Origin of the sequence: Flintibacter porci (assembly GCF_041925195.1) — a bacterium.
Taxonomy (GTDB): Bacteria; Bacillota; Clostridia; order Oscillospirales; family Oscillospiraceae; genus Lawsonibacter; species Lawsonibacter porci.
The window spans coordinates 115,053-172,723 of the sequence record NZ_JBHEVB010000008.1 but is presented as its reverse complement, the minus strand read 5'-3'; the positions used below and the strand labels follow the sequence as shown (position 1 = coordinate 172,723).

At 59.9% G+C, this 57,671-nt stretch carries 49 protein-coding genes and 3 tRNA genes (1 of these 52 only partly in view); 29 read left to right on the top strand and 23 right to left on the bottom strand.

Annotated features, from left to right (window positions below):
• Positions 1–150: 150 nt before the first annotated feature.
• The 4 genes from ACEVJL_RS10715 to ACEVJL_RS10700 form a co-directional block, all read right to left on the bottom strand.
• Positions 151–735 carry a hydrolase gene (locus tag ACEVJL_RS10715; protein WP_110441671.1) on the bottom strand — a complete coding sequence of 195 codons (585 nt, stop codon included), beginning with the start codon at positions 733–735 and terminating at the stop codon, positions 151–153.
• An 80-nt stretch (positions 736–815) separates the two neighbouring features.
• Positions 816–1,133 (bottom strand): sigma-70 family RNA polymerase sigma factor, encoded by a 318-nt coding sequence (locus ACEVJL_RS10710; protein WP_020989961.1) that lies wholly within the window; start codon positions 1,131–1,133, stop codon positions 816–818.
• Positions 1,114–1,347: a hypothetical protein gene (locus ACEVJL_RS10705; protein ID WP_008982284.1), complete on the bottom strand. Its 234-nt coding sequence runs from the start codon at positions 1,345–1,347 to the stop codon at positions 1,114–1,116. The genes ACEVJL_RS10710 and ACEVJL_RS10705 overlap by 20 nt, the downstream gene beginning before the upstream one ends.
• Positions 1,344–1,559 (bottom strand): hypothetical protein, encoded by a 216-nt coding sequence (locus ACEVJL_RS10700; RefSeq protein ID WP_374737831.1) that lies wholly within the window; start codon positions 1,557–1,559, stop codon positions 1,344–1,346. Before ACEVJL_RS10700 ends, ACEVJL_RS10705 begins: the two co-directional genes overlap by 4 nt.
• A gap of 89 nt (positions 1,560–1,648) precedes the next feature.
• On the opposite strand from ACEVJL_RS10700, the gene ACEVJL_RS10695 reads away from it, so the two are divergent.
• The 3 genes from ACEVJL_RS10695 to ACEVJL_RS10685 all read left to right on the top strand — a co-directional run bounded on the left by ACEVJL_RS10695 (position 1,649) and on the right by ACEVJL_RS10685 (position 2,342).
• A tRNA-Thr gene (locus tag ACEVJL_RS10695) sits at positions 1,649–1,724 on the top strand.
• 13 nt (positions 1,725–1,737) lie between these two features.
• Positions 1,738–1,821: transfer RNA gene (locus ACEVJL_RS10690), tRNA-Tyr, on the top strand.
• Positions 1,822–1,976: 155 nt separating this feature from the next.
• Positions 1,977–2,342: a four helix bundle protein gene (locus ACEVJL_RS10685; protein WP_374737830.1), complete on the top strand. Its 366-nt coding sequence runs from the start codon at positions 1,977–1,979 to the stop codon at positions 2,340–2,342.
• Between the two features lie 183 nt (positions 2,343–2,525).
• Here ACEVJL_RS10685 and ACEVJL_RS10680 read toward each other — a convergent pair whose 3' ends face one another.
• Positions 2,526–2,936, bottom strand: a complete 411-nt coding sequence (locus ACEVJL_RS10680) for a hypothetical protein (protein WP_008982287.1) — start codon at positions 2,934–2,936, stop codon at positions 2,526–2,528.
• A gap of 286 nt (positions 2,937–3,222) precedes the next feature.
• Positions 3,223–4,548, bottom strand: a complete 1,326-nt coding sequence (locus tag ACEVJL_RS10675; RefSeq protein ID WP_020989962.1) for a glucose-6-phosphate isomerase — start codon at positions 4,546–4,548, stop codon at positions 3,223–3,225.
• 185 nt (positions 4,549–4,733) lie between these two features.
• On the opposite strand from ACEVJL_RS10675, the gene ACEVJL_RS10670 reads away from it, so the two are divergent.
• The 5 genes from ACEVJL_RS10670 to ACEVJL_RS10650 all read left to right on the top strand — a co-directional run bounded on the left by ACEVJL_RS10670 (position 4,734) and on the right by ACEVJL_RS10650 (position 14,606).
• Positions 4,734–4,809: transfer RNA gene (locus ACEVJL_RS10670), tRNA-Val, on the top strand.
• A 167-nt stretch (positions 4,810–4,976) separates the two neighbouring features.
• Complete coding sequence (locus ACEVJL_RS10665) at positions 4,977–6,047, top strand: acyltransferase (protein WP_374737829.1); 1,071 nt, start codon at positions 4,977–4,979, stop codon at positions 6,045–6,047.
• Between the two features lie 266 nt (positions 6,048–6,313).
• On the top strand, positions 6,314–9,808 hold the full coding sequence (gene mfd, locus ACEVJL_RS10660) for a transcription-repair coupling factor (RefSeq protein WP_374737828.1): 3,495 nt from the start codon (positions 6,314–6,316) through the stop codon (positions 9,806–9,808).
• Positions 9,809–9,904: 96 nt separating this feature from the next.
• On the top strand, positions 9,905–11,203 hold the full coding sequence (locus ACEVJL_RS10655) for a peptidylprolyl isomerase (protein ID WP_374737827.1): 1,299 nt from the start codon (positions 9,905–9,907) through the stop codon (positions 11,201–11,203).
• Between the two features lie 763 nt (positions 11,204–11,966).
• Positions 11,967–14,606 carry a calcium-translocating P-type ATPase, PMCA-type gene (locus tag ACEVJL_RS10650; RefSeq protein WP_374737826.1) on the top strand — a complete coding sequence of 880 codons (2,640 nt, stop codon included), beginning with the start codon at positions 11,967–11,969 and terminating at the stop codon, positions 14,604–14,606.
• A 67-nt stretch (positions 14,607–14,673) separates the two neighbouring features.
• On the opposite strand, the gene ACEVJL_RS10645 is transcribed toward ACEVJL_RS10650, so the two are convergent.
• The 9 genes from ACEVJL_RS10645 to gluQRS form a co-directional block, all read right to left on the bottom strand.
• Entirely contained in the window at positions 14,674–15,672 is a 999-nt protein-coding gene (locus ACEVJL_RS10645; protein ID WP_374737825.1) for an ABC transporter permease, read from the bottom strand.
• A complete protein-coding gene (locus ACEVJL_RS10640; RefSeq protein WP_008982295.1) occupies positions 15,659–16,774 on the bottom strand; it encodes an ABC transporter permease in 1,116 nt (371 codons plus the stop codon). Before ACEVJL_RS10640 ends, ACEVJL_RS10645 begins: the two co-directional genes overlap by 14 nt.
• 1 nt (position 16,775) lies before the next feature.
• Complete coding sequence (locus tag ACEVJL_RS10635) at positions 16,776–18,374, bottom strand: ABC transporter ATP-binding protein (protein WP_020989964.1); 1,599 nt, start codon at positions 18,372–18,374, stop codon at positions 16,776–16,778.
• A gap of 169 nt (positions 18,375–18,543) precedes the next feature.
• Positions 18,544–19,812 carry a BMP family ABC transporter substrate-binding protein gene (locus ACEVJL_RS10630; protein ID WP_325208181.1) on the bottom strand — a complete coding sequence of 423 codons (1,269 nt, stop codon included), beginning with the start codon at positions 19,810–19,812 and terminating at the stop codon, positions 18,544–18,546.
• 93 nt (positions 19,813–19,905) lie between these two features.
• The gene (locus ACEVJL_RS10625; protein ID WP_040649980.1) at positions 19,906–20,481 is read right to left on the bottom strand and encodes a xanthine phosphoribosyltransferase; all 576 of its coding nucleotides are present in this window, start codon (positions 20,479–20,481) and stop codon (positions 19,906–19,908) included.
• 218 nt (positions 20,482–20,699) lie between these two features.
• Complete coding sequence (gene rpsR / locus ACEVJL_RS10620; RefSeq protein WP_020989965.1) at positions 20,700–20,945, bottom strand: 30S ribosomal protein S18; 246 nt, start codon at positions 20,943–20,945, stop codon at positions 20,700–20,702.
• A gap of 39 nt (positions 20,946–20,984) precedes the next feature.
• Positions 20,985–21,500, bottom strand: a complete 516-nt coding sequence (locus tag ACEVJL_RS10615; RefSeq protein ID WP_008982300.1) for a single-stranded DNA-binding protein — start codon at positions 21,498–21,500, stop codon at positions 20,985–20,987.
• 12 nt (positions 21,501–21,512) lie between these two features.
• Positions 21,513–21,809 carry a 30S ribosomal protein S6 gene (gene rpsF, locus ACEVJL_RS10610; protein WP_008982301.1) on the bottom strand — a complete coding sequence of 99 codons (297 nt, stop codon included), beginning with the start codon at positions 21,807–21,809 and terminating at the stop codon, positions 21,513–21,515.
• A 138-nt stretch (positions 21,810–21,947) separates the two neighbouring features.
• Positions 21,948–22,868: a tRNA glutamyl-Q(34) synthetase GluQRS gene (gene gluQRS, locus ACEVJL_RS10605; RefSeq protein ID WP_235398093.1), complete on the bottom strand. Its 921-nt coding sequence runs from the start codon at positions 22,866–22,868 to the stop codon at positions 21,948–21,950.
• Between the two features lie 184 nt (positions 22,869–23,052).
• Between gluQRS and ACEVJL_RS10600 the strand changes: the two genes are divergently transcribed.
• Positions 23,053–23,631, top strand: a complete 579-nt coding sequence (locus ACEVJL_RS10600; RefSeq protein WP_110441660.1) for an RNA polymerase sigma factor — start codon at positions 23,053–23,055, stop codon at positions 23,629–23,631.
• On the top strand, positions 23,628–25,196 hold the full coding sequence (locus ACEVJL_RS10595; protein WP_374737823.1) for a PepSY domain-containing protein: 1,569 nt from the start codon (positions 23,628–23,630) through the stop codon (positions 25,194–25,196). Before ACEVJL_RS10600 ends, ACEVJL_RS10595 begins: the two co-directional genes overlap by 4 nt.
• Before the next feature lie 682 nt (positions 25,197–25,878).
• Here the strand turns inward: ACEVJL_RS10595 and ACEVJL_RS10590 are convergent.
• Complete coding sequence (locus ACEVJL_RS10590; RefSeq protein ID WP_374737822.1) at positions 25,879–26,247, bottom strand: metallopeptidase family protein; 369 nt, start codon at positions 26,245–26,247, stop codon at positions 25,879–25,881.
• Positions 26,248–26,411: 164 nt separating this feature from the next.
• On the opposite strand from ACEVJL_RS10590, the gene ACEVJL_RS10585 reads away from it, so the two are divergent.
• Complete coding sequence (locus tag ACEVJL_RS10585) at positions 26,412–27,263, top strand: C39 family peptidase (RefSeq protein ID WP_374737821.1); 852 nt, start codon at positions 26,412–26,414, stop codon at positions 27,261–27,263.
• 125 nt (positions 27,264–27,388) lie between these two features.
• Positions 27,389–28,771 carry a serpin family protein gene (locus ACEVJL_RS10580; protein WP_374737820.1) on the top strand — a complete coding sequence of 461 codons (1,383 nt, stop codon included), beginning with the start codon at positions 27,389–27,391 and terminating at the stop codon, positions 28,769–28,771.
• Positions 28,772–29,461: 690 nt separating this feature from the next.
• Here the strand turns inward: ACEVJL_RS10580 and ACEVJL_RS10575 are convergent.
• From ACEVJL_RS10575 to ACEVJL_RS10565, 3 genes are all read right to left on the bottom strand, one after another.
• Positions 29,462–30,658, bottom strand: coding sequence for an ABC transporter permease (locus tag ACEVJL_RS10575; RefSeq protein WP_374737819.1), 1,197 nt, complete (start codon positions 30,656–30,658; stop codon positions 29,462–29,464).
• Positions 30,547–33,573 (bottom strand): ABC transporter permease, encoded by a 3,027-nt coding sequence (locus tag ACEVJL_RS10570; RefSeq protein WP_374737818.1) that lies wholly within the window; start codon positions 33,571–33,573, stop codon positions 30,547–30,549. Before ACEVJL_RS10570 ends, ACEVJL_RS10575 begins: the two co-directional genes overlap by 112 nt.
• A 77-nt stretch (positions 33,574–33,650) precedes the next feature.
• Positions 33,651–34,352: an ABC transporter ATP-binding protein gene (locus ACEVJL_RS10565; protein ID WP_110441654.1), complete on the bottom strand. Its 702-nt coding sequence runs from the start codon at positions 34,350–34,352 to the stop codon at positions 33,651–33,653.
• Positions 34,353–34,530: 178 nt separating this feature from the next.
• Here ACEVJL_RS10565 and ACEVJL_RS10560 point away from each other — a divergent pair, with 178 nt between their 5' ends.
• Positions 34,531–35,103, top strand: coding sequence for a TetR/AcrR family transcriptional regulator (locus ACEVJL_RS10560; RefSeq protein WP_162599039.1), 573 nt, complete (start codon positions 34,531–34,533; stop codon positions 35,101–35,103).
• A gap of 132 nt (positions 35,104–35,235) precedes the next feature.
• Positions 35,236–36,624 carry an S-layer homology domain-containing protein gene (locus tag ACEVJL_RS10555; protein WP_374737817.1) on the top strand — a complete coding sequence of 463 codons (1,389 nt, stop codon included), beginning with the start codon at positions 35,236–35,238 and terminating at the stop codon, positions 36,622–36,624.
• An 818-nt stretch (positions 36,625–37,442) separates the two neighbouring features.
• Here ACEVJL_RS10555 and ACEVJL_RS10550 read toward each other — a convergent pair.
• Positions 37,443–38,696: a dicarboxylate/amino acid:cation symporter gene (locus ACEVJL_RS10550; RefSeq protein WP_008982313.1), complete on the bottom strand. Its 1,254-nt coding sequence runs from the start codon at positions 38,694–38,696 to the stop codon at positions 37,443–37,445.
• Positions 38,697–39,033: 337 nt separating this feature from the next.
• On the opposite strand from ACEVJL_RS10550, the gene ACEVJL_RS10545 reads away from it, so the two are divergent.
• From ACEVJL_RS10545 to ACEVJL_RS10475, 15 genes are all read left to right on the top strand, one after another.
• Complete coding sequence (locus ACEVJL_RS10545) at positions 39,034–39,858, top strand: ParB/RepB/Spo0J family partition protein (RefSeq protein ID WP_020989971.1); 825 nt, start codon at positions 39,034–39,036, stop codon at positions 39,856–39,858.
• Between the two features lie 225 nt (positions 39,859–40,083).
• Positions 40,084–40,842 carry a ParA family protein gene (locus ACEVJL_RS10540; RefSeq protein WP_008982315.1) on the top strand — a complete coding sequence of 253 codons (759 nt, stop codon included), beginning with the start codon at positions 40,084–40,086 and terminating at the stop codon, positions 40,840–40,842.
• 121 nt (positions 40,843–40,963) lie between these two features.
• Positions 40,964–41,857, top strand: a complete 894-nt coding sequence (locus ACEVJL_RS10535; protein WP_008982316.1) for a ParB/RepB/Spo0J family partition protein — start codon at positions 40,964–40,966, stop codon at positions 41,855–41,857.
• A complete protein-coding gene (locus tag ACEVJL_RS10530; RefSeq protein ID WP_008982317.1) occupies positions 41,847–42,437 on the top strand; it encodes an MreC domain-containing protein in 591 nt (196 codons plus the stop codon). The genes ACEVJL_RS10535 and ACEVJL_RS10530 overlap by 11 nt, the downstream gene beginning before the upstream one ends.
• A 507-nt stretch (positions 42,438–42,944) precedes the next feature.
• Entirely contained in the window at positions 42,945–44,246 is a 1,302-nt protein-coding gene (gene serS, locus ACEVJL_RS10525) for a serine--tRNA ligase (protein ID WP_235398075.1), read from the top strand.
• Between the two features lie 117 nt (positions 44,247–44,363).
• Positions 44,364–45,437, top strand: coding sequence for an acyltransferase (locus ACEVJL_RS10520; protein WP_374737816.1), 1,074 nt, complete (start codon positions 44,364–44,366; stop codon positions 45,435–45,437).
• Between the two features lie 197 nt (positions 45,438–45,634).
• Positions 45,635–45,967 carry a hypothetical protein gene (locus tag ACEVJL_RS10515; protein WP_302667615.1) on the top strand — a complete coding sequence of 111 codons (333 nt, stop codon included), beginning with the start codon at positions 45,635–45,637 and terminating at the stop codon, positions 45,965–45,967.
• A gap of 4 nt (positions 45,968–45,971) precedes the next feature.
• Positions 45,972–46,685, top strand: coding sequence for a 16S rRNA (guanine(527)-N(7))-methyltransferase RsmG (gene rsmG, locus ACEVJL_RS10510; protein WP_374737815.1), 714 nt, complete (start codon positions 45,972–45,974; stop codon positions 46,683–46,685).
• A 140-nt stretch (positions 46,686–46,825) separates the two neighbouring features.
• Positions 46,826–47,560, top strand: a complete 735-nt coding sequence (gene minD / locus ACEVJL_RS10505; RefSeq protein WP_020989973.1) for a septum site-determining protein MinD — start codon at positions 46,826–46,828, stop codon at positions 47,558–47,560.
• A gap of 42 nt (positions 47,561–47,602) precedes the next feature.
• The gene (locus tag ACEVJL_RS10500) at positions 47,603–48,019 is read left to right on the top strand and encodes a methylglyoxal synthase (RefSeq protein WP_008982325.1); all 417 of its coding nucleotides are present in this window, start codon (positions 47,603–47,605) and stop codon (positions 48,017–48,019) included.
• Positions 48,020–49,051: 1,032 nt separating this feature from the next.
• Positions 49,052–50,419 (top strand): histidine--tRNA ligase, encoded by a 1,368-nt coding sequence (gene hisS, locus ACEVJL_RS10495; protein WP_374737814.1) that lies wholly within the window; start codon positions 49,052–49,054, stop codon positions 50,417–50,419.
• 118 nt (positions 50,420–50,537) lie between these two features.
• Positions 50,538–50,873, top strand: coding sequence for a hypothetical protein (locus tag ACEVJL_RS10490; RefSeq protein ID WP_302667619.1), 336 nt, complete (start codon positions 50,538–50,540; stop codon positions 50,871–50,873).
• 4 nt (positions 50,874–50,877) lie between these two features.
• Positions 50,878–51,024: a hypothetical protein gene (locus ACEVJL_RS10485; protein WP_235398049.1), complete on the top strand. Its 147-nt coding sequence runs from the start codon at positions 50,878–50,880 to the stop codon at positions 51,022–51,024.
• Positions 51,025–51,084: 60 nt separating this feature from the next.
• Positions 51,085–52,884: an aspartate--tRNA ligase gene (gene aspS, locus ACEVJL_RS10480; protein WP_374737813.1), complete on the top strand. Its 1,800-nt coding sequence runs from the start codon at positions 51,085–51,087 to the stop codon at positions 52,882–52,884.
• Between the two features lie 271 nt (positions 52,885–53,155).
• The gene (locus tag ACEVJL_RS10475; protein ID WP_374737812.1) at positions 53,156–54,397 is read left to right on the top strand and encodes a glycoside hydrolase family 3 protein; all 1,242 of its coding nucleotides are present in this window, start codon (positions 53,156–53,158) and stop codon (positions 54,395–54,397) included.
• Positions 54,398–55,178: 781 nt separating this feature from the next.
• Here the strand turns inward: ACEVJL_RS10475 and jag are convergent.
• The 3 genes in view from jag to yidD are tightly spaced (at most 39 nt apart) and all read right to left on the bottom strand, a layout consistent with a single transcriptional unit that may run on beyond the window.
• The gene (gene jag, locus ACEVJL_RS10470; protein ID WP_374737811.1) at positions 55,179–56,051 is read right to left on the bottom strand and encodes an RNA-binding cell elongation regulator Jag/EloR; all 873 of its coding nucleotides are present in this window, start codon (positions 56,049–56,051) and stop codon (positions 55,179–55,181) included.
• Between the two features lie 2 nt (positions 56,052–56,053).
• The gene (locus ACEVJL_RS10465; protein WP_374737810.1) at positions 56,054–57,445 is read right to left on the bottom strand and encodes a YidC/Oxa1 family membrane protein insertase; all 1,392 of its coding nucleotides are present in this window, start codon (positions 57,443–57,445) and stop codon (positions 56,054–56,056) included.
• Between the two features lie 39 nt (positions 57,446–57,484).
• Positions 57,485–57,671 carry the 3' portion of a membrane protein insertion efficiency factor YidD gene (gene yidD, locus ACEVJL_RS10460; RefSeq protein ID WP_374737809.1) on the bottom strand. 32 nt of this gene lie beyond the right edge of the window, so only the last 187 of its 219 coding nucleotides appear in the window; the start codon falls outside the window, past its right edge — the gene reads right to left on this strand; the stop codon is at positions 57,485–57,487.

Here is a 57,671-nt window from a genome sequence, read left to right as displayed (position 1 = left end):
TTGCAGTCAGTTTCTGTCTGCAAAATTTGTGTTGATTGCACGTGAAAGACACCCCTCCTGGGTTTCTTTCACACTATCTTCCTTCCCGCAGATGGAAAACGCAGTTTTCCACAAAGTTCTTTTGCCTACTTTTCTTTCAAGAAAAGTAGGTTAGGGTTCTCCTTCCAGGAAGTAGCTGGCCTCCATATCGGCGGTGGCCAAGGCGAATGCCAGCGGATACTTCTGAAACGCCTGGCCCACCGTTCTGGAATCCTCCGGTCCGGAGAAACCCATATGCCAACGAATGGCCATGGCCTCCTCCCGGGTCAGGCGGATATAGCCGTTGGCGATGTACACGCTCTTCTCCCCGTGACCATAGGGCAGCGGGTCGTCAAAGGTGTAGGTGGGCACCTTCTCCCACTGGCCGGTGGCGTCGTTCTTCACGTTCCGGAACCCCTTCTTATAGCACCCGATCTTGCACAGATCGTGGAGCAGTGCCACCACGGCCACCGTCTCCTCGCTGTACTCCAGGCCGTAAAGCTCCTGCACCCGCTCCCGCTGGAGGTAATCCACCAGGCAGTGGTACACGTTCAGGCTGTGCTCGCACAGCCCGCCCTCACAGGACAGATGATACCGCGCCGAGGCAGGGGCGGTAAAAAAGTCGCTTTTGTGCTCCAAAAAATTCAGCAGCGCGTCGGCGCCGGGACGGGTGATCTTCTCCTTGAACAGCTCAATAAATTCCTCTTTTCCGGACATAGGCTCCTCCTGTGACCCGCTTGCGGGTGGTTTTTTCCTATTCTACCACACCGCCGCTTCAAACGGAAGCGCCACTACTCCTAATCCATATTTCTCAAATACGCCTCCGCCCCATAGCGCAGGCAGCGCTGCAGCCGCCGCTCTCCCCGCTTGATGGTGCGGGAGATGGTGGACCGGTCCACCCCCAGCCGCTCCCCGATCTCCCGCATGTTATACCCCTGGGCATAATACATCAGCAGCGTCTGCCGCTGGCGCTCGGTCACATCCTCCTGGAGCGCCCGGATGAGGTTACGCTTGAGACGGCTGATCTCCTTGCTGTTGTCAGAGGCCATCTGCATGCTGTACAGAGCCATGTCGGCGGCGTACAGCTTTCCTCTCCTATAGCGTGTATTTGGCATTTCGGCGGTACCCCCTCTCATAGTAGCGCTCGGTGAGCACAGCCAGCTCTCTGGCCTCCCGCAGCATGGTGGACAGCATGTGGATGCGGTGCTCCAACACCAGCCGCTGTTTTTCATTTCGGGTCCGCTCCAGCACCGCCTCCAGCTGACAGATGCGCAGATCCAGCATCCGGGCATGTTCCCGGTACTCCACAGACAGTTCCAACAGGGTCATGACTCTCTCTCTTCCTCCTCTTCTTCCCGCGCGGCACACTCCGCGCAGATGCTCCGTCCCTCCCGCCAGACCATCCGGTCCCAGCGGTACTGCTCCCCGCCGCAGCAGGGACAGTAGGCCGCCGGAGGCGCCTGCTGCACATCCCGCAGCGGCAGAAGCAGGGAATTTCTTTGGCTCTGGGCCGTGTAGGAACACTCCTTTCTCCCTTTCAAAAAAATTTTTTCAATTTTCAAAATCGGGCTTGACAAAGTGTACGTTCTTTGGTAAAATAACACCTGCTGTTGGACAGCACTCTTGATGCGCTGGTGTAGCTCAGCCGGTAGAGCAGCTGATTTGTAATCAGCAGGTCGGGGGTTCGAATCCGTCCACCAGCTCCACAATTTCATATCTGGAGGAGTTCCCGAGTGGCCAAAGGGGGCAGACTGTAAATCTGTTGCGTTAGCTTCGGTGGTTCGAATCCACCCTCCTCCACCAAAAATCCTGAATGCGTCAGCGTTCAGGATTTTTTCTTCTTCCCTCTTCCTTCTTACCCGCTCGTTCGCATTCAGGATTTTTGGAGGGAAGAAGTAAAAGGCAAGAGGGAAGAAGTAAGGTGTCGGCTGCGCCGACCAATTAAAATGGGTGATTTGATGAACACCAGTCCTCTCCTCTCTAAGTCAAAGGCCTTTGCCCTGGAAATTATTCAAGTCTGCAACCAGATCAAGCGGGAAAAACGAGAAACCATTCTGGTCAATCAGCTCCTCCGCTCCGGCACCAGCATTGGCGCCAACATCCGCGAGGCCTTTTACGGTCACAGCCGGGCCGACTTTATCGCCAAGCTCCAGATTGCCTTAAAAGAATGTGCAGAAAGTGAATATTGGCTGGAACTCCTGCTGGAGAGCGGGTACTGCACTCAGCAGGCTCCCCTCTCCCACTGTGTGGAATTAAAAAAACTGCTGATTGCTTCTCTCAACACCGCAAAGTCCAAACAAGGAAATTCTCCTCCGGCCTTATAGAACATACGTTCTAATCCGTAGACATAATATACTCCCTTTGTCCGGTTCTGTCAAGTTTGTTTTTCCCGTATTTACCAAGAAAAAAGCCGTAAATTGTCCTGACAACGGGACATTTCAGGAAAAAAGCACAAAAAACAGCGCGCCATATTTGAAATGGCGCGCTGTTTCTTTTGAAAATTATGCTTAGAAATACTGCTTGATGCCCTCGGGAGCCAGGTCGGGCTCGTCGCTGATGGTGATGGTGAACTTGATGTTGTGCTTCTCACCGAAGTTGTTCAGCCAAGCCAGGAACTCCTCGGTCTCGGCATAGTTCTCGATGGGAACGATCTTGGTCAGGCTGTCGATAAAGACATGGGTAATGTCATAGTTACCGGCATACAGGCCGCTGACGAAGCCCTTCAGGGCGGTGTAATTGGCAATATCATACTGGCTGGCCTCTACCAGGCGGATCTGATAGTGAATGTCGAAGGTGAGCTTGTTGCCCTTCTCGATGCACACCACGTTGCCGTGCTCGCTGCCAACGGCCTCGTTGATCATGTCGATCATCTGCTTGGTCTTGCCGGTGCCCTTCTTACCCATGATAACTCGAATCATGTGAATCACTCCTTAATGGATGTTACGTGGGAAGCAGGTCCCTTACGTTACTATAACTTTAACATAAGAGGGGCCGGTTTTCAACCGCAAAGTTATGAATTTTTTTGGTAGAGCGGCGGTCAGCGCAGAGCATAAATCCCGGCCTTTTCCGGAAAATCTGGAAAAGGCCGGGATTTGTTTCATTTCGTCGGATTTAGCCGCTTACAGCCGCTTTTCCAACTCTGCTTTCTCCTTCTCGCAACCGGGCTTGCGCCCGCCGAGTCAGGCCGCGAAGGCTTCGCTGCTCTTACAGCCGCTCCTCCAGAGCCTTCTTCTGCTCCTCGTAGCCGGGCTTGCCCAGCAGAGCATACATGTTGACCTTGTAGGCCTCCACGCCGGGCTGGTTGAAGGGGTTGACCTCCAGCAGATAGCCGGACAGGCCGCAGACATACTCGAAGAAGTAGATGAGGTAACCGGCGGTCTTGGCAGACAGAGCGGGCATCTCAATGCGCACATTGGGCACACCGCCGTCCACGTGGGCCAGGATGACCGCCCGCATGGCCTGCTCGGCCACAAAGGCCATGGACTTGCCGGACAGGAAGTTCAGGCCGTCCACGTTCTCGGGATCGTTGGGGATGATGAACTCGCCCTTGGGGGCAAACTGCACCACGGTCTCAAACATGAGCCGCTCGCCCTCCTGGATATACTGGCCCATGGAGTGCAGGTCGGCGGTAAACTCCACGCTGGCGGGGAACAGGCCCTTGCCCTCCTTGCCCTCGCTCTCGCCGTAGAGCTGCTTCCACCACTCGGAGAAGAACCGGAAGCAGGGCTCATAGCAGGCCAGCAGCTCCACCTTCTTGCCGCCCTGGTACAGAGCGTGGCGGGCAGCAGCATACTGCCAGGCGGGGTTCTCAGCGCCGCCCACGGACAGGTCGGTCATAGCCTGGGCCGCGCCGCCCATGAGCTCGGCAATGTCGATACCGGCCACGGCAATGGGCAGCAGACCCACTGCGGTGAGCACGGAGAAGCGGCCGCCCACGTCGTCGGGCACCACGAACTCCTCGTAGCCCTCGGCGTCGGCCAGACCCTTCAGCGCGCCGCGGGCCTTATCGGTGGTGGCGTAGATGCGCTCCCGGGCGCCCTCCTTGCCGTACTTCTCCTCCAGCAGAGCCTTGAAGATACGGAAGGCCACAGCGGGCTCGGTGGTGGTGCCGGACTTGGAGATGACGTTCACGGAGAAGTCCCGGTCGCCGATGAGGGCGATGGTCTCCAGCAGAGCGTCGGTGGACAGGCCGTTGCCGGCAAACAGGATGTCGGGGGTGTCCTTCTTCTTCAGATTATAGTTGGGAGAGGCCAGCAGGTCGATGACAGCACGGGCGCCCAGATAGGAGCCGCCGATGCCGATGACCACCAGCACCTGGGACTGCTGCTGAATCTTCTTGGCAGCGGCCTGGATGCGAGCGAACTCCTCCTTGTCGTAGTCCCGGGGCAGATACACCCAGCCGGTGAAGTCGCCGCCGGGGCCGTCATGGTTGGCCAGCATAGAGGCGGCCTTCTCCAGACCAGCCATGCGCTGGGTCAGGTAATCCTGGGGAATGAACCCCTCCAGTTTTGTCAAATCTAAGTGAAGCATACTTGCAGGTCCTCCTTGAGAAGTGAAGTATAGGATGCTGGAATCAGTATAGCACAAAACGTCCCGTTTTCCACCTGGAAAAAATCAATGGAAATAAGGAAATTTTTCTCCCTCCTGCACAAAAAAAAATCCAAAATAACTCTTGACAAATGGCCACATACAGGATAAAATAGTCCATGCTGTTCGGACGATTAGCTCAGCTGGTAGAGCATCCGCTTGACGTGCGGGAGGTCACAGGTTCAAGTCCTGTATCGTCCACCAGATAAGCACGGAAACAACTTGTTTCCGTGCTTTTTTGTTTTTCTTAGGATCTGCTTAAAAACCCCCGCTCTGCCTTGCAATCCCCCTCTGCCCCGGGTAAAATAGGGACAAATCTCCAGCGGCTGTACCGGCACGGTCCACTCTGCTGGCAACAGGAGGAACCCACCATGGATCATTGCTCCGACCTCACCAGGGCACCCGGCGCTCCAAACCAGGTCCGCATCCCCTATCTGGACGCCCTGCGCTGTCTGGCCATTCTTCTTGTCATCGCACTGCATGTGACCGCCCCCATCATGGTCAGCCCCACCCTGTCTCAAACCAATACCTGGCTTGCCTGCATGGTGCTGGACCCGCTGGTGCGGGTGGGTGTGCCTTTATTTTTGATGATCAGCGGCTGCCTGATGCTGGACGATCCCCGCTCCAGAGAGATCACACCCTTTTACAAAAAGCAGCTGCCTAAGCTGCTGATCCCTCTGGTGGTCTGGAATGGGATCTACTTCGCCGTGGCGGTCCTCACCGGCTCCCAGCCCCTCAGCCTGTCGGTCTTTCTGCAGCTTCTCCTGGGCCAGGGCGTGAAGTACCACATGTGGTACATCTACATGCTCCTTGGCATCTACCTGATCTGCCCCTTCCTGCGGCGGCTGATCGAGACCTGCACCCCCCGGCAGATTCTGCTTCTGTTTGGCATCATTCTGTTCTCCTCCACCCTCCGTCCCGCCCTCAATCAGGTCCTCCCCTTCCAGGTGGTGCTGTTTGGCCCTATGCTGGAGGGACTGGTGGGGTATGTCCTGTTGGGCTGGCTGCTGGGGCGGCAGGAGCTGAGCCGCCGGACCCGGCTTTTGATCTATCTGGGCGGCGCGGCAGGATATGCCGTGCATTTGGTGGGGAATCTGCTCTACGCCTGCCCGGAACAGAGCTATCTCCCCTTTGAAAGCGGCTACGCCTTCCCCCACTATCTCATTGCCGCCGTCCTGTTCGTGTGGGTGCGCACCTTCTTTTCCCACCACGCCCAGGCGCTGCGCCCGGCCCAAAAGCCCCTGCGCCTGTGCGCCCAGGTGGTCTTTGGCGTGTACTGGGTCCACCCTCTGGTGCTGGACGTTATCACCCATCTGCAGCCCGATGCTCTGCCCCTGGCTGCCGCTCTGGTTTTGCAGGGCGTGCTGACCGCCCTGCTCTCCTTCCTGTTTGCCGCCTGCGTGTCCAGGATCCCCCTGCTGCGCCGCCTGCTCCAGGGATAACCGCACAACTTTTTCATACGCAAAAAAAGCATCCGCAACACGGATGCTTTTTTGCTGCGCCTGCAGCGAAATTTCCCTTGTAACACCCCCTTTCTCTGGGGTAAAATAGGGGTATCCCTTTAAAAACCCCCGCCCCGGCAGACGTTTGAGGCAAGTCTCCCCGGGCGAAAAATCGTACCACCCCCCGTCTCTGTCTGGAAACGGGGGCATTGGCGCGTCTATAACTTCCATATTATGGAATATAAGGTCACTAGGAGTGATTTGCTTTGAATATATTACGTTCTGTTTTACAAAACCTGCCGGAATTTCAGCAGCTGCTGGCCGCGTTGGACGGGGGACAGTCCCCGGCGGCGGTGTCCGGCCTGGGCGCGGTGCACCGGGCCCACTTTGCCGCCGCCCTGGGCGCGGCCTCGGACCGACCCGTGGTGGTGGTGTGCGCCGATGAAAGCGAGTGCGAGCGCATGGCCCGGGACCTGGCCTTCTTCACCGGCCAGAGTGTGCCGGTGCTCACCGCCCGGCAGTTTACCTTCCACAACGCCGCCACCGTCTCCCACCAGTGGGAGCACCGGCGCTTGAAGCTGCTGTGGGCGCTGTCGGAGGGGGAGCTGCCCTGCCTGGTGGCCTCGGTGGAGGCCCTCCAGCAGCGCACCTTGCCTCCCGATGTCCTCAAACAGGCCACCCTGGAGCTGGCCACCGGCCAGCAGATTGATCTCAACGACCTGGCCGCCCGTCTCACTGCCGCCGGCTATACCCGCTGCCAGCAGGTGGAGGGTCCCGGCCAGTTTGCCCTGCGGGGCGGCATCCTGGACGTATTCTCCCCCGCCATGGACGCCCCCGTCCGGGCGGAGTTCTGGGGTGACGAAGTGGACGCCATGGGCTCCTTCGACCCGGCCACCCAGCGGCGCACAGAAAACCTGGACCGGGCGGTGCTTCTGCCCGGCGCGGAGACGCTGCCCCAGCTGGCCCCCGGCGGGCTGGGCGGCCTGCTGGCTCTGCTGGATAAGCGCATTGTCAAGGCGGAGAAGGACGGCCACAAGGCGCTGAAATCCACCCTGGAGACCGACCGTGAGGCCCTGGAGCAGGGCCGCTCTCTCCCCGCGGTGGACCGCTACCTCCCCCTCATCTACCCCACCCTGGCCACCGCCGCCGACTACCTGCCCCTGGACGCCTGCGTCCTCTTCTCGGAGAGCAGCCGGGTAGCCGAGCGGGCCAAGACCTACCAGTGGCAGATGGAGGAGGACGTGAAGACTCTGCTGGAGCGTGGCGAGCTGGACGGCAGCTGCGGCGACCTGTCCCGCTCCTTTGCCCAGCTCAACCAGGTGCTGGAGAACTGGCCGGTAGCTTATCTGGACTCCTTCACCCTCTCCACCTACCCCACGCCTCCCCGGTGCGTACTGTCCCTGATGGCCAAACAGCTCCCCTCCTTCGGAGCCAGCCTGGAGACGGCGGTGCAGGATTTAAGCCACTACCAGTCCGCTGGCTTTGGGGTGCTGGTGCTGGTGTCCTCGGAGCAGCGGGCGCTGAATCTCCAGACCCTTCTGCGGGAGCAGAAGGTGACCTCCGGGGTGGAGTTCTCCCCCAAGACCCTGCCCAAGCCGGGACAGATCATGCTCACCGTGGGCGGCCTGTCCGGCGGTATGGAGTACCCCGGCCTGAAGCTGGCCGTCATCACCGAGGGCCAGGCCGCCCCCCAAAAGCGGCCCCGGCAGAAAAAGGAGACCACCAACCGCCAGAAGCTCAAGTCCTACGCCGACCTCTCCCCCGGCGACCTGGTGGTCCACGAGCACCACGGCGTGGGCCGCTACGTGGGCATGGTAAAAATGCCCGCCGACGGCATTGAAAAGGACTATGTGAAGATCGCCTATGCCGGCTCCGACGTGCTCTACGTCCCCGCTACCCAGCTGGACCTCATTTCCAAGTATATCGGCGGCGGCGAGGACGCCCAAGAGACGAAAAAACTCTCCAAGCTGGGAGGCACCGACTGGGAACGGGCCAAGACCAGGGCGAAAAAGGCGGTGCAGGACCTGGCCAAGGGCCTCATCGAGCTCTACGCCCAGCGCCAGCGCCAGCCAGGTTACGCCTTCTCCCCCGACTCCCCCTGGCAGCGGGAGTTTGAGGAGCAGTTTGAGTACACCGAGACCGACGACCAGCTGCGGTGCATCCAGGAAATCAAAAAGGATATGGAGTCTCCCGTACCCATGGACCGGCTGCTGTGCGGCGACGTGGGCTACGGCAAGACCGAGGTGGCCTTTCGGGCCATGATGAAGTGCGTGCTGGACAGCAAGCAGGCCGCCGTTCTGGTGCCCACCACCGTATTGGCCCGGCAGCACTACCTCAACGCCCTGCGCCGCTTCCAGAAGTACCCGGTGAACATCGACGTGGTCTCCCGCTTCCGCACCCCCACCCAGATGAAGGAGACGCTACGCAAGGTGGAAAACGGCGGGGTGGATATTCTCATCGGCACCCACCGCCTCTTTAACAAGGACGTGAAGTTTAAAGACTTAGGGCTGCTGGTGGTGGACGAGGAGCAGCGCTTCGGCGTGCAGCACAAGGAGAAGCTGAAGGAGACCTTCCGCCAGGTGGACGTCCTCACCCTCTCCGCCACCCCTATTCCCCGCACCTTGAATATGGCTATGTCGGGCATCCGGGACATGTCCACCCTGGAGGAGCCCCCCGCCGACCGCCTTCCCGTGCAGACCTATGTGCTGGAGCACAACTGGCCGGTGGTGGCCGACGCCATGCGCCGGGAACTGGAGCGCGGCGGCCAGGTGTACTACCTCCACAACCGGGTGGAGACCATCGACCGCACCGCCGCCCGCATCCAGCAGATGCTGGGTGAGACGGCCGCGGTTGGCGTGGCCCACGGCAAGATGAGCCAGGAGGCCATCGACGACGTGATGAGCCGCATGACCGACGGGGAGCTCAACGTGCTGGTGTGCACCACCATCATCGAAACCGGCATCGACCTGCCCAACGCCAACACCCTCATCATCGAGGACGCCGACCACCTGGGACTGGCTCAGCTCCACCAGCTCCGTGGCCGTGTGGGCCGCTCCAACCGCCGGGCCTACGCCTACCTCACCTACCGCCGGGGCAAGGTGCTCACCGAGGTGGCCGCCAAACGCCTGGCCGCCATCCGGGAGTTTGCCGAGTTCGGCTCCGGCTTCAAAATCGCCATGCGGGACCTGGAGATCCGGGGCGCGGGCAACGTGCTGGGTCCCGAGCAGAGCGGCTTTATGCTGTCCGTGGGCTACGATATGTACCTGAAGCTGCTGGAGGAGGCCGTTTTGACCGAGCAGGGCCAGACGCCCCCCAAGCGCACCGAGTGCTCCGCCGACCTCAGCGTGGCCGCCTCCATCCCGGACCGGTACGTCCCCTCCCCCGAGCAGCGCATGGACCTCTACCGCCGCATTGCCGCCATCCGGGACGAGAGCGAGGCCGACGATCTGGTGGATGAGCTCATCGACCGCTACGGCGAGCCGCCCCGCACGGTGAACAACCTCATCTCGGTGGCCCTTCTCCGCGCCGCCGCCTCCCAGGCCGGGGTCACCGACATCGCCCAGAAGAAGGGCCAGCTGGTCTTTACCCTGGATCAGTTCAATCTGGAGCAATTCTCCGCCCTGTGCGCCGACCCCAAGTTCAAGGACCGGCTGCTCCTCATCCCCGGCGACGTGCCCCGCTTTACCCTGCGCCTGCGCAGCGGCGACGAGCCCCTGCGCACCGCCCAGGCTCTCATCTCCGCCTTTTCCGCTCTGGGCTGAGACTTTGCTTGCCCTAATGCCCGGTTTGTGCTATGATGGTCTGACCCAAGCTTAATTTAGTCTGAAATCATCGTGAAATAAGAAAGGATCTGTACCATGCCTACCTTGAAACGTCTGGGAGCCCTCTCCCTGTCTCTTGTTCTGGCCCTCACCGCCTTCACCGGCTGCGGTGCAAAGGGCGGCAGCTCCAGCAGCTCCAGCGACGGCAGCTCCTCCCAGGTCCAGGCCATGGACCTCTCCTCCGTCACGGACCCCTTCCTGTCCACCGCCGGTCTCTCCGGCGACACCGTGGTGGCCACGGTGGGCGACACGGAGATCACCGCCGACAGCCTGCTCTACTGGCTGGCCGCCACCGTGGACGGCAGCGCTCAGTACTACGCCATGATGGGCATGAGCGCCTCTGACCTGCCCTGGGACACCGAGATGGAGGACGGCTCCACCATGGCGGAGGGCTTTTTGAACAACGCCCTGCAAACCGCCGCTCTGTACGCTCTGGTCCCTGTCATCGCCCAGCAGGAGGGCCTGTCTGTCTCTGACGAGTCCGCTCAGACCATCCAGCAGGCCATAGACAGCTTTGCCCAGCAGGCTGGTGGCGATGCTATGGTAGATCACATGCTCTGGTCCAGCGCCCTCACCCGGGACCTGTACACCCGCATGATGCAGGCCGGCGACCTGAACACCCAGCTGATGAACCGCTACTACGGCGACGGCGCTCCTGACGCCCCCAAGGATGAGGACATCCTCACCTATGTCTCCGACAACCTGCAGATCGCCTACAAGGCCAAGCACATCCTGCTCAAGACCGTGGATACCAGCAAGCCCATCAAGGACGCGGACGGCAAGGCCACCGGCGAGTACGAGCCGCTGGACGACGCCACCGTGGCCCAGAAGAAAGCCACTGCCGAGGACATTCTCGCCCAGCTCCAGGCCGCCAGCGACAAGGAAGCCCTGTTTGATGAGCTGATGAAGGAGTACAGCGAGGACACCGACTCCTCCGGCAACGTGAACAGCCCCGAGGGCTACGAGGCCAAGTCCGGCCAGATGGTAGCCGCCTTTGAGGAGGCCGCCCTGGCCCTTCAGCCCGGCGAGATCAGCGGCATTGTGGAGAGCACCTACGGCTATCACATCATTCTCCGCCTGCCCATCCAGGCCGCCGACTACCGGGATCAGTACGTCTCCTATCTCATGAGCCAGCGGCAGCAGGGCTGGCTGGAGCAGTTCCCTGTGGAGACCAACGACGAGTACAAGAAGATCGACCCCGCCGCCTTCTACACCCAGCTCACCGCCCTGCGCACCGCGGTGCAGGCGGAGGTGACTGCCGCGCAGGAGGAGAGCTCCGGGGATTCCAGCAACAGCTCCAGCGGTAGTTCCAGCAGCAGCTCCAGTGCCTCTTAATCCTTCCTGAATATTTCTCTTGTGGGAGTGACGAAAAATGTCGCTCCCACTTTTTTATTTGGAGTTCCGCCCTGCGGGGCGTCCTACTTTGCCCACGGCGGCAAAGTAGGCAAAACGCCGCCGGGGATCGCCTTCGGTGAGCACCTTCGCGCAGCGGGTGCTCACAGGCGGCTTGTCCCCGGACCCCTTCTACGAAAGCGGGTCACTTCGGTCCGGCAGTTATTTCCGGCGGGCAAAATCAAGATCTGTTCCCCTCCTAATCTCGGCCCACTGGGGCCTACTTCCATCCAAATTTGTTGGCATTGCACCTCTGAATGACACCGCCTGGTGCCTGCCTTCCTGTTGGGTGCAGCGGTGGCTGGGCGGACCAGCTGCCACGGCTCTGCCAAGGTATGCGGTGTCTGTACAGCGCGGACGCGTTCAAATTTCCACCTCGCAGGCCCCAGTGGGCCGAGGCAAGAAGGACAGAGGATCTTGTCTTAGGCCCGCCGGGAAGGCACAACCATACCCCCAAGAGGACGTCCCCTGTAGCCGGGGGTCCGGGGGTAAGAGACTATGAGCACCCGCCTTCGGCGAGGTGTTCATCGGAACGCAACCCCCGGGGCATTTTTGGTTCCTTTTTGGGCAAACAAAAAGGAACCCGCCCAGCAGGGCGGACTCTCCCCCGCTTAAAAATGGAATAAATTTCCTCCCCTCCCCAATTCCCTAAAATATGGACAGGCCATGGTCTATACTGGCAGAACAAGGAAGGAGCGAGAGAACCATGAACAACTGGCACAGTATACCCACAGACCGTCTGTTAGAGGAATTGGACGCCCGGCCCCAGGGTCTCACGACCAAGCAGGCCAAGGACCGCCTGGACCGCTACGGTCCCAATGCGCTCCCCGCCCCGAAACAGGCCAGCCTTCTGGCCCGGGTGCTGGCTCAGGTCACCGACCCCATGATCGTAGTGCTGTTGGCAGCGGCAGGGCTGTCTTTGGCGGTGAGCGGCGGAAAGGACTGGTTGGACGGGGCCATTATTCTGGTCATTGTGGTGGTCAACAGCGTCCTGTCCATCTCTCAGGAGGACCGGGCCCAACAGGCCCTGGAGGAGTTGCAGAAGCTATCCTCCCCCATGGCTCAGGCTCTGCGGGACGGCCGCCAAACCCGGGTGCAGGCCAGCGACCTGGTCCCCGGGGACATCATCTACTTAGAAGCCGGGGACCTGGTCCCTGCCGACGCCCGGCTCCTGTCCTCCAGCCGCCTGCAAACCGACGAGAGCGCCATGACCGGCGAGTCCGCCCCGGTGGAAAAGGACCCGGACCTCATCCTTGCCCCCGACGCCCCTCTGGGGGATTGGGTCAACATGGTCCTCTCCGGCACCCTGGTCACCGCCGGTAGGGGCACGGCGGTGGTCTGCGCCACCGGCGGAGACAGCCAGATGGGCCATATCGCCGGGATGCTCTCCGACCAGGAGGAGGGCACCACCCCCCTCCAGGCCCGGATGGCGGAAATTTCCCAAAAGCTGTCCTTTCTGTGCCTGTGTGTGTGCGCAGTGATGTTTGGGGTAGGGCTCCTCCAAGGGAAAAAGATGCTGGATATGTTCCTCACCGCCGTCTCCCTGGCGGTGGCCGCCATTCCGGAGGGCCTGCCCGCCATCGTTACCATTGTGCTGGCTCTGGGAGTAAGCCGCATGGCCAGGCGGGGTGCTATCGTAAAAAAGCTGCCCGCCGTGGAGACTTTGGGCTGCGCCGGGGTCATCTGCTCGGACAAGACGGGCACCCTCACCCAGAACCGCATGACGGTCCAGCAGCTGTGGCTGCTCCCCGGCGGACACCGGCGGGAGGCCCTCACCGGGGGCGCGCTGTGCTCTGATGCCCGGCTGGAGTGGCGGGCGGGTGCTCCCGTGGCCTCCGGTGACCCCACCGAAGGGGCTCTATTGGTGGCAGCGGCCCAGGAGGGGCTGGACCAGCACAAGCTGGAGGAGGCGCTGCCCCGGACTGACGAGTTGCCCTTTGACTCCACCCGCAAACGCATGTCCACCATCCACGCCCTGCCGGAGGGGGGCTACCGGGTATATGTGAAGGGCGCTCCCGACGTGCTGCTGCCCCGGTGCACCCAGGGGCCGAAGGGTCCCCTCTCCCCCGACGACCGGGGACGCATTACCGCCGCCAATGAGGAGATGGCCCGCAAGGCCCTGCGGGTACTGGCGGTGGCCTTTCGGGACCTGTCCTTCCTCCCCGCCCAGCTCACCCCCCAGCTGCTGGAGGACAACCTCACCTTTTTAGGCCTCTTTGGCCTGATGGACCCGCCCCGGCCGGAGGCCAAGCTGGCGGTGGCACGCTGCCACCAGGCCGGGGTGCGGCCGGTGATGATTACCGGCGACCACCGGGCGACCGCCTCCGCCGTGGCCCGGGAGCTGGACATTCTCCGCCCTGGGGAGCTCACCCTTACCGGCCCGGAGCTGGACTTTATGCCCCAGGAGGTGCTGGAGGAGGACATCCACCGCTTCTCCGTCTTCGCCCGGGTGTCCCCGGAGCACAAGATGCGCATTGTCCAGGCCTGGCAGAAGCGGGGGCTGGTGGTGGCCATGACAGGAGACGGCGTCAATGACGCCCCCGCCCTGAAGGCCGCCGACATCGGCTGCGCCATGGGCCGCTCCGGCACCGACGTGGCCAAGGGGGCCGCCCACATGATCCTCACCGACGACAACTTTTCCACCATTGTGGCCGCCATCGAGGAAGGCCGGGGCATCTACTCCAACATCCGCAAGGCCATCCACTACCTGCTCTCCTGCAACATTGGCGAGATCTTCACTATCTTTACCGCCACCCTGCTGGACTTCGGCACCATGCCTCTGGCTCCCGTGCAGCTTCTCTGGCTCAATCTTGTCACCGACTCCCTCCCCGCCCTGGCGCTGGGCGTGGAGCCGGTGGAGCCGGGCGTCATGGACCAGCCGCCCCGGGACGCACGGGCCGGGCTGTTTGACGGGAAATTCACCCTGCGCCTGCTGTGGCAGGGACTGATGGTGGGCGTTCTCACCCTGGCGGCCTACTTTTTGGGCTTTACCCGCCTGGCTGCGCCGGGCAGCGAAGGCCCTGTGGCCAACACCATGGCCTTTGCCACCCTCACCCTCTGCCAGCTCTTCCACGCCTTCAACGTGCGCAGCGAGGACCGCTCCCTGTTTGCCATGGGTCCCCTGTCCAACCCCGCCATGAATCGGGCCTTTCTGGCCGGGCTGGCGCTCCAGCTGGCGGTTTTGCTGGTGCCGCCTCTCCAGAGCGTCTTTTCCACCGTCTCCCTGGACCTGTATCAGTGGCTCACGGTGCTTCTCCTCTCCGCGGCTCCTGTTCCCATCTGTGAGATCAGCAAAGCGCTCACCGGCAAAAAAAACAACGCCAGGCAGACCGCCGCAGTTCCCTGAGAGCTGCAAAAACGGCCGCCACCCTTTGGGGTGGCGGCCGTTTTTTACAGTTTGGATGGGAAGCGCCTTACCGCTCCTCCCGGAAGTAATTGAGGCCCAGCGCCTGAGGCTGGCCGGAACCCTCCCGCTTGCGCACGGAGGTGACCACCAGCACCACGGCGGTGATAATAAAGGGCAGGGCCTGGTAGAGCTGGGTGGGCACCGCGGCCAGCCAGCCCAACCCTTCGGGGAAGGCGGCGGCCAGGCTGGAGCCCGACACCCGCAGGGTGTTGAAGAAGCCAAAAACAAAGGTACCCAGGATAGCCAGGGCGGGATTCCAGTTGGCAAAGATGACCAGGGCCACCGCGATCCAGCCGTAGCCGTTGATCCAGCAGCTGCTGTTGAAGGAGCCGGACATGTTCAGGGCCATATAGTACCCACCAATGCCCATCACGCCGCAGCCCAGGCAGATGTGGATATACTTATACCGCTTTACATTGACGCCCACCGAGTCGGCAGCGCCGGGGTTCTCGCCCACCGCCCGCAGCCGCAGGCCGGGGTTGGTGCGGTTGAGATACCACCACATCACCAGGGCGATGACTACGCCCAGATAGACCAGAACGTTGTGGTTGAACAGTCCCTCACCCAGCACCGGGATCTGGGACAGGCCGGGAATGGGCAGGTTGGCAAAGCCCTCTTTGATGTTGGCGTAGTCGTTCATGACGGGCCAGCTGATGGCTTTGACGCCGTTGCCCACAAAGAAATACACACCCAGGCCGAAGGTGGTCAGGGTCAAACCGGTGATGTTCTGGTTGGCCTGGAGGGAGACGGTAAGAGCGGCAAACAGCAGGCCGCACAGCGCCCCCATCAGGAAGGCCATCAGGATGCCCACGCCCAGACTGTTGGCGTAGCAGCCCACGATATAGCCGAAGATGGCGCCCACCGCCATGATGCCTTCCACGCCCAGGTTCAGGCTGCCCGACTTTTCCACCATGATCTCTCCGGCGGTGCCGTAGAGCAGAGGAATATTATAGACCACGATGTTGTGGATGAAGGTGGTTACCACCCCCATTTTATCCATTTCCATTCTCGCCGCCCCCTTTCTTGGTTCGAACGATCTTGAAGCGGATCAGGAAATCCGCGGCCAGCACCAAAAACAGAATCGCGCCCTGGAGCATATCCGCAAAGCTGGAATCCACCTGGGCGAAGGTGGCTGCCGCCACCGTGGAGCCGTGCTGAAGCATGGAGATGAGGGCGGACACCAGGAAGATGGCTCCGGTATTCAGCTGAGACAGCCAGGCCACGATCACGCCGGTCCAGCCTACATCGTCGGTAAACGAGGAGGACAGGATACCCACGGTGCCCACCTTGAAGGCGGCGGCCAGGCCGATGAGACAGGCGGACAGGAACACGGTGCGCAGCACGATGCGGTTGACCTTCATGCCCGCGTACCGGGCGGTACCCACGCTGTCGCCCACCACGGCGATCTCATAGCCCTGCTTGGAGTACTTGAGGTAGCCGTAGACCAGCACGCCGATGATCAGGGTAAAGATGACGCACACGTTGAGCTGGAATTTCCCGATGGGGATGGTGGGGAAGGAGACCTCCTTGCTGAAGTTGGCAAACACCGGACGGGCCGAGGAGGTATCCAGGAAGAAGTTCCAGGAGGCCTGAGTCTCACCCAGGAACACCAGGAAGTACAGGGCCACATAGTTGAGCATCAGGGTCATCAGGGTCTCGTTGGTACCGAACTTCACCTTCAGCGCCGCCACCAGAGCCCCGTACAGCCCGGCGGCCAGCATGCCGGCCAGGCACATGAGCAGCAGGGTCACACCCTCCGGCAGCACGCTGCCCAGCTTCAGCGCCACCGCGCCGGCGGCCACCGCGCCCAGGATGAACTGGCCCTCGCCGCCGATGTTCCAAAAGCGCATTTTAAAGGACAGGGACAGGGCCACCGAGGTGAGCACCAGGGGGACAAAGACCTTGAGATAGTTTTCAAAGGTCTTATAGGCGATCTTGTTGCCGATCATGCCCATGGTGAACATGCGCTGGTAGTAGGCGATGGGGTTGACTCCGATGGCCAGCAGCAGCAGGCCGCCCACCACCAGCGCCAGCAGAACCGCCCCGAGATAGAGCGACAGCTTTTTCCACATCGGACAGCTGTCCCGCTTTACGATATGAAATCCCATGTCACTCCTCCTCCCTCTTGCTCTGCTCCAGCTGCTCCTGGGAAATATTAGTGTCCTTGGCGATGCCGGCAGGCTTGTCCTCATACTTGTTGGTCAGATCCAGCGCGCCGGTCATCATCAGGCCCAGCTCCTCCTTGCTGGTCTTGTGGGCGTGGACCACGCCCATCACCTTTCCGTGGCACAGCACCATGATCTTGTCGCACAGGGCCAGCATCACGTCCAGGTCCTCGCCCACAAAGAGGATGCCCACGCCGTCCTTTTTCTGCTGGTTGAGGATGTTATAGATGGCGTAGGAGGAGTTGATATCCAGGCCGCGCACCGGGTAGGCGGTGACGATGACGTTGGGACCGGCCTTGATCTCCCGGCCCAGCAGCACCTTCTGCACGTTGCCGCCGGACAGGCGGCGCACCGGCGTCTCGGTGGAGGGAGTCACCACGCCTAACTGCTCAATGACCTGCTCCGCCGCCGCCCGGCCCGCCTTCCGGTCCACCAGGGGGCCCTTGGTCTCGGAGTAGTTTTTCAGGATCATATTGTCCGTAATGGACATGGAAGGCGCCAGGCCCATGCCCAGCCGGTCCTCCGGGATGAAGGACATGGAGATGCCCTTTTCCAAAATGGCCTTGGGGGAAAGGCCCACAATGTTGTCTCCCTTGTGGATCATCAGGCCCGACCGCACCGGCCGCAGGCCTGCGATGGCCTCACACAGCTCCTTCTGGCCGCAGCCCGCAATGCCGGCCACGCCCAAAATCTCGCCGCCGCGGATATAGAAGCTCACCTTGTCGATGGCCACTGCGCCCTCGTCGTTGTCGATGGTGAGGTCTCGGATCTCCAGCAGAGGCCGGGTCTTTTCCACCACAGGCCGCTCGATGTTCAGGTCCACCTTCCGGCCCACCATCCACTCGGTAAGCTCCTGCTCGTTGGTCTGGGCCGTCTCCACGGTGGTGATGTACTCGCCCTTGCGCAGGATGGCCACCCGGTCGGAAATCTCCATCACCTCATTGAGCTTGTGGGTGATGATGATGATGGAGTGTCCCTGCTCCTTCATACGGCGCAGCACCGCAAAGAGCTTTTGGATCTCCTGCACCGTCAAAACGGCGGTGGGCTCGTCCAGAATGATGACCTTGGCGCCGTAATACAGCACCTTGATGATCTCCAGGGTCTGCTTTTCCGACACGGCCATGTTCTTGACCTGCTTTTTGGGGTCGATGTCAAACCCAAACTTTTTGGCCATGGCCTCGATCTGGGCATAGCGGTCCTTTTTCAGCAAAAAGCCCGCCTTCTCCTTGCCCATCCAGATGTTGTCCGCGGCAGAGAACACCTCCACCAGCTTGAAGTGCTGGTGGACCATGCCGATCCCCAGGCGCTTGGCCTCCTGGGGGGAGTGGATGGACACGGACTTGCCCTCCACGAAGATCTCGCCTCCGTCGGGCTGGTAAATGCCGGAGAGCATATTCATCAGCGTAGTCTTGCCCGAGCCGTTCTCGCCCAACAGCGCCAGGATCTCGCCCCGGCGCAGGGTCAGGTTTACATCCTTGTTGGCCACCACGCTTCCGAAGGTCTTGGTAATCCCCCGCATTTCAATGGCGTATTCCTCCGCCATGGAATCACACTCCCTCTTTTGTATCTGCAAATCGTTGTCGGTTTTGTTTCAGGCTTGGTTTTTCCAGTTCAAACCGGACCTTGTTCCGGCCCAAACTGCAAAAATCAAAACCGGGCCGGCCGGTTGGCCGGCCCGGTTGTTCGGGTCTTCAGACAGTTGCGCGGGCGAATCAGGCCACCACAACGCCCTTCACCAGATAGTTCATGCTGCCGGTGATGACGCTGTCCTTCACGGAGGGACCGCCGGCGGGCACGATCTCGGTGTTGGCGGCAACGACCACCTGGTCGTCCTTCACCTCATCCCGGTCGCTGGTGACCAGGGGAGCATCCACCTTCTCGATGGTAGCCTTGCCGTCGGCGACGGTGATGTTCAGCTTCACGCCGGAGAACACATCCCACTCGCCGGAGGCGATCAGGGCCTTGACCTGGTCAATGGCGTCCTGAGTACCGGCAGCGCAGTTCTCGCTCAGGGGGGACACGTCAACCATGCCCTCATTCAGGCCGCCGTAGTAGGCGGGGCCGCCCATCTTCTCCACGAACTGGTCGGCGGACTCACACTCCATGGCGGTCTGGATGGCCAGCTTGTAGTACACATCCCAGTTCCACACGGGAGCGGTGAGGTGGGCAGCGGGGGCGTCGGCGGTCATGTCGGAGTTGTAGCCGCAGCCGAACTGGCCGGCCTTCTCCGCGGCCAGCTGGGGCTGAGCGGAGTCACAGTGCTGGGCGATCACACCGCAGCCGTAGCTCTTGATGAGCTCCTCGGCAAAGGCGTACTCGTTGACCTCGTCGGTCCAGGTGCCCAGCTCCTTGACATAGACGGTGGCGTTGGGGTTGACGGCCTGCACGCCCAGGGTGAAGCCGTTGATGCCGGAGCAGGTCTCGGCGTACTCGGTATCATAGGCGGAGACATAGCCGATGTTGTTGTTGCCGGTCTCCAGGCTCTTGAGACCCGCAGCGATGCCGGCCAGGTAGCGGGCCTGATAGATGCGGCCGAAGTAGTTATTGTAGTTGGTGTCGTTGCTCTTGAAGCCGGTGGCGTGGGAGAAGATCACGTCGGGATACTCCTGAGCCTTCACTTCCATCTCGTTGAGGTAACCAAAGGAGATGCCGAAAATGATGCTGCAGCCCTCACCCACCAGAGTGTCCACGGCGGCGCCCACCTGGGTGTCGTCCTCGGGAACCTGGTCCACGATGACCAGCTGCTTCTCAGGATCCATGCCCAGCTCCTTCATGGCCTTGGTGATGCCGGTGTGATGGGCATAGGTGTAGCCGGCGGTATCGCTCTTCTTGTTGATATAGATGGCGCCTACCTTAAAGTCGGAATTGCTGGTCTGGGAGCCGCTCTGGCTGCCGGAACCGCTGCCGGAGCCGCTGCTGCCGCAGGCAGCCAGGCCCAGGACCATGGCAAGAGCCAGTACAAGTGCGAGAATCTTCTTCATGTGCAAAGTTCCTCCTTGTTTTCTCATTCGTTTCCTATTCCTCTTTTTTATTAAAACCGGGTTTTCCCGGTTTTAACCACGGTAAGGGGACGCTCAGTCCACGAACTCCACGCCGGTCTCCTCGTTCATGCTCTTGACTCTTGCCAAAGATTCCACCCGCAGGCCCTCGGCGCGCAGGCGGTCACCGCCGGGCTGGAAGGCCTTCTCGATGACGATACCAGCGCCCACCAGCTCCGCTCCGGCATCCTTCACCAGCTTGGCCAGCCCCTCCAGGGCGGCGCCGTTGGCCAGGAAGTCGTCGATGAGCAGCACCTTGTCGCCCGGGCCCAAAAACTCCTTGGCCACAATGATGTTGTACACACGGCCGTGGGTAAAGGACTCCACCTGGGAGGTGTACACCTCACCGGCGATGTTCTTGGTCTGGTTCTTTTTGGCAAAAATCACCGGACAGTGGAAAAACTGCGCCGTGATACAGGCGATCCCAATGCCCGAAGCCTCAATCGTCAGGATCTTGTTCACGTCGCAGTCTGCAAATCTGCGCTTAAATTCTTTGCCGATCTCCGCGAAGAGATCGACGTCCATCTGGTGATTCAGAAAACTGTCCACCTTCAGCACGTCGGTGCCCTTGACCTTCCCATCTTTGCGAATTCGTTCCTTCAAAAGCTCCATAGGCCGGCCGCCACCCTTTCTATCTGTAAAATATAAACAAATAATGCACGGAAACAACGGCGTGGCCCGACAGTGCGGGCCACGATCCGATAGAAATATATTTTTATTGTACAAAATAATTGCCCATTGTGCAATCCCTTTTCAAAATTTTTTGTGACCGGACTGTGAAAGCAATAAAAAAAGCCTCTCCCAACTGGGAGAGGCTTGAAGCAATGCAATTAGTCGGTGACGTAGGGCAGCAGGGCGACCTGACGGGCGCGCTTGATGGCCTCGGTCAGCTGACGCTGATGCATGGCGCAGGTGCCGGTGGTGCGGCGGGGCAGGATCTTTCCGCGCTCGGAAGTATAGCGGCGCAGCTTGGCAGCGTCCTTGTAGTCGATGCACTCGACCTTGTCCACGCAGAAGGCACAGACCTTGCGGCGCTTGCGGCCGCGGGGAGCCCGGTTTTCACGTTCCATAGCCATGAGAGTAACCTCCTTTTACGACCATATACGGTCTAAGATTTAAAACGGCAGCTCGCCGTCGTCGTCAGAGAGTTCGGCAAACTGGTCGCCGCCCATGGAGGGGGCGCCGTAGCCGGAGGGGGCCGCAGGCGCGGCCGGAGCAGCGGGGGAAGCGTAACCGCCGGAGGCATAGCCGCCGGAGTATCCGCCGCCGGAGGCGTAGCCGGAGCTCTGATAGCCTCCGTCGCCGTCCCGCTTGGAGTCGCCGAAGTAGACGTTATCCGCCACGATCTCGGCGCTGCGGCGCTTGCCGCCGTCTTTATCCGTCCAATCCCGGATCTGCAGCCGGCCCTCTACCACAGCCATGCGGCCCTTGGTGAAGTAGCGGCTGACAAACTCGCCGGTCTGGCGCCAGGCTACCACGTCGATGAAGTCGGTGGAGCGCTCGCCAGTGGACTTGTCCTTAAAATCCCGGTCCACCGCAAGGGTGAAGGAGGCCACAGCGGTCCCAGTCTGGGTGTGGCGCAGCTCCGGGTCACGGGTCAGGCGACCCATGATAATGATTCGATTGAGCATTTTAGCTCCCCCTTACTGGTCCTTGCAGACGATGAGGGAACGCATCACGCCGTCGGTGATCCGGAAAATACGGTCCAGCTCGGCGGGGATAGCGGCAGCGGCGTTGAAGGTCATCAGGACGTAGTAGCCCTCCATCAGATCGTTGATGGGATAGGCCAGACGGCGCTTGCCCCACTCGTCGATCTCGGAGACGGTACCGTTAGCCTCCACGACGGCCTTGAACTTCGCAACCAGAGCAGCGATGGCCTCCTCGCTCAGAGCGGGGTCCAGGATATACATCGCCTCGTAGTTCGCAGTGATCTTTGCCATGTTTCTTGCACCTCCTTATGGTCTTGTGGCCCCCGGTCTTCATGCCGGGAGCAAGGATAAGGCCCGCCTTCTCAGGAAGACAGGCCTAATTATTATATCTGATTTTGTCCAGAAGTCAAGGGGTTTCCTCTATATAAATCAAAATTTTTCCACCTTGAGGTCCTCTCGGGTGAGCTTTTCCCAGGAAAAGAGAGGGACGAGCTGCTGGGCGGTGATGGGCGCGGGCTCCGGGATGAGACCGGCCAGATGGGCCAGGTGACCCAAAAGCTCGGGCGCGGTATACCCGCTCTGAAGCTCCCCCAGCTCCTGGTCCCGGTCCCGCTTGGCCAGCCGCCGCCCGTCGGCGGCCAGCAGCAAAGGCACGTGGCCGTACTCCGGCTGCGGCAGCCCCAGCAGCCGCTGGAGATAGATCTGCCGGGGGGTGGACGAGAGCAGGTCGCTGCCCCGCACCACCTGGGTTACCCCCATGGCGGCGTCGTCCACCACCACCGCCAGCTGGTAGGCATACACCCCGTCGGAGCGGCGCAAAATGAAGTCTCCGCAGTCGGTTTTTAAGTCCTCTTTGTATTCTCCATATAGAAAATCGCAAAATGTAATGGATTCCTGCCCCACTTTCACCCGCCAGGCCGGGCGGCGGGTCTGGCTGAGAGCCTCCCGCTCCGCCTCGGTCAGCCGGGAGCAGCGGCCGTCGTAGATGGTCTGCCCGTCGCTGCGGTGGGGCGCCGAGGCGGCCAGGCGCTCAGCCCGGGTGCAGTAGCAGGGGTAGATGAGGCCCCGCTCCTCCAGAGCGTGGAAAGCCTCCGCATATACCGCGGTGCGCTCCGACTGGTACACCGGCTCGTTGTCCCAGGTGAGTCCAAGCCACTCCAGATCCCGCATCACCTGGTCGCACCAGGCCCGGGTACACCGGTCCGGGTCCAGGTCCTCCAGCCGCAGCACCATCTCGCCCCCCTGGCTCCGGGCGCTGAGCCAGGCCAGCAGCGCTGACCACAGGTTGCCCAGGTGCATCCGTCCGCTGGGGCTGGGGGCAAAGCGGCCCCGCACTGTTTTCTGTTCCATGAGTCCGCCCCTCCTCTCCTTGTTGTGCCAAGGATACCACACCCCGCCGCCTCCCTGCAAGGCTCTTGCCAGAAAGCCCCAAGGGCAGGTATAATGGAGGGCGAAAAAATCCCAGAAATTTTTTCGTCTCCACGCAATAAAATGCCCCCGTTCCCCATTTCATAAATGACAGGAGAAATGCGCCATGCTGATGCTATTGGCAGCACTGCAAAGTGAATATGGCGTCCCCGACCCCCAGCAGCTGGAAGAGCTGATGGCGGGCCTGGCCGCCGGAGACCGGGAATCTCTGGCTCAGCTGTACCATCGCACCCGGGCGGCGGTATACGGCCTGGCCCTGTCCATTCTGGGCAGCGGCCACGACGCGGAGGACGTGACCCAGGACACCTATGTGACCGCCTGGGAGAAGTGCCACCTCTACCGCCCTCAGGGCACCCCCATGGCCTGGCTGCTCACCATCACCAGGAACCTGGCCCGCATGAAGCTGCGGGACCGGGGCCGCACCCAGGACCTTGGAGAGGAGCAGTGGCACGCTATCCCCGCCCAGTCCCCCTCGGTGACCCCCGAGGACCGGGCCGTGCTGGAGGCCGCCCTCAACATCCTCAGCGACCAGGAACGGCAGATCGTGGTGCTCCACGCCGCGGCCGGTCTCAAACACCGTGAGATCGCCAAGCTGCTGGAGCTGCCTTTGCCCACCGTGCTGTCCAAGTATCGCAGAGCCCTGTCAAAACTCAAGACCAAACTGGAAGGAGATGACGCCCCATGACAGACCATGAGTTGGAACGCAGGCTGCGCACCGCCCTGGATCACGCCGCCCCCAACGACCTGGAGGGCGTGCTCTCCCGGTGTGAAACGGGGAAAGGAACCGTGATCGACATGACAAATGCCGTGGAAACGAAGAAGAAAAAGAACCGCTGGGCTCCCCTGGCGGCGGCCGCCTGTCTGGCCCTGGTGCTGGTGGGCGGCGGCGGAGGCTACTACTATTACAGCGCCAACAACGCCGTGGCCTCTCTGGTGTCCCTGGACGTAAACCCCAGCATCCAGCTGGAAGTCAATAAAAACGAAAAAGTTCTCTCCGCCACCCCCATGAACGACGACGGAGCGGAGATTTTGGACGGCATGGACCTGAAAGGCACCCAGGCCGACGTGGCCATGTATGCTATCATCGGCTCCCTCCTGCAGCACGGCTATGTGGATGAGCTGGCCAACTCCATTCTCATCACCGTGGAGGACGACGACCAGGTGCGGGGCGAGAAGCTCCAGCAGGAGCTCACCGCCCAGGCGGACGCCGCCCTGGCCAATGCTCAGGTAAACGGCGCAGTGCTGGCTCAGACCCTCCAGAACAGCGAGGAGCTGAGCCAAAAGGCCCAGGAGTACGGCATTTCCACTGGCAAGGCGGCCCTTATCCAGGCCATCGTGGCGGGCAGCAACAACACCAAGACCTTTGAGGATCTGGTGGGCCTGTCCATCAACGAGCTGAACCTTCTCTATACCGCCCAGGCTCCTCTGGAAGGACAGACTTCCGGCAATGAGCAGAACACCGGCGCGGCAAACGCCGCTCCCATTACCACCTCCGGCTCGGCCAGCCAGAGCGCCTACATCGGCCCAGAGGCCGCCAAAGAGGCCGCTTTGAAACACGCTGGGGTATCTGCCTCCGACGCCACCTTTGTGGAGGCCGAGTACGACTACGACGATGGACGCATGGTCTATGAGGTGGAATTTCACGTGAAGGGCACCGAATACGACTGCGAGATCGACGCCCAGACCGGCGAAGTGGTAAAGTACAAGACCGAGCAGAACGGCGCCAACACCGGCGGCTCCTCCGCCAATACCTCCTCCTTCATCGGCGAGAGCGCCGCCAAGGCCGCCGCCCTCAGCCACGCCGGAGTGAGCGAGAGCAGTACCAAATACTGCAACGCCTGGCTGGAGTACGACGACGGCCGCGCCGAGTGCTATGAGGTGGAATTTATGGCGGGCAACACCCGCTATGAGTACAAGATTGCCCTCACCTCCGCTACCGTGCTGGAGAGCGAGCGGGAGAGCTACGGCGGCTCCGGAAGCTCCGGACAATCCACCCGCCAGAGCGGCAGCCAGACCAGCGGCGGCTCCGGCACTTCCTCCACCGACATCGGTGCGGAAAAGGCCAAGTCCATCGCCCTCAATCACGCAGGGGTCAGCGCCAGCCAGACCTCCGAGATGAAGGTGGAGCAGGACTGGGACGACGGCGTTCTGGAGTATGAAGTGGAGTTCAAGGCCGGCGGGGTGGAGTATGAGTACACCATTCACGGCGGAACGGGACAGATTTTGAAGTACGAATCCGATCGGGATTAAGTAGAAAAATCCTGGCTGTCAACGGCAGCCAGGATTTTTATTTTGGGAGGATTCCGCCCTGCGGGGCGTCCTACTTTGCCCACGGCGGCAAAGTAGGCAAAACGCCGCCGGGGGCCGCCTTCGAGGAACACTTTGCCTGCGGCAGTGTTCCTAGGCGGCTTGCCCCCGGACCCCTGTTTACGAGAGAGGGTCACTTTGGACTTTTGGTCACTTCCGGCGTCCTAAGTTTTGACCGTGCATCCCTCTACTCTCGGCCCACTGGGGCCTACCAATCTAAAATTTACAGGCAGGCGGCTCTAACGCCCCCCGCCTCCTGCATCCCTACCTGTTGGGTGCGGCGGTGGTCGGACGGATGTCTCCCACAACTGCCCAGCTGCCACGGTTTTGCCAGAGTAGGCGGTGTCCGTACAGCGCAATATTCACCAAATTTTGCACATAAAGGGCCTAAGGCCCGAGGCAAGAAGGACCAGCGGTCTTGTCTTTGCCCGCCGAATTAGATTTCCAATCTTTCTGGAGGGCGTCCCCCGTAAATGGGGGTCCAGGGGGTGGGGCGACTTTGAACGCCCGCGCCGCGTGGCGTTCATCGGAGACACACCCCTTGGCGCATCTTTGGTTACTTTCTGTGCGAGCAGAAAGTAACATTCGCCCACATAAAAGGAACCTGCCCCGCAGGGCGGAACCTTCACTCCTCTCCCCTGGCCTGCCTTAAAAACTCCGCATCCTTGTCATCCAGGGCGTGCAGCCCCGCAAAATCCTCCATGTGGTGGGTAAACTCATGGGCCACAGTGGCGAAGATCTCATCCTTCCAGGTCTCCTCGTCCTCGTCCGCGAGCAGAGCGGCAAAGGAGCCGTAGTAGAGTACAATATACCGCCCCAGCATATCATTGCAGTACTCCCCCATGATGTACATCTCCCCCGGGGGAAACTCCGGGTCGGGCAGGGCCTGCTCCTCCAGCTGGATGCCTCCGTCCAGCTCTTCAAAAAACGCGTCCGGGAACTGCTGGGCGATCTCCTCCAGCCAGTCCCCCATGGTCTCGTAGCTGGGCACCATGGCAAACGCCTCCTTTTCTTCCTTTTCCTCAGGATACCAAAAACCATGCTCCCATACAAGGGTCAGAAAACCTTCGAAAAAACTTAAGAATTATTCCATATCAATTTAATCTTTCTGCGGTATGGTATAGAAGACATCCCTTGGACAGAAAAGAGGTTTTCCCTATGCCATCCCGTTCCCGCGAGGCTGCCGCCTCCACAAAGAAAAAGTGTCGCCGTTCCCCCCTGCCCTGGATTCTTCTGGTCCTGGTGGCAGTGGTGGGAGGCTATCGCCTTTATACCGGCTATTTCCCCTTCCAGCCCCGCCACTCCCTGGACGGCCAGACTGTCAGCCGCGAGACTCTCTCCCAGCTGCGTGAACTGGCCAAAGAGGAGCCCCAGGCTAAATACATCCTGAAAAATCTGGACGACTACCCCGCCAATCTACTCTCCCTGCTTGCCCGCAACAGCGAGACTCTGGACTTTGTGGCGGGCTACCCCCAGCACAAGCACGACACCCCCGCCGACACCGTGGGCGAGATGACAAAGGGAGAGTTCCCCCTGCTCATGCAGTGGGATATGCGCTGGGGCTACGCCAACTACGGCGATGGTCTGATGGCCCTCAACGGCTGCGGTCCCACTGCCCTGTCCATGGTGATCTGCGGCCTCACCGGGGACGACACCATCACCCCCTACACCGTGGCCCAGTACGCTGACAGCCAAGGGTTGTATGTGGACGGAGTGGGCACCAGCTGGGATCTGATGCGCACGGGGGCCGAACACTTCGGTCTCACCGCCAAGGAACTGCCCCTGGACGAGGGCGTGGTCACCCGCGCTCTGAAAAATGGCCAGCCCATCATTTGCAGCGTCGGCCCCGGCGACTTCACCACCAGCGGCCACTTTATCGTGTTGGTGGGGATGGAGGACGGCAAGATCCGGGTCAACGATCCCAACCGCCACTCCACCAGTTCTCAGCTGTGGGACTATGACACCCTGGCCGGACAGATCAACAATCTGTGGGCCTACTCCCTGGCCTGACCCTTCCCTGCCGGAGCAAAACGGGGTATAATAGAGATGAGAATCCGTGCTTAGATTTGGAACCCCTCCACCCTGTATTCCGTCTAAATGAATAGAGAGGAAACACCGGAAAGGAGTGTACTGCCATGAAACGAACGGTATCCATCTTGCTGGCCTCTGCCCTGCTCTTATCTCTGGCAAGCTGCGGCCCCAAAGGGGAGTCCTCAGACCCAAAGGGCAGTCAGAGCTCGTCCCAGGGCCAGGCCGAACCTGTTTTTACCACCCTGAAGGAGCCCACCTACCCCGAATTTCCCCAGTTTCCCCAGCAGCCTGAGGATGGCCCTGACGCTGACTGGGACGCCTATTATAACGCCTACGACGAGTATTACAGCGCGGTGATGGAGCTGCGCAGCGGCGGCATCCCTGAGGGCACCCGCTTTGCCCTGAGCGACTTTGCCGCCAAGAGCACTCCCCTGGCTCTGGCAGGCCAGGAGGGGAAAAACTCCGCTTACTCCCCTGCCTCCCTGTGGGCGGCTCTTGCCATGCTGGTACCCTGCGCCCAGGGGGACAGCCAGGCCCAGCTGCTCTCCGCCCTGGGGGTGGCCGGTCAGCGGGAGCTCACCGACCAGGTGGGTCGCCTGTGGAAGGGTCTGTACACCAACGACGGGGTGAGCAGCCTCATTCTGTCCAACTCTGTGTGGCTCAATGACGCTCAGGAGGGGGACTACGTCCAGTCCACCCTGGACACGTTGGGCCGGGACTACTTTGCCGGGGTATACACCACCCCCATGGGCACTGCCGGAGCCGACCAGGCCATCACGGACTGGATTTCCAAGGAGACGGGCGGTCTCATCGGCGGGGATGGGCCGGTGGTGGAGACCACGCCTGACACCCTGCTTCTGCTGGCCTCCTCCCTTTACTACAAGGCAGCCTGGCTGGAGCCTTTTGATGCCTCCCAGACCCAGGCGGGAGACTTCACCACCGCCGCAGGGAATACCGTCTCCGCAGACTTTATGCACGCCTCCAAAGCGGGTAGTTTTCTGAAACGGGATGGCTACCAGGCTGCTGCTCTGGAGACCCAGCTGGGCGAGATGTTCTTTGTCCTGCCTGAGGAGGGCACCTCCCCCGAGGAGTTATTGAGTGATACCAGCTTCCTGTCCAGCCTCAGCTCCGGAGCCGCTGATGTGCAGTACGGTACGGTAGAGTGGTCGGTCCCCAAGTTTGACCTGTCCGCCGACCTGGACCTGATGAGCACTCTGAAAGCCCTGGGCATCACCGATCTGCTGAACCCGGATCAGGCGGACCTGAGCGGCCTGACCTCTATGGACACCTTCCTGACCCAGGCCGAGCAGATGACCCGGGTGAGTGTGGATGAGGAGGGCGTGGAGGCCGCCGCCGTCACCATCATTGCCGACTGCAAGGGCGGAGCCCCCGACGAAACCTGCGTGATGAACCTGAACCGTCCCTTCCTGTTTGTACTGCGCAGCCAGGGTGTGACCCTATTTGTGGGCGTGGTGAATGAGGTATAAATTCTTTTTCTAATAGAAACCGCCCCCGTAGGATCGTTCCTGCGGGGACGTTTTTTTGTGTTTGGAGGGTTCCGCCCTGCGGGGCGGGTTCCTTTCTGGATTACCAGAAAGGAACCAAAGAATCGCTGGGGGTTGATTCCGGTGAGCGCCTTCGCGCAGCGGGCGCTCACAGTCATCTGCCCCCCAGGCCCCCATTACGGGGGACGCCCTCCAGAAAGATTGGTTTTGACCTCCCGGCGGACCTAAAACAAGTTCCGCAGTTCTTCTTGCCTCGGCCCACTGGGGCCTACAAATTAAAAATTTGAAAGATATGCAGTTGAAATAACACCGCCTACTCTGGCAAAACCGTGGCAGCTGGTCCGCCCGACCACCACCGCACCCAACAGGTAGGCAGGCACCAGGCGGTGTACGTTAGAAGGAAATAGCATTAAATTCTGATGGCAAAAGGCCCCTGTGGGCCGAGAATGGGACGGGAACCGGTCTTGATTTTGCTCGCCGGAAAATACTAAGGTTCAAAGGGATACGCCCCCGTAAACAGGGGTCCGGGGAAAAGGTAACTGTGAGCGCCCGCTCCGCGAAGGCGCTCACCGGAGCCGTTCCCCGGCGATCTTTGGTTCTTTCCATCGCTGGAAAGAACACTCTTCTCTCCCCAAAAACCAAAGGGACGGCCCACGGGCCGTCCCTTTGGTTTTATTCGACAGTTTTTAAAGACTCCACCATATCCAGCTTCTTTAGCTTCCGGTGGGCCGCCAGGTTCACCACCAGGGAGAACACGGTAGTCAGCAGCACCGCCCACAGATAGCTGGTGGGCGCTACAGTGCGGCCGAACATCAAAAGGTCAATTTCCACCGTCAGGATCAGCCACTGGTGGAGGAATTTACCCATCACCATGCCCATGGCTACACCAAACACGGTGAGAATCACGTTCTCCCGGTAAATGTAGGCGGACAGTTCTCCATCGTAGAAGCCCAACACCTTCAGGGTAGCCAGTTCCCGCATGCGCTCGGTGATGTTGATGTTGGTCAGGTTATAGAGCACCACAAAGGCCAGGGCCGCGGCACACACGATGATCAGCGCCACCGCGTAGTCCACGCTCTCCAGGCTGGTGCCGAAGGTTTTCCTTGTGTCCTCGATGCGGGTGAGCGAGCTGACGCCGTCCAGGGAGACCAGCTTCTGCTCCAGCTCCTGCTCCAGCTCCTGGGCGCCGTCGGCCTGGGTGTCGTAGAAGACCAGCACGGCATTTTCCTCCGGAGTCTGACCGAAGACCTGCTCATAGCAGGCCTGGGACATATAGATGCTGTGCTGGATATAGTGCTCGGTGATGTCGGCCACCCGCACCTCCACCCGGCTGTCTCCGTCCAGGGTGATGGTATCTCCCACCTTTACGTCCAGCAGCAGGGAGAGCTTTTCCGTGAGGATGACCCCATCATCGGGAAGGGTAACGGTGTCATTGTCGGTGCGGTGGCGCAGGTTGACAAACCGCTCCAGCACCTCACTGTTTTCCACCACCTCCAGGGTGGCGTCGGCGGTATAGGCGTCGGTCTCGGCAGTGACCGTCTCGGTGTGTTCCTTCGTCCAGTCCCCTACCAGTTCGCTGCCCTCCAGCGCCTTTTCTACCTCGGCCCACTCGCCGGGGGTAATATGCTCCACCAGCCCCAGCTGGGCGGAGTAGCGGTAAATTTCTTCATACTGCTTCTCCATCACCGCAAAGATGGAGTCCCGCAGGCCAAAGGCCGTAACAATGAGGGCGGCGCAGCCGCCGATGCCGATGACGGTCATCCAGAACCGCTTCTGATACCGGAACAAGTTGCGCAGGGTGATCTTATAGTTGAACGACAGCCGCCGCCACAGAGGGGTGATGCGCTCCAGCAGGATGCGCTTGCCCATGGGGGCGCTTTGGGCCGCATGAGCTGGGCAGGCACGGCGGCCAGGGTATTGAAGCAGGCCCCCAGGGCGGACAGGGTGACGGTCCCCACCGCCGCCAGACAGGCCGTGACCGAGGTGACCGGCTCAATGCCGTAATGGATGGGACCAAAGGTATAGATGATTTTCCAGGAGGTACAGATGATCCAGGGCAGCAGGGTCAGACCCACCGCCAGCCCCACCAGGGAGCCTACCGCACTGGCCAGGAAGCCGTAGCCCACATATTTGATGGCAATGGCGCCCTTGGAGTAGCCCAGAGCCTTCATGCCGCCGATGGCCACCCGCTGCTCCTCCACCATGCGGGTCATGGTGGTCAGACACACCAGAGCCGCCACCAGGAAGAAAATGAGGGGGAAGACGCTGGCCAGGTTGCCCATGCGGTCGGCGTCCATGGAGTAGCTGACAAAGCCCATGTTGGTGTCCCGGTCCAGCAGGTACCACTCACAGTCGTCCAGATCGTCCAGATCCCGCTGGGCCTGCTCCACCTTCTTCTTGGCGTCGGCGATCTCAGCCTCGGCCTCCGCTTTGCCGTCCAGGTATTCCTGGTAGCCGTCGGCGTACTCGGCCTCGCCGTCGTCCAGCTCCTTCTTGGCGTCAGCCAGTTCAGCCAGTCCGTCAGCACGCTCCTGCTCCAGGGTCTTCTTGCCGTCCTGGAGCTCGACGAGGCCGTCCTCGTACTCCTTCTTGCCGTCCTGCCAATCCTTTAAGCCCTGGGCGTAGTCGGCCTCGCCGTCGTCCAGCTTTTTCTTGGCGTCTTCCAGTTCCAGGCGGCCGTCCTCCAGCTCCGCCCAGCCGTCGTCCAATTCCTTCTTGGCGTCGTCCAGTTCCTTTTTGGCGTCCTCCAGCTGGGCTACGCCGTCCTCGTACTCCTCTTCGCCCTCTTCCAGCTGCTTTTTGGCGCTGTTGAGCTGACGCCGGGCAGAGGCAAGCTCTGCCTCGCCGTCATAGATCTCCTGCCAGCCACCCTGAATGGCCTGGTTTCCGGAGAGGAACACGGAGGTGGACACAGGCACTTTTTGCCCGTTTACCGTGGTATAGAGCTGGTCCAGCTGGGATTGCAGCTGCTGGGAGGTGGTATTGGTGAGCCCCGCCGCATCCCGCTGCGCCCGCAGGCTGTCCAGCTGCTGCTTATAGGGAATCACCTGCTCCAATCCGGCCAGTTCGCCCTGTCTTTGAGCCAGCGCCTGCTGCTGCTCAGCGATCTGTCCCTCCAGCGCCGCTTTTTTGGCCTCATAGTCCTCGGCGGCCGGATCCAGAGCGGCCAATTGGCCTTCCAACGTCTGAATTCCACTCTGGATCGCGCTGATGGCGCTCTCCAGCTGGCTTTTCTGTGCAGTCAGCGTGCCGGTATCCACATTGGCGTAGTCCCCCAGCTGGCTCTCCAGCTTGGCAATCCCGTCCAGCAACTGGATACCGCTGGATAAATTGTTCCGGGTGGTATTGAGTACGCCGTCAATGACCGCGCCCTGCTCCCCCGCCATGGCGGAGAGCAGCTCGCTGTTGCTGCCGTAAGTGGGCAGTCCCAGGGCGGGCAGCTGATTGCGGAACTGGGTCAGGCCGTCCTGGAAGGCGGCCTCCTGCTGCTGCAGCTCCCGGCGGCCCGCATTGAGCTTGGACACGCCGGAATTATACTGTCTGACGCCGTCGTAATACTCGTCCCAGCCGTCGTCCAGCTCCTTTCGGGCGTCCTCCAGCTCGGCCACGCCGTCCTCATATTCCTTAAGGCCGTCCTCGTATTTCCGCTCGCCCTCGTAGTAGTCCTGCAGACCGTCCAGATATTCCTCCCGGCCCTCCTCATAGTCGGCCCAGCCGTCATCCAGCTCTTTTCGAGCGTCCTTGAGCTCGTTTTCGCCGTCCAGCAGCTCCTGCCACGCGTCGGCAAGCTCTTGTTCCCCGTCGGCGATCTCCTGCTCCGCGTCGGCGATTTCCTGGTTAAAGGTGTTTTCGCCGTCCCGGTACTCCGCCCAGCCGTCGTCCAATTTCTTCCGTGCGTCACTGAGCTCCGCCTCAGCATCGGCCAGTTCCTGGGCCACCTCTGCCTCGGCGTCAGAGAGCTCCTGCTTGGCCTTGTCGATCTCCTCCTGGGCCTCGTCCCGGATAGAGTCTCCCCGCAGCTGGGCCCGCTCTTTGGAGAGCGGTTCCAGCTGGTCGGTGCGCTCCTCTACCAATTGCTCGTAGGCGTCGCTGTAAGTCATCAGCTGGGAAGCACCCTCAAACAGGAGGTAGGCGTCAGTATAGGTCTCCATATCAAAGGATTCCATGGGCAGCAGAATAAAATAGCTCACTTTTCCGGTGCCCAACGTGGAGGAACCTCGCTCCACACCGATGTACAGCGGAGAGTTGGCACTTCCAACTATGGTAAATTCTGTCTGCCTTAAAGCATCCTTATAATCCCCGGTTCCGGTGTCTAATGTGATCGTATCCCCCACAGAAAGGCCTGTTTCCTGCAAAAATCGGGGTTCTACCAAACATTCTCCGGCCTTTTCCGGGAGTCGGCCCTCCTGCAGGTCGGGGATGTTCAAATTATCTGTAAAGGATAGTACCTTCACAGTAGAATCCTTATCCTCAACCTTCACCGTCGCGTCGATGGTATAGGCCCCCTGGGCCAGCTCCACCCCCTCCTGACGGCTGAGCACCTCCACGTCCTCCTCCGTCAGCCCCAGGGTGGACACCACCCGCAGGTCCATCAGCCGCTGGGCATCCAGATATTGGTCCACGCTGTTTTTCATGTCGGGCTCGGTGACCCGCAGGCCCGCCAGAAAACAGACCGCCAGGGCGGAGAGGATCATGATGGAGATAAAGCGGCTGCGGGTATTCTTGATCTCCCGCAGAGTATCGGTGAGCAGGCGGTTGGGGGTGCGCTTTCTTCTGTTTTTCATGCCGCCGCCCCCTTTCTTTGTCTTAAATCGTCCATATTGTTCTAAAAGTGCTCCTTATTGTGCTGTTTTTGCCCTGTTTACCACTCGATCTCTTCCACGGGCATGGGGTTTTCGTTGCGCACGATCCGGTCCACCCGGCCGTTTTTCACGTGGATCACCTTGTCGGCCATGGGTGCAATGGCGGTGTTGTGGGTGATGACCACCACCGTCATCCCCTGCTGGCGGCAGGTGTCCTGAAGGAGCTTTAAGATGGCCTTGCCGGTAATGTAGTCCAGAGCGCCGGTGGGCTCGTCGCACAGCAGCAGCTTGGGGTTTTTGGCCAGCGCACGGGCAATGGCCACCCGCTGCTGCTCGCCGCCGGAGAGCTGGGCGGGGAAGTTATTGAGCCGCTCCCCCAGTCCCACGTGGCACAGTACCTCCTGGGCCGGAAGCGGTTCCTTGCAGATCTGGGCGGCCAGCTCCACATTTTCCAGGGCGGTGAGGTTCTGAATCAGGTTATAGAACTGAAAAACAAAGCCGATGTCGTAGCGCCGGTAGGTGGTCAGCTGGCGGGAGTTGCATTTGCTGATCTCCTTGCCGTCCACCAGGATGGTGCCCTCATCGCAGGCGTCCATGCCGCCCAAAATATTCAGCACCGTGGTTTTACCCGCTCCGGAGGGACCCACGATGATGACAAACTCCCCTTTTTCAATGTCAAAGGTGATGTCATCCACCGCCGTGATGGTAACTTCACCCATTTTATACCGCTTGACCACGTGCTCCAGTGAAATATATGCCATACCCGTCCTCCTGTTGATTAAGGAACATGTGTTGATTATTTTTATACTTTATATTATAGTGGTTCCAACGGCAGACGCAAGGGACACATTTGCCCATTCTTGTCTGAAACCCAACAATTTTCCACATTCTGTCCGGAAAATGTGGAAAGATTTCGTAAACTTTTCAGGAGGGAGCTATATGATCCAGGACACCCAGGACCGCCGGGTTCGCCGCACCCGGATGCGTCTGCAGCAGGCCATGCTGGAGCTGCTGAAAGAGAAGGACGCCCGCTCCATTACCGTGCGTGAACTGACCCAGCGTGCCGACGTGAACCGGGGCACCTTCTACGCCCACTACAAGGATGTATTCGATCTGCTGGACCAGATGGAGCAGGACCTGTTTCAGCGTTTGACCCAGCTGTTGTCCTCCTATTCCACCCAAGATTTGCAGCGGGGGCTCACCCCCCTGCTCACCGACGTGTTCCGCTTTGTCCGGGACGATCCGGTGCTGCGGCTGGCCTTTTTGGACCAGCGCACCCAGGACTCCTTTTTCCGGCGGCTGGACCAGCTGATTTATAAAAAGTGCCAGGAGGACTGGCAGGGGCTGTTTCTGCCCGTAGACCAGCAGCTGTGGAACTGCTGCCTGGACTTTTTGGTGTCGGGCGCGGTAGGACTGGCCCGTGGCTGGATGGTACGTGGTTTTCAGGAGGAGCCGGAGCAGGTGGCCCAACTGGCCAACCGGCTGATCCTGAACGGCCTTTCCCTTTCTTAAGCGGAAATATTTTCCTGAATCGGTGCCGTTTTCCGCCTTTCGCCCCTTGTCACTTTTTGGGGAAAAGAGTAGAATATTTTTAGTGTGTGTATGTTATCCCTGCGGGAAACCATTTGTAAGGAGAGACGAGTTTTGAAACCTTCCAAAGTATGCGCCGCCATGCTGTGCGGCGTCTTTGGGGCGGCGCTTTTTACCACCCCGGCATTGGCTGCCGCGGCCCCCAATGACCTGCGGCACCACTGGGCTCAGACCCAGGTATACACCTTGATGGAACACGGCATCATTGCCGGCTATTCCGACCACACCTTCCGCCCGGACCAGCCGGTCACCCGCCAGGAGGCGGCAGGTCTGGTTTACGGCCTGTTGGAGGAGATGGGCGCGGAACTGGACGACGAGGTGGAGATCCCCGTCTTCGGCGGCACCACGGAGGATATTCCCCAGCAGGTACTGGAGGACTGGGAGAAGTATCATAGCTCCCTCCAGCGTCCCAGCGAACCGGAGGAAGGGGAGGAAGAAACCACGATCCCCGGTAACGACGTGACGTTCCCCACCTATACCGACCTGGACGACAGCTGGGCAAAGGACAAGATCCTGTGTCTGGAGGCCAACGGCGTGCTGCCTGAGGACGGCACCGGCCTGTTCCGTCCCTTCCAGAACCTGACCCGGGGCGAGGCGGCTCAGATCCTGTACAACAGCATCTGCCGCTGGCCGGAGCTGTTTTCCCTCACCCCTGTGACCGAGTCGCCCGACATTCACGACATGGACGGACGACCCGATGCGGAGGCCGTGCTGTCTCTGGCCCGGCTGGGTGTGGTGTCCGGCCGCGGCGACGGCGGTTACTACCCTGACGACTCCATTTCCCGGGCGGAGTTCTCTGTACTGCTGCTGAATCTGGCAGGCTATCCTCTGATGACCGACGTGGAGTTTGATCCCCTGCCCGTGTGTACGGTGATCCCCACCCCCTACATCAGCCAGGTGTACCCCTCCGCGGCCTGGGTGGGCTGTGAGCCTACCTCCCTGCTTATGGGTCTGAAAGCCAAGGGCTACGCCCAGAATGTGACGCTGGATCAGTTCCTGGCCGACCTGCCTAAGACTTCTTCCAACCCGGCCAAGGGCTTTGTGGGCTCCCCCTACGTCCCCAGCGAGACTCTGCGCACCACCATCTATCCGGCTCCTCTGGCGGAGTACGGCCGGCGGTACGGCAATGTGAAGGACTTTTCCGGCAAGTCCGTAGAGGAATTGCGGGAGGAAGTGCTGCTGGGTAACCCGGTGGTCATTTACGTCACCCTGTACTGGAAGCAGCCCTATTACCGCAATTTCAACATTGAGGGCACCACCCAGAGCCTGCTGCGCAACAACCACGCGGTGCTGGTATGCGGCTATGACGCTACCACCCAATACTATTACATTGCCGATCCCTACAACATTGATGACCGCTATCACGACTACTTCTACTGGATCTCCGCCGATGTTCTGGATCCCCTGTATATGGTGCGGCAGCACGCGGTGGCAATTGAATAATCTGTTTTCTATGGGAAACGCCCGGGCATGCCCGGGCGTTTCTTTTTGCTTTCCACGGAGAGAATGTTACTTTGCCCACGGCGGCAAAGTAACCAAAACGCCGCCGGGGACGGCTCCGATGAGCGCCTACGCGCAGCGGGCGCTCATAGTCGCCTTTCCCCGGACCCCCGTTTACGGGAGTGTGTCCCTTCGGGTTTATGTATGTTTCCGGCGGGCAAAATCAAGATCTGTTTCTGTCCTACTCTCGGCCCACTGGGGCCTTTTTCCGTCAAAATTTGAAAACATTTATCTTCTAACGTACACCGCCTGCCCCATTCCTACCTGTTGGGTGTGGCGGTGGTCGGTCGGACCAGCTGCCACGATTTTTCCAGGGTAGGCGGTGTCATTTCAGCGCGATGTCCACCAAATTTTGCACATAAAGGGCCTAAGGCCCGAGGCAAATGGTATCACAGATCTTATCTTTGCCCGCCGGGAGGACACAGAAAGCTCGCAGGAGGGCGCCCCCCGTAAATGGGGGTCTGGGGGCAATGACTGTGAGCACCGCCGCAGGCAAGGTGCTCACCGGAAGCAGCCCCCAGCGATTCTCAAGGTGAATTGCCCCAAAGGGGCAAGAGAGGGTGGCCTGGGCCATTGGTTACTTTCTGATCGTCCAGAAAGTAACACCGTCTCTTCCCCGCCCCGCAGGGCGGAACCTTCTCAATAAAAAAGTGGGAGCGACGCAGAACGTCACTCCCACAAAAATCTCTCTTACGGGTGCAGAGGCGAAACGAAGTTTCGCACAAAGTTCTTTTGCCTACTTTTCTTTCAAGAAAAGTAGGTTAGCCGCGGACGGCGCGGGTACGAGCCTCCTTGCGGTCCTCCATTCTGGAGACAATGAGGGTACAGGCGGCGTCGCCGGTAATGTTGACGGTAGTACGGCCCATATCAAAGACACGGTCGATACCAGCCACCAGTGCAATGCCCTCAATGGGCAGACCCACGCTCTGGAGCACCATGGCCAGCATGACCATGCCCGCGCCGGGAACGCCGGCGGTGCCGATGGAGGCCAGCGTGGCGGTAAGCACGATGGTGACCATATCGCCCAGGGACAGGCTCACACCATAAGCGGTAGCAATAAATACGGCGCACACGCCCTGATAGATGGCGGTACCGTCCATGTTGATGGTGGCGCCCAGAGGCAGCACGAAGGAGGCCACTTCCCGGCGGGCGCCCAGGCGCTCGGTGCACTCCAGGTTAAAGGGCAGCGCGCCCACAGAGGAGGCCGAGGAGAACGCCATCATCATAGCAGGGGCCATTCCCTTGAAGAAGGCCAGCGGGGACAAGCCGCCCAGCAGCTTCACCGTGGAGGAGTAGACGATCAGCGCATGGAGGATATAGCCCACATAGGCCAGTGCCAGTACCGCCACCAGATCCCGCAGGATCATGGGTCCGTTCTCTGCCACCACAGGGCAGATCAGGCAGGCCACGCCGATGGGAGACAGCTTGATGATGAGGTCCATGATCTTCATGAACACCTCGTTGAAGCTGTCCACCACCTGAGCGGCCACCAGCCCCTTCTCCCCGGCCAGCAGGATGCCAAAGCCCAAAAACAGGGAGATCACAATGACCTGAAGCATGGTCGCGTCAACCAGAGGCTTAATCGCATTGGAGGGGAAGATGTTGACGATCACGGTCATGATGCTCTGTCCCTCGGGAGGGGTGTAGCTGAGGTCGGTGGTATCCAGGACATGGAACAGGCCCATACCAGTGGCTATATTGGCCAGGATCAGAGCCAGCACCACGGCAAAGGCGGTGGTACACATGTAATACACCACAGTCTTTCCGCCGATGGCGCCCACCTTGCTGATATCCTTCATGGAGATCACGCCAGAAGCGATGGAGAACAGCACAATGGGCACAACCACAAATTTTAACAGGTTCAGGAAAATATCGCCCCAGGGCTTGATGTAGTTTTTGGCAACGTCGATCCCCGCCCCATCGGGTACGTTCATCAGGATCAGACCGGCCACCACACCGACTGCCAGACCAATAAAGATCCAAAACGCCAGGGGCAGCTTCTTTTTGCTTGTCATGCAGCTCTCTCCTTCCGCTTCTTCACAAACGCATGTTTTTGTCCCCCGCCTTGCATTTTTGCGGGGCGTCCTCTTACTCTTTCAGTATACACACCTTCCCCGATTTTCTCAACCGTTTTTCCGGCTTTTCCTGAAATTTTTTTCAGATTTCACCCATACCCTCTCCCCTCCGCTTCCCGTTATTTCCAATTATTCTTTGCTATTTTGCATGTTTTGAATGTCTGTCATGCTTTTCCCGGGAAAAAAGAATTTTTTCCGGTCGACCTGCTTCGTCTTTTTCTATTCCAAAATATGGTAAACTATACTTGTAAATATTTCCCAGATAGGAGGGGTAGCGATGCAGCTGCTGCGGAAAAAAGGCATGCTGGACAGCACGCGGGTGCTGTTTCTGCCTGTGGACGACATTTTTCCTAATCCGGACCAGCCCCGGCGTGTCTTTGCCCAGGGAGATTTGGAGGAGTTGGCCCGGTCTATTCAGGCTCTGGGACTGCTCCAGCCGCTGACGGTACGGCGCACCGAGGGAGGTTGGGAGCTGGTGGCGGGCGAGCGGCGGCTGCGGGCAGCCAAGCTGGCCGGGCTGCGGGAGGTCCCCTGCCTCTCTCTGCAAATCGACAGCCAGCGCTCCTCCCTGCTGGCGCTGGTGGAAAACTTACAGCGCAAGGATTTGGATTTCTGGGAGGAATCCTTGGCATTGGACAAGCTCATCTCCACCTACCACCTCTCCCAGGAGGAGGCCGCCCGGCGGATCGGCAAGAGCCAGTCGGCGGTGGCCAACAAGCTGCGGCTGCTGAAGCTCCCCCGCGAGGTGCTGGAGATCCTGCGGGACGGCGGAGCCACCGAGCGCCACGCCCGGGCGCTGTTGTGCCTGGAAGACGCCCAGCTTCAGCTCCAGGCGGCCCAGACCGTGGTGGAACAGCATTTGACGGTGGCCCAGACGGAGGCTCTGACGGAAACCCTCCTTCTCCCCCCGCCGCCGGACCAGCCCGCCCGCCGTCCCCGGCGTACCTTTGTGGTCAAGGATGTGCGGCTGTTTTTAAATACCGTCCAGCGGGGGCTGACGCTGATGCGCACCGCGGGAGTCAACGCCCAGTGTCAGCGAGAGGACGGCGAGGAAGAGATTTTGCTCACCATCCGCATCCCCCGGTCCCCTGCCCGCGGATGACCTGTGGAGCGGCAGGGATGTTTCACGTGAAACATCCCTGCCGTTTTTTCTTGTCCTGCCATTGTTTCACGTGAAACATCGTTGCTTTGCCCAAGAGAAATGCAGGCAAACGGCTTGAAAGTGCGGGCCGCGGTTGTTATAATGGAACTCTGGAATCACACCGCTGCTTACTTATATATAAAGGTAGCCCTGTGATGGCCTCATTTTCCGTCAGGAGGTAGCTGAATGGCCAGAATCATTGCCATTGTCAACCAGAAAGGCGGAGTGGGCAAGACCACTACCACCGTAAACATTACCGCATCCCTGAAAGCTCTGGGCAAACGGGTGCTGCTGTGCGATTTTGATCCCCAGGCCAACGCCACATCGGGCATGGGCGTGGACAAGAACACCGCCTCTCCCAACGTGTACGATGTGCTGATCAATGGAGCGGACCCCAAAAAGTCTGTGGTTTCCACCAAGTACGGCGACGTGATCCCCTCCAACAAGGCCCTGGCAGGGGCAGGCATCGAGATGATCGCCATCCCCGACCGGGAGCACCTGCTGAAAAAGGCGCTGGACAGCCTGGCTGAGAACTACGACTACATCTTTATCGACTGCCCCCCCTCCCTGGAGCTGCTTACCGTCAACGCCCTGTGCGCAGCCCACTCCCTCATTGTGCCCGTTCAGTGCGAGTACTACGCCTTGGAGGGTCTGAGCGACCTGCTGTCCACCGTGCGGCTGGTCAAGCGGGGCCTCAACCCCAAGCTGGCCCTGGAGGGCGTGCTGCTGACCATGTTCGACAGCCGCACCAACCTGTCTCTCCAGGTGGCTGAGGAAGTGAAGCGGCACTTCCCCGGTCAGGTGTATGCCACCGTCATTCCCCGGAACGTGCGTCTGAGCGAGGCTCCCAGCCACGGCATGCCGGTGACCGACTACGATCCCTACTCCCGGGGCGCGGAGGCCTATCGGTCTCTGGCGGAGGAAATGGCATCCGCAGAGGGCTGACCCCCTCTCCCCTACGGCGGCGCTGCCGCCTATGATCTTTGATCTTTGATTTTGGAAAGCGCTGAACCACAGGTCGTATCCCGTTGGCCCAGCCCTTTCTTACTGGAAAGGAAGGTGTACCATGGCAAAACGAAAGACCGATCTGGGACTGGGTCGGGGACTCAACGCCCTGCTGGGCGACCCGGAGCTGCCCGCTCAGGGAGAGGGCTCCATCTCTTTGCCCATCTCCCAGGTGGAACCAGGTTTGAACCAGCCCCGGAAGCGGTTTGATCCGGAGACGCTCAGCGATCTGGCTGAGTCCATCCGCGTCCACGGCATTATCCAGCCCCTCACGGTACGGCGGCTGGCTTCCGGCTACTATCAGATCATCGCCGGAGAGCGGCGGTGGCGCGCCGCCAAGCAGGCAGGTCTCACCGAGGTGCCAGCCGTCATTATTGAGGCAGACGACCGCAAGGTAATGGAACTGGGCCTCATTGAGAACCTTCAGCGAGAAGACCTGAACCCGGCAGAAGAAGCGCGGGGCTATCAGGTGCTGATGGAGGAATACGGCCTGACTCAGGAGCAGGTGGCGGAAGAGATGGGCAAATCCCGTCCCGCCATTGCCAACACCCTGCGTCTGCTGGCTCTCCCCGAGGATCTGCTGAAGCTGGTGGAGGAAGGAACTCTATCTGCCGGCCATGCCCGGGCCATTCTGGGCGCGCCCACCCAGGCCATGCAGCGCCAGGCCGCCAAGCAGGTGATTGCCCACGGCCTGTCTGTGCGCCAGACCGAGAGTCTGGTCAAGGCACTGCAGAAGCAGCCGGCGGAGAAAAAAGCCGCCAACGATGAGATTGCCCTTTACCTTGGAGAACTGGAGAAGTCCCTGTCCAGCAATTTGGGCCGGAAGGTAACCATCTCCCACCACGGCAAAAAAGGCAAGATCCAGTTGGAATACTACAACCCCGAGGACCTGGAGGCCCTACTGAGCCTGCTCAATACCCTCCACGGAGAGGAGCCCAATTCCTATGAAGAATGATGAACGTACCCCCTCCCCTTCTCAGGAGAAGCGGGAATCCGCGCCGGAGAAGCAGGAGCCTAAGAAAGCCCCGGCCTATGTGCCCCCTGCCACCAAGGAGAAGCGGCAGAAATCGGTGTTCAAATACATCACCATTCTCTTTGCCGCTGCCTTTGTGCTGATGCTGCTGGCCTTCATGATGGAGCGGCGGCAGAACGAGCAGGTGGTGGACAGTCTGAACCAGTCTGTCTCCGGCCTGCGGGAGTCGCTGAGCAACATGCAGTCCGCCCAGGATATCTACGACGAGAACATGGAACTCATCGAGCAGATCAATGAGCTTCAGTCGGAAAATGACCGGCTCACCAGCGAAAACCGGGATCTCTCCAACAGCCAGAAGAGTAGCGAGCAGTCCGTGGAGGCGATGGGCTGGTTCTGGCAGATCGACGAGGCCTATGTTCTGGGCAAGTACAGCCTGTGCCGCAGCCTCATTGATCAGATGGGCGAAGAACTGGTTTCCGCGCTGCCCACTGAGGCGGTGACGGACAATGGCCGCTTCTCCCCGGCTGACCGGTATCAGGAGATCTACGACGCGGTTTATTGATTCAGAATTTTTCCACAATCTTAGATGAAAATGTGGAAAGAATCGTTTATCTATTGAAAGAACGGGTGTTACTTTCTGTACGGACAGAAAGTAACCAAAGAACCGCCGGGGGCCGATTCCGGTGAGCACCAAGCCTGCGGCGGTGCTCACAGTCATCTTGCCCCCGGACCCCCAGTTACGGGGGACGCCCTCCTATGAGGTTAATCTGACCTTCCGGCGGGCAAAATTTAGTTCAGTGATACTTTTTGCCCCGGGCCTTAGGCCCTATGTGTGCAAAGTTTAGAACACTCCGCGCGGAAGAAACACCGCCTGCTCTGGCAAAGCCAGGGTGGCTGGGTGGTCTCTCAGGCGAGGGAAACGGTGCTTTCACCTCCCCCCTCCCCTACGGGCGAGAGGCGAAACGCAGTTTCGCAGGAAGTTCTTTTGCCTACTTTTCTTTCCAAGAAAAGTAGGTTTCACGTGAAACATTAAAACCATACCAAATGAACAATATTGGAGGAACAGACCATGCTGGATATCAAGTTTGTCCGGGAAAACCCCGACGTGGTAAAGGAAAACATCAAGAAGAAGTTCCAGGATCAGAAGCTTCCCCTGGTGGACGAGGTGCTGGAGCTGGACAGCCAGAACCGTGCCGCCATTGCCGAGGCTCAGGACCTGCGCACCCAGCGCAACGCCCTCAGCAAGCAGGTGGGCATCCTGATGGGTCAGGCCAAGAAGGACCCCTCCAAGCTCCAGGAGGCTGAGGAGGCCAAGGCCAAGGTCAAGGCCAACGCCGACCGTCTGGCCGAGCTGGAGGCTCTGGAGACGGAACTGGCCCAGAAGATCCGTCACATCATGCTCCAGATCCCCAACATCATTGATCCCTCCGTGCCCATCGGCCCCGACGACTCCGCCAACGTGGAGGTGCAGCGCTTCGGTGAGCCTGTCACCCCCGACTTTGACATCCCCTACCACACCCAGATCATGGAGTCCTTCAACGGCATCGACATGGATGCGGCCGGCCGCGTGTCCGGCAACGGCTTCTACTATCTGATGGGCGACATTGCCCGCCTCCACGAGGGCGTGCTGGCCTACGCCCGGGACTTTATGATCGACAAGGGCTTTACCTTCTGCATTCCCCCCTTCATGATCCACGGCAACGTGGTGGAGGGCGTTATGTCTCAGACTGAGATGGACGCCATGATGTACAAGATCGAGGGCGAGGACCTGTACCTCATCGGCACCTCCGAGCACTCCATGATCGGCAAGTTCATCGACCAGATCCTCACCGAGGACCAGCTGCCCCAGACCCTCACCTCCTACTCCCCCTGCTTCCGCAAGGAGAAGGGCGCCCACGGCATCGAGGAGCGCGGCGTGTACCGCATCCACCAGTTCGAGAAGCAGGAGATGGTGGTCGTCTGTAAGCCTGAGGACTCCATGGACTGGTACGAGAAGATGTGGCGCTACTCTGTGGAGCTGTTCCGCTCCCTGGACATCCCCGTGCGTCAGCTGGAGTGCTGCTCCGGCGACCTGGCTGACCTGAAGGTGAAGTCCTGCGACATCGAGGCCTGGTCCCCCCGTCAGCAGAAGTACTTTGAGGTCTGCTCCTGCTCCAACCTGGGCGACGCCCAGGCCCGCCGCCTGAAGATGCGCGTTAAGGGCGAGAAGGGCACCTACCTGCCCCACACCCTGAACAACACCGTGGTGGCTCCTCCCCGTATGCTCATCGCCTTCCTGGAGAACAACCTCCAGGCCGACGGCAGCGTGAAAATCCCCGAGGTCCTGCGCCCCTACATGGGCGGCAAGGAGCTGCTGATCCCCAAGAAATAAGCAGGCGGACCGGAGAAGCTGCGGCTCCTCCTCTCCCCTCCCCCGCTGCCTGGTCCCGAAGGGCACGTTCCCTTCCGGCCAGGCAGCGGCCAAATATATAACAAGGAGCTTGTGTGTATGTCTCAGGGAACCAGAAAAAAAGAACTCTCCCTGCTGAACCTGCTCTTCTGTATCCTGATGGTGCTGATCCACTGCCTGAGCCAGCCGGTCTCCGTGCTTGACCGCAGCAGCTGGCCATACGCCCTTGTTCTGTGCGTGCAGCGCCTGGCCTTTGTGTCGGTCCCCGGCTTCTTCTTCCTCAGCGGTCTGAAGCTTACCCTGTTTGCAGACCGGCACCGCAGCCTCATGAAATACTGGCTGGGCCGGGTACGGACCATCCTTCTCCCCTACATCCTGGCGGTGGCCATCTACTACCTCTACTTCTGGACCCACCACTACTTCCCCTTCTCCCTGGCGGATTTCGGGGGATACCTGGTGCGGGGCGATCTGTCCAGCCACTTCTACTTTGTGGTGACCCTGGTGCAGTTCATAGTGCTTACTCCGTTGTTCTTGTGGCTGGCCCGGCGGTTTGACCCGGTGGTGCTTCTGCCCTTTGCCCTGGGCTTGACCTGGCTGGGCTCCCTGTATCTTCAGGCCATCCTGACCAGCGCTGCCCCCGACGTGACGTTCCCCTACGGCGACCGGGTATTTCTCTCTTACCTGATTTACTACCTGGCAGGCTGCTGCGCAGGCCAGTCCTATTCCAAGTTCCTGGCTCTGCTGGAACGCAACGCGCCTCTTATCGCTGTCCTGGCCGTTCTCTTTGCGGCGTGGGATGGAGTAGCCAGCTGGCTGGGCTTTTCCGGACGGCGGGAGATCCCCTATCTGGAGCTGGTCCACACCCTGTACATTCTCAGCGCTATTCTGCTGCTGTTCCTGCTGGCCGCCCGGGACCGGGCTCCCCTGTCCCGCCTGTGGGCGGCGGTGGACCGGGCCAGCTACCTCATCTACCTGTACCACTGTCTGGTCATTGTCATCTTCAATGATCAGGTGATCCGCTTGAATCTCTCGTCGGTGGCAACAGAACTGGTACTTCGGCTGCTGGTCGTCTACCCAGTGACCATTGGCGGCGCCCTGCTGTGGCAGTGGATGATGAGAACACTGCGTCAGCACCTGACCTCCGGCGGCCGACGTGTCGGCACCCGGTTGTAAAGGATCATATCCTTTTTGTATTATTTTATCTGTATATTACACTGCTCTCCAGCGGATAGCGGCCTCCCCTCCCCTTCTCCGGGTCATTTTTCCCCCGAAAAACGGCTCCAGAGCAGAATCTGCTCAAAACCCTTGTGCCCCAAGGGTTTTGAGCTTCCCATTTTTGGAGGTCTTTCCGCTGCGGTTTGGAGGTTCTTATGTCAGACGAAAAACGTCCCGGCGAGGACCAGGGCTACACCCCCGCCTCCCCGGTGAAGCGGACCCTGGCCTGGATCGGTCTGAGCTACATGGTGATCCTCGTGGCTCTGACCACCTATTACTTTTTTACCGGCACCACGCTGGGTAACCTGGGTCCCCTGCTGACAGTGCCCGGTCTCATCGGCCTGGGCGCGGTGAGCATTGTGAGCTGGCGCTCCACCGGCCGGCCGGGCAAGGTGCCCGCCATTCTTCTGGCCGTGATGTGCTGGGCGCTGGCACTGGCCACCCTGCCCATCGGCATTGCCGGACTGCTGAGCAACTTTGGAGGTTGACGCTGTGAAGGAGATCATATCTTCCGGCCTGGCGGAGCTGGGCCTTGCCGACCGGGTGCCGGAACACGCCCCGGAACAGCTGGCTGAGTACGGCCGGCTGATGCTGGAGAAAAACCAGGTGATGAATCTCACCGCCATCCGGGAGGAGGACGGGGTTGCCCAGCTGCACATGCTGGACAGCGCCGCCCTGCTCAACTGGGGAGACTTTGAGGGCAAGACGTTGCTTGACGTGGGCACCGGCGCCGGTCTGCCCGGCCTGCCGCTGAAGATCCTGGTCCCCTCCCTCCAGGTCACCCTGCTGGACAGCCTGAACAAGCGGGTGGACTGGCTCAATGAGGTGTGCGCCCAGCTGGGTCTGGAGGGCATCCAGGCCGTCCATGCCCGTGCGGAAGAGCAGGCCCTGGTGAAGGGCTGGCGGGATGGGTTTGACATTGTCACCGCCCGTGCCGTGGCCGAGCTGCGCCTTCTGTGCGAGCTGTGCCTGCCCTTCGTCAAGGTGGGCGGTGTGTTCCTGGCCATGAAGTCGGTAGACAGCCAGGACGAGCTGGATCAGGCCGCCCACTGCATCAAAATGTTAGGTGGCCGGGTGGAGCCTGTGATGGACTACCCTGTCCCCGGTGCGGGAGTGACCCACCGTCTTATCCCCATCCGCAAAGTGGCTCCCACTCTGAAAGGCTATCCCAGAAGATGGGCTAAAATCCAAAAGAATCCGCTCTGATTTTGGCTTAATTTGGTTTATTGTTGCCTTTTTTTGCTTTTGAGTGAAAATTATTTTAATTTGACCATATTTTTTTCAAAAAAATCATTGACGTACCTTAGATTTGTGATAGACTGGAATTGGTGTATAGGAGGAATTTCATGGGAAGCGTAATCGTAGTTACCTCCGGCAAGGGAGGAACTGGAAAAACCTCCATCACCGGCGGCGTGGGCTCCTGCCTGGCCAGGCTGGGCAAGAGCGTGCTGTGCATTGACATGGACATCGGTCTGCGCAATCTGGACATCTCCCTGGGACTCAGCGACCGGGCTCTGATGGACTTTTCCGATGTTGTGTTTGGCCGCTGCTCTCTGGAAAAGGCGGCGGTGAGCCACCCGGATCTGCCCGGCCTGTCTTTGCTGACCGCCCCTATGTCCTTTACCCCTCAATTGACCCAGTGGCAGGTCCAGGAGCTGCTGGATGCGGCCCGGAAGCGGTATGATTATATTATGATCGACTCCCCTGCCGGCCTGGGACCCGGCTTTCAGCTGGCCTCCTGCGGCGCGGACCGGGCCCTGGTGGTATCCACCAACGACGCCTCCTCCCTGCGGGACGCCCAGCGCACTGTGGCTGAGCTGGACCGTCTGGAGCAGATCCATCTGGTCATGAACCGCATCCAACCCAAGCTGCTGCGCCAGTTGCGTACCACCATTGACGACGCCATGGACGCCGCGGGCCTGCCCCTCATCGGCGTGGTCCCCGAGGACCCCAGAGTCATTTTGTCGGCCAATCAGGGCCGTCCCTTGATCCTGGGCGGACGGCAGGGCGCCGCCAACGCCTGTTTAAATATCGCAAAACGAATCCAGGGCCTTCGCGTGCCCATCATGCGTATTCGCTGACTTTTTCCTTTTTATTACGATTACAAGGAGGTAACCGCCACCATGAATATCGCTATCATGTGTCATAACCGCAAGCAGGAGCTGATGGTACAGTTCTGTACCGCTTATTGCGGCATCCTGTCTAAGCATACCGTCTGCGCCACCAATGCCACCGGACGGATGGTGGCGGAGGCCACTGGTCTGCCGGTCAATCTGTTTTTGTCCCATGAGCATGGCGGCATTGAGCAGATCGGCCAGCGCATCATCTACAACGAGATCGACCTGGTCCTCTTCTTCAACTCTCCCCAGGACAACAGCATGGATGAGGACGTCATGTATATCGCCCGTCTGTGCGATCAGCACTCCGTGCCTATGGCTACCAACGTGGCCACCGCGGAGCTGCTCATCCACGGCCTGGCCCGGGGCGATCTGGACTGGCGTATCGTCATGAACCCCAACCGGGTTCCCTTTGCCCTGTAAGGCAGAAAGATTGATTTTTTCCCCTATTTAGGGTATCATAGCACCATATGACCGCCATGACGGCGCATGAGTAGTCCGGTTACCGCCCGACAGAGAGAAACCCCACGGCTGAAAGGGTTTTAGGGAGATGGCCCGGAGGAAGACGGCGCTACCAGCGGGCTCGGAGACGGGCGCGGTCTCCCCTGCCGCAACACAGGGGCGAAAGGGAACGGGGTCGCCCTGTTCTGAAATTGGGTGGCACCACGAAGCGTTTTCTTAGGCGCTCTCGTCCCAATCCTGGGACGAGAGCGCCTACTTTTCTTGTAAGAAAAGTAGGCAAAAGAACTTTCTGCAACGCTTCGCTTTGCTTCTGGGGTTCCGCCCTGCGGGGCGACGGTGATATTTCAATCATTTGCAGGGGCGGCCGTTGTCCTCCTAAGAAAACGTTGTTACTTTGCCCACGGCGGCAAAGTAACCAAAACGCCGCTGGGGGCCGCTTCCGGTGAGCGCCTTCGCGCAGCGGGCGCTCACAGTCATTGCCCCCAGGCCCCCATTTACGGAGGTGTGTCCCTTTGGATCTTAGGTATTTTCCGGCGGGCAAAATCAAGTTCTGTTCCCGTTCTATTCTCGGCCCACTGAGGCCTGTTGCCATCAAAATTTGAAGGCACTGCCACTCTACCACACACCGCCTGATGCATCCCTACCTGTTGGGTGCGGCGGTGACCGTGGGCGGGCCAGCTGCCACGGTTTTGCCAGAGTAGGCGGTGTCCGTACAGCGCGCACACCTTAAATTTCCGCTTGGTAGGGCCTAAGGCCCGGGGCAAGAAGGACCAAATGGTCTTGTTTTAGGCCGCCGGGAGGATTCTATGATCTGACAGGAGAGCGTCCCCCGTAAATGGAGGTCCAGGGCGACGACGCCTATGAGCGCCCGCTCCGCGCAGGCGCTCATCGAAGGAGTCCCCCGGCGATTCTTTGGTGACTTTCTGATCGCTCAGAAAGTCACATCCCCGTCCTGGTTTTAAAAAATACTTCAAAGAAAGGATTTTGATACCGATGAGTAAAATTCAACCTCGCACCCTGTCCGGCTTCATGGAGCTCCTCCCCGCCCGTCAGGCCCAGTTTGACCGCATGGTAGAGATCCTGCGGGAAACCTATTCTCTCTACGGCTTCACCCCCCTGGACACCCCCCTCATTGAGGCCAGCGAAGTGCTGCTGGCCAAGGGCGGCGGCGAGACCGAGAAGCAGATCTACCGCTTCATGAAGGGCGACACCGACCTGTCTCTGCGCTTCGACCTCACGGTTCCTCTGGCCAAGTACGTGGCCCTCAATTACAGCAAGCTCACCTTCCCCTTCCGCCGCTTTCAGATCGGCAAGGTGTACCGTGGCGAGCGCGCCCAGCGCGGCCGCTTCCGTGAGTTCTATCAGGCCGACATTGACGTCATCGGCGACGGGAAGCTGGATATCTCCAACGAGGCGGAGATCCCTGCCATCATCTACCAGGCCTTTACCCGTCTTGGCCTGAAGCGCTTCCAGATCCGGGTCAACAACCGCAAGGTTTTGAACGGTTTCTACGCCATGCTGGGCCTCACCGAGAAGTCCGACGAAATCATGCGTACGGTGGACAAGCTGGATAAGATCGGCGCCGAGAAGGTCAAGGAGCTGCTCATGGAGGAGGAGATCGGCCTCACCGACGAGCAGGCCGGCGAGATTCTCACCTTCATTGCCATCACCGGCTCCAACGAGGCGGTTCTCTCCGCTCTGGAGGGCTACCGCGGCCGCAACGAGATCTTTGACCAGGGCCTGGACGAGCTGAACACCGTGGTCAAATATCTGGCTGCCTTTGGCGTGCCCCAAACCCACTTTGCTGTGGACCTGACCATCGCCCGCGGTCTGGACTACTACACCGGCACCGTCTACGAGACCACCATGCTGGACCACCCGGAGATCGGTTCCATCTGCTCCGGCGGTCGTTACGATAACCTGGCGGAATATTATACCGATAAACAACTCCCAGGAGTTGGCATTTCCATCGGTTTGACCCGTTTGTTCTTCGTTTTGGAGGATCAGGGCTACCTCAACGATGCCCTGAACACCGCTCCCGCTGACGTGCTGATCCTGCCCATGACCGATGACCTCTCCCCCGCTATCGCTCTGGCCACCACCCTGCGCCAGGCCGGCATCCGCACCCAGATCCACGCCGAGCAGAAGAAGTTCAAGCAGAAGATCTCCTATGCCGACAAGCTGTCCATCCCTTACGCCGTGTTCCTGGGCGAGGACGAGATTTCTTCCGGCGTGTGCGCCGTGAAGGACCTCCAGTCCGGCGAGCAGGTAAAGCTCTCTCCCGCCGAGGCGGTCTCCCACATCCAGGCCGGCCTGGACAAGCTCAATCAGGGCAAGCCCATCCTGGACAAAGGGGAGTAACCTCTCCCCTCCCCTGCCAGAGGCAAAACGAAGTTTTGCATAAAGCTTTTTTGCCTACTTTTTTCTCGAAAAAAGTAGGGCACCTTCCGTTCCCAGGCGTACGAAAGGAGTATAGCCGATGAAAAAGAAGCTCTTGCTCTCTCTTTGTCTGATGGCGATAGCTGTCGTTGCCTTCTGCCTGTGGTACACCCGCCCCCAAACCTTCTGGCAGGCCACGGGCATGGACCGGGACAACATTACCAGCGCATCGGGTTACGCTGTTGAGGGCCATGTCACGGCTGGACAAGCCAGCCTGCAGACCTGGATGCTGAATGACCTGACCCCCGGCCAGGAGGACTATGAGGGCCTGCTGGAGCTGCTGGAGCAACCCTCCTACCGCGCCAGCCTGGAAAACCTTCTGCCGCCCTCCTCCCACCCCGCTCATTGCTTGGGTTTCCTTTTCGTTTGCGGATGACCTGGTGACGGTACAGGCCGACTATCCCGGCAAGGTGTGGATCATCTCCTCCATGCGCAGCCGCACCCTGATCTTTTCCGTGTCTCCCCGGGACTTGAACGAGACTCTGGCTGACTTTATTCAGCAGAAGGGAGCAGCGGGCAATTCTTAGTGCTTTTTCAAAACAATTTGCTATTTTCTAACTTTCTAATACAAAATGGAGTTGATTTTCATGGATAATTTGCAGAATTTCCACCGCACCAACTACTGCGGCGAGCTGCGCCTGAGCGATGCGGGCAAGACCGTGTCCGTGTGCGGCTGGGTCCAGCGTCAGCGCGACCTGGGCGGCCTGATCTTTGTGGACCTGCGTGACCGCACCGGTCTGGTCCAGCTGTCCTTCGACGACAGTACCGACAAGGCCATCTTCGAGAAGGCCTCCACCCTGCGCTCTGAGTACGTCATCGCCGCCACCGGTTTGGTGCGGGAGCGTGAGAGCAAGACCAACAAGATCGCCACCGGCGACATCGAGATCTACGTTTCCGAGCTGCGTCTGCTGGCCAAGGCCGAGACTCCGCCCTTTGAGATCGTGGAGAACTCCAAGGCCAACGACATGCTGCGTCTGAAGTACCGCTATCTGGACCTGCGCCGCCCCGACATGCAGCACGCCATCGCCACCCGCCACAAGGTGACCAAGATCTGCCGGGACTACTTTGACGAGCAGGGCTTCCTGGAAATCGAGACCCCCATGCTCACCAAGTCCACCCCCGAGGGCGCCCGTGACTATCTGGTCCCCTCCCGTGTCCACCCCGGCAAGTTCTATGCTCTGCCCCAGTCTCCCCAGCAGTACAAGCAGCTGCTGATGCTGTCCGGCTTTGACCGCTATATGCAGATCGCCCGCTGCTTCCGTGACGAGGATTTACGCGCAGATCGTCAGCCTGAGTTCACCCAGATCGACCTGGAGATGTCCTTTGTCAACGAGGACGACGTAATGGGCATCCAGGAGGGCTTCCTGAAGCGGGTCTTCAAGGAGGTCCTGGACGTGGACGTGCAGACCCCCTTCCTGCGCATGCCCTGGCGTGAGGCTATGGACCGCTTCGGCTCCGACAAGCCCGACCTGCGCTTCGGCTTTGAGCTCAAGGACATCAGCGACATCGTGAAGGACTGCGGCTTCGGTGTGTTCTCCGGCGCGGTTCAGGGCGGCGGCTCTGTGCGCCTCATCAACGTCAACGGCCACGCCGCTGACTTCCCCCGCAAGAAGATCGACAAGCTGGGCGAGTTCGTCAAGACCTACAAGGCCAAGGGCCTGGCCTGGACCCGGATGCACGACGGCCAGGTGACCTCCTCCTACCAGAAGTTCCTCACCGAGGAGGAGAACAAGGCCATTCTGGAGCGCGCCGGCGCCAAGGATGGGGACCTGATCCTCATCGTGGGCGACGTGAAGGACGAGGTCGTCTTTGCCGCTCTGGGCGCTCTGCGCTGCGAGTGCGCCAAGCAGCTGGGTCTGCTGGATCCCAAGGACTTCAAGTTCCTGTGGGTCACTGAGTTCCCCATGTTCGAGTACAGTGAGGAAGAGGGCCGCTACGTGGCCATGCACCACCCCTTCACCGCTCCCATGGACGAGGACCTGGACAAGCTGGAGACCGACAAGAAGAACTGCCGCGCCAAGGCCTACGACATCGTCCTCAACGGCACCGAGCTGGGCGGCGGCTCCATCCGTATCTCCGTGCCCGAGACTCAGCAGGCCATGTTCCGTGCTCTGGGCTTCAGCGATGAGGACGCCCAGGAGCGCTTCGGCCACCTGATTAACGCCTTCAAGTTCGGCGCGCCTCCTCACGGCGGCCTGGCCTACGGCCTGGATCGTCTTTGCATGCTGATGGCGGGCGCCGAGTCCATCCGCGACGTCATCGCCTTTCCCAAGGTGCAGAACGCCAGCGAGCCCATGACCAACTGCCCCGACTTCGTAGATGATAAACAATTGGATGACCTCTCTCTGGCCGTCACCCGCCGGGAAGAGACTGCCGACGAGGAGTAACCGCTTTCTTGAAAGAAAGCTTGGCAAAGAACTCTCTGGGAAGCTCCGCTTCCCTCCACCCGTTCACACAAACATTTGGCAGGAGCGACACAGTTTGCCGCTCCTGCCTTTATTTTTTAAAATCGACTTAATTTGCCTCAAAAAATTGACAATATCACAACTTAGTGGTATAGTACGTAAGATATCAGTAAAGAGACTGTAAGAAAGTGTGGAGAGAACCGCCCCGATTTCCGGACGCGTTTGCCTCCGCGCTGTTTTTTAGGAGGAAGCTATGAAAAAAGCACTGATCGTTTTTCTGTGCGTGCTTTTGACCGGCTGTGCCCCAACTTCTGGCACAAGCGCCCAATCCACCGGCTCTCAAAGCACGCCCCAGGATTCCAGCGTCCAGTCCTCCGACAGCTCCAGCCAGGACAGTTCTTCTGGCGCACCGGACGCATCCCAGGATTCGGAGGAGCCCCCCTCACAGCCTGATCCCAGCGTCACTTCCGGTTCCACAGAAAATCAGGACCAGATCATTGAGGAACTGCTCTCCACTATGACTGTGGAGGAAAAGGTGGGCCAGATGTTCTTCGTCCGCTGCCCTGACACAGGTGCGGTCGAGGCGGTATCCCAGTATAAACTGGGCGGATACATTCTCTTTGGTCGTGATTTTAAAGACAAAACCGCCGAGCAGGTCCGCAACGACATCAGCTCCTATCAGAGCGCATCCGGCGTGCCTCTGCTCATCGGCACCGATGAGGAGGGCGGCACTGTGGTACGGGCCAGCTCTAATCCCAATCTTTTCTCTCACCGCGGCCTCTCTCCCCAGGCCCTCTTTGCCGAGGGCGGCATGGACAGCATCATTCAGGATGCCCGTCAGAAGAGTGTGACCCTCCTGGGATTGGGTGTAAATGTCAATCTGGCTCCGGTGGCTGATGTATCCACCGATCCCAACGACTTTATCTATGACCGCTCCTTTGGCCAAGACGCCCAGGCCACCGCGGAATATGTGTCCAACGTGGTGAAAACCATGGACGCAGAGGGCATTGGTTCCGTCCTCAAGCACTTTCCCGGCTATGGGAATAATGTGGATACCCACACCGGTGTAGCCATTGACGAGCGCCCCTATGAGACCTTCCAGACCAGCGATTATCTCCCCTTCACCGCCGGTATCCAGGCGGGAGCCGATGCCGTTCTGGTCAGCCACAATGTGATGTCCTGTGTGGACAATCAGCTACCTGCCTCCCTCTCCCCTGCTGTGCATAACGAGCTGCGCAGCACTTTGGGCTTCCAGGGCGTGATCATGACCGACGATCTGGCCATGGATGCGGTAGCTGCCTATGCCGGCGACCAATCTCCCGCCGTCATGGCGGTAAAGGACGGCAATGATATGATTATCACCACCGACTTCCAGACCCAGATTCCTGAGGTGGTACAGGCCGTAAAAAGCGGCGAGATCGACGAGGCGCAGATCGATCAGTCGGTGACGCGGGTTTTGCAGTGGAAGTATGATTTGGGCCTGCTGGGCAATTGATTCTGCTAATAAAACCATCTTACCGGAAACCCGGTGAGGTGGTTTTTTTATTGGTCCCGCTCTGGGGAAACAGGTTCCTTTGTTGAGAAACGGATATTCCTTTTTGCTTGTCCAAAAAGGAACCAAAAAGACACCAGGGAGTGTGGCTCCGACGAACACCTCGCCGCAGGCGGGTGTTCATAGTCGCCACCCCTGGACCCCATTTACGGAAGCGTGTCCCTTTGGGTTTTTCGTCGCTTCCGGCGGGCAAAATCAAGACCTGTTTCCGTCCTATTCTCGGCCCACAGGGGCCTGCTGCCATCAAAATTTGAAGGCATTGCCACACTAACGCACGCCCGCCTGGTGCTTGCCTACCTGTTTGGTGCGGCGGTGGTCGAGCGAATGTTTCCCACAGATGCTCAGCTGCCACGGTTTTGCCAGAGTAGGCGGTGTTATTTCAACTGTATATCTTTCAAATTTGCAATTTGTAGGCCCCAGTGGGCCGAGGCAAGGGGGATCACAGATCTTGTCTTTGCCCGCCAGGAGGTCATAATCAATCCCACAGGCAGGCGTCCCCCGTAGATGGGGGTCCAGGGGGTGGGCTGACTATGAGCGCAAGCACAGGCGCAGCGCTCGTCGGAAGCGCACCCCCTGGCGCGTCTTTGGTTACTTTCTGCGCGTGCAGAAAGTAACACCCGTTTTCTATCCAAAACAAAATTATCCACATTCTCCGCAGAAAATGTGGATAAAAAATCCGGGGCCTTGTGAAAACAAGGTCCCGGATTTGCTTATAGATGGTTTTTTACCGGCCGTTGGGGGCGTAAGCCACCACAGTGCGGCGGTTGGGCTCCACACCAGTGGAGTAAGTTGTGACATTGGGATAGTCCTGCAGAGCGGCGTGGATCACGTGGCGCTCGTAGGCATTCATGGGCTCCAGGGTCATGTTCTTGCGATACTTGACCACCTTGCCCGCTACCTTCACCGCCAGACGCTGGAGGGACTCCTCCCGCTTGGCCCGGTAGCCCTCGGCGTCGATATGGATACGCACCCGCTTGGACTGGCCGCGGTTCACAGAGTAGTTGGTCAGCTGCTGGATAGCGTCCAGAGTCTCACCCCGGCGGCCGATGATGGCGCCCAGGCCGTGGCCCTGGAGAATGACCTTATAGCCGGTCTCGCTGCGGTAGATGTCAGGGGTGGCCTGCACGTTCAGATGCTCCATCAGGCCCTCCAGGAACTCCCGGATCTTCATGGCCTTGGGATCATCCTCGGCGGCGGGCTCCAGCTCAGACACAGGGGCAGGGGAGGGCTTCTCCTCCTTGCCGATGATCACCTCGTCCCCAGGCTGCAGGATGTTTTCCTCCTCCTGCTTGGGGGCGCTCTCAGCAGCAGGCGTGGGCTCCGCCTTGGGGGCGGGAGCGGCCTTGGGGGCCTCAACCACAGGCTTGGGCTCCTCAACAGGGGCCTTTACCTCCTCGGCGGCGGGAGTCTCCTCCTCGCCGGGCACCTCATAGCTTACTCGGACCTTGGCGGGGTTGCCGCCGAAACCCAGAAAACCGGACTTGGCCCGCTCGATGACCTCCACGGACACGTCGTCCCGGTCCAGACCCAGCTGGAACAGGGCGGCGGCGATGGCGTCCTCTTCGGACCGGCCGGTGGTCTCGATCCACTTACGCATAATCAGACACCCTCCTTCTTGTCATCCTCGTCCTGGGGCTGCTCCTGGACTTCCTCCACCGTCTCAACGGCTTCGGTGACCTCAGCGGTCTCAGGGGCGGCCTCGCTCTGGGGCTGCTCCTGCTCCGGGGCGGGGATCTCGGGGGCGGGCTGCTGGACATTCTGGGCGGTCTCAGTGGCTGCCTGCTTGTCCTCGGGCTGCTCCTTCTTCTTGTTCTTCTTATTCTTGCTTCGGATCTTCTCGTCCTCCGCCGCCTTCTGAGCGGCGATCAGGTCGCTGGGGTCCACATAGGGAGTCACCCCGCCGAAACGGTTGGGGTCGTAAGCACGGCCCCGGGCATAGGCCCGGATACCGATGCGGCTGTCATCCTTGTTGATGGTGGGGCCGGCATCCTCGTCCTTCTTGGCGGCCTTCTTCTTGCCGCGGTTCTTTTTCTCTTCCTCCAGACGGCGCTGGCGCTCCAGACGAGCTTCCTCCTTGCGCCGCTTCTCCTCTTCCTTCTCCTCCAGCTCGCGCTGAGCGGCGGCGGCCTGAGCGGCCTCATAGTCCTTCTTCAGCAGCTTGCCGCAGATGATTTCCTGGAAGATGGAGAAGAAATACTGGGCGATCCAGTAGATGGACAGACCGGCGGGAACGGTAAAGCCGATCCACAGAGACATCAGGGGCATCATGATCATCATGGTGCGGTTGGTCTTGGCGGTAGCCTCGTCCTGAGCCTGATTGCGGCTCATCTGGTTGGTTTTCAGGCTGATCTGCATGGACAGCAGAGACATGACCACAGACACCAGGGGCAGCAGGAACAGGCCGATAGAGCCCCAGCTCAGTCCGCCCTCCCAGAACTTCCAGTTGGGAATAGCGGCCAGGTTGATACCCAGGAACTGGAAGTTCATAGAGAACACCTTGCTGCCAGCTTCTCCCAGGGCAGCCTGAACCTGAGCCAGCACCTCGGGGGAACTCAGGGCATTGGCCATGGCGATCTGGGGATAGGCGCCCTTGGTGGCCACGCCGGTGATTTCCGCAACGGTAGCCACCTGCTCGGCGCTCAACTCCATAAAATAGGTCAGAGGCTCACGGATGATATAAAACAGGGGGATCAGCACGAACAGGGGCAGGAAGGACCACAGGCAACCACCCATGGGGTTGACCTTCTCCCGCTCATAGAGCTTCTGGACCTCCATCTGATAGCGCTCCCGGTCCTTGCCGTACTGCTTTTGCAGCTGCTGCATCTTGCCGGAGAGCAGGTTCATCTTGATCATGCTCTTCTTGCCCTTCAGGGACAGGGGGAACAGGATCAGCTTCACCACCAGTGCGAAGAGAATCAAAGCCACAGCATAGCCGAAGTATTCATAGAAGAACATCAGCAGCCAGGCAAAGGGTTTCAGAATAATACCCACAATGGTACCTCCACATATTTAGTTGGTTCCGGCTTATCCTCAGGGTACGGGATCGTACTCAATGGATTTTTGCCGGTGAAAGGGATTGCACCGCAGAATACGGCGCAATGCCAGCCAGCCCCCCTTCCACGCTCCATAATTTTCCACCGCCTCCAGGGCATAGGCCGAGCAGGTGGGAATAAAGCGGCAGCATGGGGGGCGCAGAGGCGAAATTTCCCGCTGATAA

Bases quoted from the DNA above. Each gene is read 5' to 3' on its own strand.
- ACEVJL_RS10715 (WP_110441671.1), bottom strand. From the start codon at position 735: ATGTCCGGAAAAGAGGAATTTATTGAGCTGTTCAAGGAGAAGATCACC.
- ACEVJL_RS10710 (WP_020989961.1), bottom strand. From the start codon at position 1,133: ATGCCAAATACACGCTATAGGAGAGGAAAGCTGTACGCCGCCGACATG.
- ACEVJL_RS10705 (WP_008982284.1), bottom strand. From the start codon at position 1,347: ATGACCCTGTTGGAACTGTCTGTGGAGTACCGGGAACATGCCCGGATG.
- ACEVJL_RS10685 (WP_374737830.1), top strand. From the start codon at position 1,977: ATGAACACCAGTCCTCTCCTCTCTAAGTCAAAGGCCTTTGCCCTGGAA.
- ACEVJL_RS10680 (WP_008982287.1), bottom strand. From the start codon at position 2,936: ATGATTCGAGTTATCATGGGTAAGAAGGGCACCGGCAAGACCAAGCAG.
- ACEVJL_RS10675 (WP_020989962.1), bottom strand. From the start codon at position 4,548: ATGCTTCACTTAGATTTGACAAAACTGGAGGGGTTCATTCCCCAGGAT.
- ACEVJL_RS10665 (WP_374737829.1), top strand. From the start codon at position 4,977: ATGGATCATTGCTCCGACCTCACCAGGGCACCCGGCGCTCCAAACCAG.
- ACEVJL_RS10655 (WP_374737827.1), top strand. From the start codon at position 9,905: ATGCCTACCTTGAAACGTCTGGGAGCCCTCTCCCTGTCTCTTGTTCTG.
- ACEVJL_RS10650 (WP_374737826.1), top strand. From the start codon at position 11,967: ATGAACAACTGGCACAGTATACCCACAGACCGTCTGTTAGAGGAATTG.
- ACEVJL_RS10645 (WP_374737825.1), bottom strand. From the start codon at position 15,672: ATGGAAATGGATAAAATGGGGGTGGTAACCACCTTCATCCACAACATC.
- ACEVJL_RS10640 (WP_008982295.1), bottom strand. From the start codon at position 16,774: ATGGGATTTCATATCGTAAAGCGGGACAGCTGTCCGATGTGGAAAAAG.
- ACEVJL_RS10635 (WP_020989964.1), bottom strand. From the start codon at position 18,374: ATGGCGGAGGAATACGCCATTGAAATGCGGGGGATTACCAAGACCTTC.
- ACEVJL_RS10630 (WP_325208181.1), bottom strand. From the start codon at position 19,812: ATGAAGAAGATTCTCGCACTTGTACTGGCTCTTGCCATGGTCCTGGGC.
- ACEVJL_RS10625 (WP_040649980.1), bottom strand. From the start codon at position 20,481: ATGGAGCTTTTGAAGGAACGAATTCGCAAAGATGGGAAGGTCAAGGGC.
- rpsR (WP_020989965.1), bottom strand. From the start codon at position 20,945: ATGGCTATGGAACGTGAAAACCGGGCTCCCCGCGGCCGCAAGCGCCGC.
- ACEVJL_RS10615 (WP_008982300.1), bottom strand. From the start codon at position 21,500: ATGCTCAATCGAATCATTATCATGGGTCGCCTGACCCGTGACCCGGAG.
- rpsF (WP_008982301.1), bottom strand. From the start codon at position 21,809: ATGGCAAAGATCACTGCGAACTACGAGGCGATGTATATCCTGGACCCC.
- gluQRS (WP_235398093.1), bottom strand. From the start codon at position 22,868: ATGGAACAGAAAACAGTGCGGGGCCGCTTTGCCCCCAGCCCCAGCGGA.
- ACEVJL_RS10600 (WP_110441660.1), top strand. From the start codon at position 23,053: ATGCTGATGCTATTGGCAGCACTGCAAAGTGAATATGGCGTCCCCGAC.
- ACEVJL_RS10595 (WP_374737823.1), top strand. From the start codon at position 23,628: ATGACAGACCATGAGTTGGAACGCAGGCTGCGCACCGCCCTGGATCAC.
- ACEVJL_RS10590 (WP_374737822.1), bottom strand. From the start codon at position 26,247: ATGGTGCCCAGCTACGAGACCATGGGGGACTGGCTGGAGGAGATCGCC.
- ACEVJL_RS10585 (WP_374737821.1), top strand. From the start codon at position 26,412: ATGCCATCCCGTTCCCGCGAGGCTGCCGCCTCCACAAAGAAAAAGTGT.
- ACEVJL_RS10580 (WP_374737820.1), top strand. From the start codon at position 27,389: ATGAAACGAACGGTATCCATCTTGCTGGCCTCTGCCCTGCTCTTATCT.
- ACEVJL_RS10575 (WP_374737819.1), bottom strand. From the start codon at position 30,658: ATGGGCAAGCGCATCCTGCTGGAGCGCATCACCCCTCTGTGGCGGCGG.
- ACEVJL_RS10570 (WP_374737818.1), bottom strand. From the start codon at position 33,573: ATGAAAAACAGAAGAAAGCGCACCCCCAACCGCCTGCTCACCGATACT.
- ACEVJL_RS10565 (WP_110441654.1), bottom strand. From the start codon at position 34,352: ATGGCATATATTTCACTGGAGCACGTGGTCAAGCGGTATAAAATGGGT.
- ACEVJL_RS10560 (WP_162599039.1), top strand. From the start codon at position 34,531: ATGATCCAGGACACCCAGGACCGCCGGGTTCGCCGCACCCGGATGCGT.
- ACEVJL_RS10550 (WP_008982313.1), bottom strand. From the start codon at position 38,696: ATGACAAGCAAAAAGAAGCTGCCCCTGGCGTTTTGGATCTTTATTGGT.
- ACEVJL_RS10545 (WP_020989971.1), top strand. From the start codon at position 39,034: ATGCAGCTGCTGCGGAAAAAAGGCATGCTGGACAGCACGCGGGTGCTG.
- ACEVJL_RS10540 (WP_008982315.1), top strand. From the start codon at position 40,084: ATGGCCAGAATCATTGCCATTGTCAACCAGAAAGGCGGAGTGGGCAAG.
- ACEVJL_RS10535 (WP_008982316.1), top strand. From the start codon at position 40,964: ATGGCAAAACGAAAGACCGATCTGGGACTGGGTCGGGGACTCAACGCC.
- ACEVJL_RS10530 (WP_008982317.1), top strand. From the start codon at position 41,847: ATGAAGAATGATGAACGTACCCCCTCCCCTTCTCAGGAGAAGCGGGAA.
- serS (WP_235398075.1), top strand. From the start codon at position 42,945: ATGCTGGATATCAAGTTTGTCCGGGAAAACCCCGACGTGGTAAAGGAA.
- ACEVJL_RS10520 (WP_374737816.1), top strand. From the start codon at position 44,364: ATGTCTCAGGGAACCAGAAAAAAAGAACTCTCCCTGCTGAACCTGCTC.
- ACEVJL_RS10515 (WP_302667615.1), top strand. From the start codon at position 45,635: ATGTCAGACGAAAAACGTCCCGGCGAGGACCAGGGCTACACCCCCGCC.
- minD (WP_020989973.1), top strand. From the start codon at position 46,826: ATGGGAAGCGTAATCGTAGTTACCTCCGGCAAGGGAGGAACTGGAAAA.
- ACEVJL_RS10500 (WP_008982325.1), top strand. From the start codon at position 47,603: ATGAATATCGCTATCATGTGTCATAACCGCAAGCAGGAGCTGATGGTA.
- hisS (WP_374737814.1), top strand. From the start codon at position 49,052: ATGAGTAAAATTCAACCTCGCACCCTGTCCGGCTTCATGGAGCTCCTC.
- ACEVJL_RS10490 (WP_302667619.1), top strand. From the start codon at position 50,538: ATGAAAAAGAAGCTCTTGCTCTCTCTTTGTCTGATGGCGATAGCTGTC.
- aspS (WP_374737813.1), top strand. From the start codon at position 51,085: ATGGATAATTTGCAGAATTTCCACCGCACCAACTACTGCGGCGAGCTG.
- ACEVJL_RS10475 (WP_374737812.1), top strand. From the start codon at position 53,156: ATGAAAAAAGCACTGATCGTTTTTCTGTGCGTGCTTTTGACCGGCTGT.
- jag (WP_374737811.1), bottom strand. From the start codon at position 56,051: ATGCGTAAGTGGATCGAGACCACCGGCCGGTCCGAAGAGGACGCCATC.